Annotated in this window: 48 protein-coding genes and 1 pseudogene (2 of these 49 only partly in view); 31 read left to right on the forward strand and 18 right to left on the reverse strand. The window is 73.1% G+C overall.

All coding sequences use genetic code 11. From position 1 onward, the window contains the following. Positions 1 to 1247, reverse strand: partial view of a KAP family P-loop NTPase fold protein gene (locus tag ABD832_RS18295; protein WP_344896484.1) — the 5' end (the start) only. The gene continues 1999 nt to the left of window position 1, outside the view; 1247 of the gene's 3246 nt are visible here — the first part of the coding sequence; it begins with the start codon at positions 1245 to 1247; the stop codon falls past the left edge of the window. Positions 1248 to 1442: 195 nt separating this feature from the next. On the opposite strand from ABD832_RS18295, the gene ABD832_RS18300 reads away from it, so the two are divergent. Continuing rightward, entirely contained in the window at positions 1443 to 2810 is a 1368-nt protein-coding gene (locus ABD832_RS18300; protein WP_344896487.1) for an alkaline phosphatase PhoX, read from the forward strand. 85 nt (positions 2811 to 2895) lie between these two features. On the opposite strand, the gene ABD832_RS18305 is transcribed toward ABD832_RS18300, so the two are convergent. Then, the gene (locus ABD832_RS18305; protein WP_344896490.1) at positions 2896 to 3978 is read right to left on the reverse strand and encodes an LLM class flavin-dependent oxidoreductase; all 1083 of its coding nucleotides are present in this window, start codon (positions 3976 to 3978) and stop codon (positions 2896 to 2898) included. 81 nt (positions 3979 to 4059) lie between these two features. Continuing rightward, a complete protein-coding gene (locus ABD832_RS18310; RefSeq protein ID WP_344896493.1) occupies positions 4060 to 4773 on the reverse strand; it encodes a TetR/AcrR family transcriptional regulator in 714 nt (237 codons plus the stop codon). A gap of 149 nt (positions 4774 to 4922) precedes the next feature. On the opposite strand from ABD832_RS18310, the gene ABD832_RS18315 reads away from it, so the two are divergent. Beyond that, positions 4923 to 7115, forward strand: a complete 2193-nt coding sequence (locus ABD832_RS18315) for an MMPL family transporter (protein ID WP_344896496.1) — start codon at positions 4923 to 4925, stop codon at positions 7113 to 7115. Positions 7116 to 7271: 156 nt separating this feature from the next. On the opposite strand, the gene ABD832_RS18320 is transcribed toward ABD832_RS18315, so the two are convergent. Then, positions 7272 to 8174, reverse strand: a complete 903-nt coding sequence (locus tag ABD832_RS18320; RefSeq protein WP_344896499.1) for a bifunctional helix-turn-helix transcriptional regulator/GNAT family N-acetyltransferase — start codon at positions 8172 to 8174, stop codon at positions 7272 to 7274. Positions 8175 to 8335: 161 nt separating this feature from the next. Here ABD832_RS18320 and ABD832_RS18325 point away from each other — a divergent pair, with 161 nt between their 5' ends. The 8 genes from ABD832_RS18325 (at position 8336) to ABD832_RS18360 (ending at position 17784) form a co-directional block, all read left to right on the forward strand. Then, positions 8336 to 9280 carry a lactonase family protein gene (locus tag ABD832_RS18325; RefSeq protein ID WP_344896502.1) on the forward strand — a complete coding sequence of 315 codons (945 nt, stop codon included), beginning with the start codon at positions 8336 to 8338 and terminating at the stop codon, positions 9278 to 9280. Between the two features lie 452 nt (positions 9281 to 9732). After that, positions 9733 to 10758, forward strand: coding sequence for a 6-phosphofructokinase (locus tag ABD832_RS18330; protein WP_344896505.1), 1026 nt, complete (start codon positions 9733 to 9735; stop codon positions 10756 to 10758). A 251-nt stretch (positions 10759 to 11009) separates the two neighbouring features. Then, a complete protein-coding gene (macS, locus tag ABD832_RS18335) occupies positions 11010 to 12116 on the forward strand; it encodes a MacS family sensor histidine kinase (protein ID WP_344896508.1) in 1107 nt (368 codons plus the stop codon). Between the two features lie 182 nt (positions 12117 to 12298). Continuing rightward, positions 12299 to 12937 carry a response regulator gene (locus tag ABD832_RS18340; RefSeq protein WP_344896511.1) on the forward strand — a complete coding sequence of 213 codons (639 nt, stop codon included), beginning with the start codon at positions 12299 to 12301 and terminating at the stop codon, positions 12935 to 12937. Positions 12938 to 13300: 363 nt separating this feature from the next. Continuing rightward, positions 13301 to 14503: a tRNA uracil 4-sulfurtransferase ThiI gene (gene thiI, locus ABD832_RS18345; protein ID WP_344896514.1), complete on the forward strand. Its 1203-nt coding sequence runs from the start codon at positions 13301 to 13303 to the stop codon at positions 14501 to 14503. Between the two features lie 278 nt (positions 14504 to 14781). Continuing rightward, positions 14782 to 15399: a molybdopterin-dependent oxidoreductase gene (locus ABD832_RS18350; RefSeq protein ID WP_344896517.1), complete on the forward strand. Its 618-nt coding sequence runs from the start codon at positions 14782 to 14784 to the stop codon at positions 15397 to 15399. 48 nt (positions 15400 to 15447) lie between these two features. Then, complete coding sequence (locus ABD832_RS18355) at positions 15448 to 16638, forward strand: sensor histidine kinase (protein ID WP_344896520.1); 1191 nt, start codon at positions 15448 to 15450, stop codon at positions 16636 to 16638. Between the two features lie 66 nt (positions 16639 to 16704). Further along, on the forward strand, positions 16705 to 17784 hold the full coding sequence (locus tag ABD832_RS18360) for a LytTR family transcriptional regulator DNA-binding domain-containing protein (RefSeq protein WP_413224523.1): 1080 nt from the start codon (positions 16705 to 16707) through the stop codon (positions 17782 to 17784). 1358 nt (positions 17785 to 19142) lie between these two features. Here the strand turns inward: ABD832_RS18360 and ABD832_RS18365 are convergent. Beyond that, a pseudogene (locus tag ABD832_RS18365) lies at positions 19143 to 19976 on the reverse strand (deoxyribonuclease IV); the annotation flags it as partial. 193 nt (positions 19977 to 20169) lie between these two features. After that, positions 20170 to 21762, reverse strand: a complete 1593-nt coding sequence (locus tag ABD832_RS18370; protein WP_344896523.1) for a PucR family transcriptional regulator — start codon at positions 21760 to 21762, stop codon at positions 20170 to 20172. Between the two features lie 132 nt (positions 21763 to 21894). On the opposite strand from ABD832_RS18370, the gene uraD reads away from it, so the two are divergent. The 10 genes from uraD to alc all read left to right on the forward strand — a co-directional run bounded on the left by uraD (position 21895) and on the right by alc (position 33334). Further along, positions 21895 to 22452: a 2-oxo-4-hydroxy-4-carboxy-5-ureidoimidazoline decarboxylase gene (gene uraD, locus ABD832_RS18375; RefSeq protein WP_344896526.1), complete on the forward strand. Its 558-nt coding sequence runs from the start codon at positions 21895 to 21897 to the stop codon at positions 22450 to 22452. A gap of 76 nt (positions 22453 to 22528) precedes the next feature. Then, complete coding sequence (gene uraH, locus ABD832_RS18380) at positions 22529 to 22840, forward strand: hydroxyisourate hydrolase (RefSeq protein WP_344896529.1); 312 nt, start codon at positions 22529 to 22531, stop codon at positions 22838 to 22840. Position 22841: 1 nt separating this feature from the next. Continuing rightward, on the forward strand, positions 22842 to 23753 hold the full coding sequence (gene pucL / locus ABD832_RS18385; protein ID WP_344896532.1) for a factor-independent urate hydroxylase: 912 nt from the start codon (positions 22842 to 22844) through the stop codon (positions 23751 to 23753). Positions 23754 to 23756: 3 nt separating this feature from the next. After that, positions 23757 to 24632 carry an FAD binding domain-containing protein gene (locus tag ABD832_RS18390; protein WP_344896535.1) on the forward strand — a complete coding sequence of 292 codons (876 nt, stop codon included), beginning with the start codon at positions 23757 to 23759 and terminating at the stop codon, positions 24630 to 24632. A 28-nt stretch (positions 24633 to 24660) separates the two neighbouring features. Then, positions 24661 to 25176: a (2Fe-2S)-binding protein gene (locus ABD832_RS18395; protein ID WP_344896538.1), complete on the forward strand. Its 516-nt coding sequence runs from the start codon at positions 24661 to 24663 to the stop codon at positions 25174 to 25176. After that, a complete protein-coding gene (locus ABD832_RS18400) occupies positions 25173 to 26558 on the forward strand; it encodes an 8-oxoguanine deaminase (protein ID WP_344896541.1) in 1386 nt (461 codons plus the stop codon). Before ABD832_RS18395 ends, ABD832_RS18400 begins: the two co-directional genes overlap by 4 nt. A gap of 128 nt (positions 26559 to 26686) precedes the next feature. Continuing rightward, a complete protein-coding gene (gene pucD, locus ABD832_RS18405) occupies positions 26687 to 28972 on the forward strand; it encodes a xanthine dehydrogenase subunit D (RefSeq protein WP_344896812.1) in 2286 nt (761 codons plus the stop codon). Between the two features lie 261 nt (positions 28973 to 29233). Then, positions 29234 to 30598, forward strand: a complete 1365-nt coding sequence (locus tag ABD832_RS18410; RefSeq protein ID WP_344896544.1) for a glycerate kinase — start codon at positions 29234 to 29236, stop codon at positions 30596 to 30598. A gap of 136 nt (positions 30599 to 30734) precedes the next feature. Continuing rightward, complete coding sequence (gene allB, locus ABD832_RS18415) at positions 30735 to 32084, forward strand: allantoinase AllB (protein ID WP_344896547.1); 1350 nt, start codon at positions 30735 to 30737, stop codon at positions 32082 to 32084. Between the two features lie 290 nt (positions 32085 to 32374). Continuing rightward, on the forward strand, positions 32375 to 33334 hold the full coding sequence (gene alc, locus ABD832_RS18420; protein WP_344896550.1) for an allantoicase: 960 nt from the start codon (positions 32375 to 32377) through the stop codon (positions 33332 to 33334). 146 nt (positions 33335 to 33480) lie between these two features. Here the strand turns inward: alc and pknB are convergent, their stop codons facing one another. The 4 genes from pknB to thiO all read right to left on the reverse strand — a co-directional run bounded on the left by pknB (position 33481) and on the right by thiO (position 37720). Next, complete coding sequence (gene pknB / locus ABD832_RS18425) at positions 33481 to 35442, reverse strand: Stk1 family PASTA domain-containing Ser/Thr kinase (protein ID WP_344896553.1); 1962 nt, start codon at positions 35440 to 35442, stop codon at positions 33481 to 33483. A 75-nt stretch (positions 35443 to 35517) separates the two neighbouring features. After that, entirely contained in the window at positions 35518 to 36276 is a 759-nt protein-coding gene (locus ABD832_RS18430) for a thiazole synthase (protein WP_344896815.1), read from the reverse strand. An 11-nt stretch (positions 36277 to 36287) separates the two neighbouring features. Beyond that, on the reverse strand, positions 36288 to 36488 hold the full coding sequence (thiS, locus tag ABD832_RS18435; RefSeq protein WP_344896556.1) for a sulfur carrier protein ThiS: 201 nt from the start codon (positions 36486 to 36488) through the stop codon (positions 36288 to 36290). After that, positions 36485 to 37720 carry a glycine oxidase ThiO gene (gene thiO / locus ABD832_RS18440; RefSeq protein WP_344896559.1) on the reverse strand — a complete coding sequence of 412 codons (1236 nt, stop codon included), beginning with the start codon at positions 37718 to 37720 and terminating at the stop codon, positions 36485 to 36487. The genes thiS and thiO overlap by 4 nt, the downstream gene beginning before the upstream one ends. 330 nt (positions 37721 to 38050) lie before the next feature. On the opposite strand from thiO, the gene ABD832_RS18445 reads away from it, so the two are divergent. From ABD832_RS18445 to thiE, 3 genes are read left to right on the forward strand one after another with little or no spacing between them, the layout of a single operon-like run. After that, positions 38051 to 39229 carry an NAD(P)/FAD-dependent oxidoreductase gene (locus ABD832_RS18445; RefSeq protein ID WP_413224522.1) on the forward strand — a complete coding sequence of 393 codons (1179 nt, stop codon included), beginning with the start codon at positions 38051 to 38053 and terminating at the stop codon, positions 39227 to 39229. Between the two features lie 50 nt (positions 39230 to 39279). Continuing rightward, the gene (locus tag ABD832_RS18450; RefSeq protein ID WP_344896565.1) at positions 39280 to 39654 is read left to right on the forward strand and encodes an Rv2175c family DNA-binding protein; all 375 of its coding nucleotides are present in this window, start codon (positions 39280 to 39282) and stop codon (positions 39652 to 39654) included. Then, positions 39632 to 40273 (forward strand): thiamine phosphate synthase, encoded by a 642-nt coding sequence (gene thiE, locus ABD832_RS18455; RefSeq protein WP_344896568.1) that lies wholly within the window; start codon positions 39632 to 39634, stop codon positions 40271 to 40273. Before ABD832_RS18450 ends, thiE begins: the two co-directional genes overlap by 23 nt. Positions 40274 to 40366: 93 nt before the next feature. Here thiE and ABD832_RS18460 read toward each other — a convergent pair whose 3' ends face one another. After that, positions 40367 to 41434, reverse strand: a complete 1068-nt coding sequence (locus tag ABD832_RS18460; protein ID WP_344896571.1) for a polyprenyl synthetase family protein — start codon at positions 41432 to 41434, stop codon at positions 40367 to 40369. Between the two features lie 397 nt (positions 41435 to 41831). Between ABD832_RS18460 and metF the strand changes: the two genes are divergently transcribed. After that, positions 41832 to 42764 carry a methylenetetrahydrofolate reductase [NAD(P)H] gene (metF, locus tag ABD832_RS18465; protein ID WP_344896574.1) on the forward strand — a complete coding sequence of 311 codons (933 nt, stop codon included), beginning with the start codon at positions 41832 to 41834 and terminating at the stop codon, positions 42762 to 42764. Between the two features lie 323 nt (positions 42765 to 43087). Here metF and ABD832_RS18470 read toward each other — a convergent pair whose 3' ends face one another. Both ABD832_RS18470 and ABD832_RS18475 read right to left on the reverse strand, forming a co-directional pair. Then, complete coding sequence (locus tag ABD832_RS18470) at positions 43088 to 43639, reverse strand: GNAT family N-acetyltransferase (protein ID WP_344896577.1); 552 nt, start codon at positions 43637 to 43639, stop codon at positions 43088 to 43090. Positions 43640 to 43724: 85 nt separating this feature from the next. Next, the gene (locus tag ABD832_RS18475) at positions 43725 to 44201 is read right to left on the reverse strand and encodes a YbaK/EbsC family protein (protein WP_344896580.1); all 477 of its coding nucleotides are present in this window, start codon (positions 44199 to 44201) and stop codon (positions 43725 to 43727) included. A gap of 119 nt (positions 44202 to 44320) precedes the next feature. Here ABD832_RS18475 and ABD832_RS18480 point away from each other — a divergent pair, with 119 nt between their 5' ends. Together ABD832_RS18480 and ABD832_RS18485 are read left to right on the forward strand one after the other, a co-directional pair. Further along, entirely contained in the window at positions 44321 to 45196 is an 876-nt protein-coding gene (locus ABD832_RS18480) for a L,D-transpeptidase family protein (RefSeq protein ID WP_344896583.1), read from the forward strand. A gap of 550 nt (positions 45197 to 45746) precedes the next feature. Further along, positions 45747 to 46193, forward strand: a complete 447-nt coding sequence (locus tag ABD832_RS18485) for an SAV_6107 family HEPN domain-containing protein (protein ID WP_344896586.1) — start codon at positions 45747 to 45749, stop codon at positions 46191 to 46193. A gap of 260 nt (positions 46194 to 46453) precedes the next feature. Here the strand turns inward: ABD832_RS18485 and ABD832_RS18490 are convergent, their stop codons facing one another. The 5 genes from ABD832_RS18490 to ABD832_RS18510 all read right to left on the reverse strand — a co-directional run bounded on the left by ABD832_RS18490 (position 46454) and on the right by ABD832_RS18510 (position 52284). After that, positions 46454 to 47593 carry a PP2C family protein-serine/threonine phosphatase gene (locus ABD832_RS18490; protein ID WP_344896590.1) on the reverse strand — a complete coding sequence of 380 codons (1140 nt, stop codon included), beginning with the start codon at positions 47591 to 47593 and terminating at the stop codon, positions 46454 to 46456. A gap of 216 nt (positions 47594 to 47809) precedes the next feature. After that, the gene (gene bldD / locus ABD832_RS18495; RefSeq protein ID WP_030910010.1) at positions 47810 to 48304 is read right to left on the reverse strand and encodes a transcriptional regulator BldD; all 495 of its coding nucleotides are present in this window, start codon (positions 48302 to 48304) and stop codon (positions 47810 to 47812) included. 271 nt (positions 48305 to 48575) lie between these two features. After that, positions 48576 to 49499, reverse strand: coding sequence for a universal stress protein (locus ABD832_RS18500; RefSeq protein WP_344896594.1), 924 nt, complete (start codon positions 49497 to 49499; stop codon positions 48576 to 48578). Then, the gene (locus tag ABD832_RS18505) at positions 49496 to 50920 is read right to left on the reverse strand and encodes an amino acid permease (protein WP_344896596.1); all 1425 of its coding nucleotides are present in this window, start codon (positions 50918 to 50920) and stop codon (positions 49496 to 49498) included. The genes ABD832_RS18500 and ABD832_RS18505 overlap by 4 nt, the downstream gene beginning before the upstream one ends. Before the next feature lie 119 nt (positions 50921 to 51039). Beyond that, a complete protein-coding gene (locus ABD832_RS18510; RefSeq protein WP_344896599.1) occupies positions 51040 to 52284 on the reverse strand; it encodes an arginine deiminase in 1245 nt (414 codons plus the stop codon). 323 nt (positions 52285 to 52607) lie between these two features. On the opposite strand from ABD832_RS18510, the gene pyrR reads away from it, so the two are divergent. The 5 genes from pyrR to carB form a co-directional block, all read left to right on the forward strand. Beyond that, positions 52608 to 53177, forward strand: a complete 570-nt coding sequence (pyrR, locus tag ABD832_RS18515; RefSeq protein WP_344896602.1) for a bifunctional pyr operon transcriptional regulator/uracil phosphoribosyltransferase PyrR — start codon at positions 52608 to 52610, stop codon at positions 53175 to 53177. Then, positions 53174 to 54103, forward strand: a complete 930-nt coding sequence (locus tag ABD832_RS18520) for an aspartate carbamoyltransferase catalytic subunit (protein WP_344896605.1) — start codon at positions 53174 to 53176, stop codon at positions 54101 to 54103. The genes pyrR and ABD832_RS18520 overlap by 4 nt, the downstream gene beginning before the upstream one ends. After that, the gene (locus ABD832_RS18525; protein WP_344896608.1) at positions 54104 to 55453 is read left to right on the forward strand and encodes a dihydroorotase; all 1350 of its coding nucleotides are present in this window, start codon (positions 54104 to 54106) and stop codon (positions 55451 to 55453) included. Between the two features lie 175 nt (positions 55454 to 55628). Next, a complete protein-coding gene (carA, locus tag ABD832_RS18530; protein WP_344896611.1) occupies positions 55629 to 56792 on the forward strand; it encodes a glutamine-hydrolyzing carbamoyl-phosphate synthase small subunit in 1164 nt (387 codons plus the stop codon). Further along, positions 56785 to 57490, forward strand: the start of a protein-coding gene (gene carB, locus ABD832_RS18535; protein ID WP_344896614.1) for a carbamoyl-phosphate synthase large subunit. Its footprint extends 2591 nt past the window's final position; the window shows 706 of its 3297 coding nt (coding positions 1-706); it begins with the start codon at positions 56785 to 56787; its stop codon lies beyond the right edge, outside the window. The genes carA and carB overlap by 8 nt, the downstream gene beginning before the upstream one ends.

Consider the following 57490-nt stretch of genomic DNA (forward strand, 5'->3'; position numbering starts at 1 on the left):
ATCATCCGCATCAGCGAGGTCTTGCCGGTGCCCCACGGCCCCTTGAGGCCGATGGTGAGCGGCGGCCGGGTCTCGGGATGGCGGACGAACGCGGCGATGGCCTCGGCGTAGACCCGGTGCCCGAGCTGGTCCTCGGTGGTCCACCGGTCCGCGGTGAGCCTGGCCCGGGGCCGTACGGTCCGCATCCCGGCGCGGCGACGGCGCAGCAGCGCCGAGGTCTGCGCCCGCTCGGCCGCCGAAAGCCGCGAGTGGCCGAAGGCCCGCACGTCCGGATGGGCGAACGTGGTCGTCTCGCCCAGCAGGCCCCACTGCCGCAGCTCGCCGGCGTCCCCGAGGATCTCGTCGATCGGCTCGTCCTCGTCGAGCAGGGCCGCCCTGCGCAGCATCTCCCTGGCGGGCTCGCTCAGGTGCAGCTCGTAGACCCTTCGCACGATCTCCGTCCCGGCGGTGGGCGGGGCGGGCTCGCCGAGCCGGGCCAGGGCGACGGCGAAGGCGGCGTGCGGCTCGGCCGAGGCGTCCCGCACCGGGGTCAGCGGGACGCCGGCGACGTCCCCGTAGGCGATCAGGATCGGGGTACGGGCGGCCGAGACCGCCGCGTAGCGGGCGAGCGCGTAGGCGTGCAGGTCCCCGACGCTGACCGTGCCGTCCCCGTCGAGGTCGGCGGCCCGGGTGGCCAGCCCCTCGGCGATGACGTCGGTCAGCGTCCGGGCCGGACCCGGCACCGCCTCGTCCAGCCGCAGCGTCAGGGTCAGCGCCGCCGCGGCCACCTTCGGCTCCCCGGCCACGGCGAGCTGCCGGACCGGCCCGGCGGACCCGCCCAGGGCGCTCCACCCGAAGTCCACGATCAGCACCACGGCGGCGGCGAGCGACCCGCCGACCTGACGGCCGAACGAGCCGATCATCGCCCCGAGCTGTCCCGAGGTCCAGCCGCCGTCGGCGGGCAGCCGGACGACGAGCAGGTCGCCCTCGCGCGCCGAGCGCAGCAGCTCCCACACGCGCTCGCCGTCCGCGTCCGGCCCCTCGCTGGTCCCGGCGTCGACGGTGAAACCCTCGGCGCGCAGGGCGCTCGCCAGCCGCAGGTCGGGCCGCGGCGCAGGCGGGGCGGGCGGGGCGGGCGTCCGGGCCGCGGCCGTGGCGGGGACGGCGAAGGAGACCGGGGGAGCGTCGAGGAAGACAAGGGCACGGCGGGTCCGCACCCGCGGCGCGGTCTCGGAAACCAGGTTCGCGAACGTGAGTCCCTCGGTCAACGGTCCTCCCCGGTCTGATGACGGTGATCCCACTGTGAGGGCGCGGACCGGGGTCCATGGCGATCTTGGCGATAGGTCGACCTGTTTTGGCGGATGTTTGCCCGATGGGTGACGCAAAGTTTGCGCCTGTGGTGTCGGCGTTCATGTCGGTTCGATCGGCTTGTGGCATACCGCGAGGAACCACGAGGAGGAGCCATGCTTCGCCGTACGCTCGTGCGCACCGGGGCTCCGGCGCCCGGCGCGGCTTTGGCCGGCTCCCTCCGGCAGGACGCCGCGGACACCGTGACGGTGACGGACACCACCGTGCGACGCCCGGCCGGGACCTACGGGCCGTACGGGCCGCTGCGCCCGCCGGACGTTCACGGGCTGGCGCTGCCGGAGGGGTTCACCGCCAGGGTCGTCGCCCGCAGCGGGCACCGGATCGGCGGGACGCGCTGGCATCCGGCTCCGGACGGCGGCGCGTGCTTCCCCGACGGCGACGGCTGGATCTACGTGTCCAACTCGCGGGTCCCGCTGCTCGGCGGGGCGTCGGCCGTCAGGTTCGCGCCCGGCGGGGCCGTGACCGGCGCCTACCGCATCCTGTCGGGCACCGACCTCAACCACGCGGGCGGCCGCACACCGTGGGACTCCTGGCTGTCGTGCGAGGAGACCGGCCGGGGCAGGGTCTTCGAGTGCGATCCGCACGGTTCGCGGGCCGCGATGCCGCGCCTGGCCATGGGCCGCTTCAGGCACGGGGCCACGGCCTGCGACCCGGTCCGGGGCGTGGTCTACCTGACCGAGGACGAACCGGACGGCTGCTTCTACCGGTTCCGCCCGGCCCACCGGGGAGACCTGACCTCGGGCAGGCTGGAGGTGCTCTGCGCGGACCGGTCCACTGACCGTGACCGCGATCGGTCCTCTGGCCGTGACCCCGGCCGATCGTTTGGCCGCGACCCCGATCGGGACCCCGGCCGCGACCCCGGCCGGGATGCCGATCGGAGGGCCGGCCGGAGCGGTGAGCGGGTCATCTGGCGACGGGTGCCCGATCCGGGGGCGCTGCCGGTGGCCACCCGTCACCAGGTCGAGGACGCCCGGCGCTTCTCCGGGGCGCGGGGATGCCACTACGCCGACGGTGTGTGCCTGTTCACCACCGGGGGCGACGACCGCGTGTGGGCCTACGACGTGGAGAACGAGACCCTGCGCGTCGTCCACGACACCGGCGCTCCACCGGCCGGGGCCGGCATCGTCACCGGCACCGCCTCGGGCGGCCTGCTGGTCGCCCGGGTCGCCCGGGTCGCCCGAGGCGGCGACGACGGCGACGACACGGAGATCAAGGCGATCGTCTCCGGCCGGGGCGTGGTCCCGCTCGTACGGGTCGTGGGACACCCCGGGGCGGAGATCAACGGCCTCGCCTTCTCCCCGGCCGGTGACCGCCTCTACTTCTCCTCCCGGTCCGAGGCCCGGTCCGAGGCCCGGTCCGAAGCCCGGGGTGGAAACCGGCGCGGGGCCTGGCGCGGCCACCGGGGTGACGCCGCCGGGATCGGCGGCGTCACCTACGAGGTCACCGGTCCCTTCCGCCGCTAGACGGGTGAACCCGGAGTCCGGCCGGCCCTTCCGCCCGCGTCAGAGGTGAACGTCCCGCCGGGCCGGGAGAGGGGCCCGGGGATCGTCACGCGGCGAGCGAGGGGACCGCCAGCCGGGGACGGACGAAGTCGCCCACCCGCCAGGCCTCCTCCAGGTGCGGCCAGCCGGACAGCACGAACTCCGACAGGCCCAGTTCGGCGTACTCGCGCATCCGCCCGGCGACCTCGTCGTAGCTGCCGACCAGCGCGGTGCCCGCCCCCTCGCGGACCAGGCCGACCCCGGCCCACAGGTTGGGCGAGATCTCCAGCGCGTCCGCCGACCCCCCGTGCAGATCGGCCATGCGGCGCTGCCCCACGGAGTCCATCCGGGCGAACCGGGCCTGCGCGGCGGCGATCCTGCCGGGGTCCATGCCGTCGAGCAGGCGGCGGGCGTGCGCCCATGCCTCCTCGGAGGTGTCGCGGGCGATGATGTGCAGCCGGATGCCGAAGCGCAGCTCACGCCCGGCCTCGGCGGCCAGACCGCGCATCCGGGCGACCCGTTCGGCGATCATCGCCGGGGGTTCGCCCCACATCAGGTAGACGTCCGCCCCGGCGGCGGCCACCCGTTCCGCGGCGGGGGAGGCCCCGCCGAAGTAGATGTCGGGGGTGTCGAGGAGGGGCGTGGCCAGCCCGCCCCCGGAGACCCGGTAGTGGGCGCCCAGGTGCTCGAACGGCTCGCCCGCCCAGGTGCGCCTGAGCACCTCGATGAACTCGCCGGTGCGCTCGTAGCGGGAGTCGTGGTCGAGGAAGTCGCCGTACGCGCGCTGCTCCTGCGGGTCGCCACCGGTGACCACGTTGAGCAGCAGCCGTCCCCCGCTGATCTCCTGGAAGGTCTGCGCCTGCTGGGCGAGGAGCGTGGGCAGCGTGAAGCCCGGCCTGAAGGCCACCAGCAGCCTGAGCCGTTCGGTCCGCGCCGCGACGGCGCTGCACGCCACCAGCGGGTCGGGGCACCCCGCCCCGACGGGGGTCAGCGCGGCCTCGAACCCGGCCGCCTCCGCCGCGCGGGCCACCTGGGAGAGGTAGTCGAGCGTCGCCGGCCTGTCCGCGTCGCCTCCCGCCGCGACGGTGGTCGTGGCGGGCCTGACGTGGTGGCCGTCGCCGGTGGTCGGCAGGAACCAGTGCAAGCGCATCTTCGCCTCATCCGGGGGGTCGTACGGAACGGGGACGGCACCCCGACGATAAACGCATAATACCTATCTGCAAATAGGGTATTAGGGCGGGGTGCCGGTGCCCGCCGGGGGCCGGTCCGTGCCGGGCCGGTCCGGGGCCGTGGAGGTCGTCAGGTAACCGGTGAGCAGGGACTTGAGCTCGGCGGTCAGCTCCGCGGCGCGTTCCCCCGGTTCCGCCGCGACCAGCGGCAGGACCGCCCTGACGGTGGCCAGCATCATCGTGGCGACCATCAGGCGCCGCTCCTGGCCCAGGTGGGGTGCGCGGACGGCGAGAAGGCCGGCGATGTGCCGGGCGACGTCCCGGTGGAGCCGCTCGGACGCCTCGGCCAGCCGGTCACCGGTGGCCGAACCGTGCAGCAGGGCCCAGTAGGCAGGGCGGGCGGCCTTGTAGGCGACGATCTCGTCCACCACCCGGTCGATCAGCTCGGCCGCGGGCATCCGCACGACGTCCCCGGTGAGGCGGGCCTGCCAGTGCGCGCTCCGCCCGTCGGTGAACCGGTCGAGCAGGCCGTCCAGGATCTCCTCCTTGTTGCGGAAGAACTGGTACAGCGAACCGGGGGACATCCCCGCCCGCTCGGCCACCGCGTTGGTCGTCAGGTCGGGGTAGCCGACCTCGGCGATCACCTCCTCGGCGGCGTCGAGGATCTCCTCCATCCGCCTGAGGCCGCGCGCCTGCCGCCTGACCGCCCGCCGCGGAGCCCCGGGCCGGTCACCGGCCGTCGTGCCGCTCGCGGGGCTGTTCGCCGGGGCGGTCACAGGCGCACTTGCCGGACCGGTGGAGCCGGTCGCCGGACGTTCCTCGGGCATGCGTCATCCCGTCCCCTCGTTGACAAATACGAGCATTCACTTGTATTTCTCTCTCGAACCGCAAAACACGAGCAGTTTACCGAGTTTCGGGGATGATCATGAAAGTAGTTCCGCGCCCGGCCGCGGCTCCTCCCGTCCCGCCGCTGAGACGGCTCGGCCACCTGCTGGCACGGCGCCGACGCCTGGTGATGGTCCTCACCCTGCTCGGCGTCGTCGCGCTGGGCGTGCCGGCCGCGGGCACGGTCTCCGGGCTCTCCCTGGCCAGGTACGAGGCGCCCGGCTCGGAGTCCGACCGCGCGCGGGTGGAGCTGGCCGAGCGCTTCGGCACCGGGAGCGCCGGCCTGGTCCTCCTGGTCACCGCCGTGGACGGCGACGTGGACGGCCCGGCCGCCGCCGCCTCGGGACGGGCGCTCACCGCGCGGCTGGCCGGTCTGGAGGGCGTGGCCGAGGCGGCGTCCTACTGGACCCGGGGCGCACCCGCCACGATGCGCAGCCGGGACGGCAGGCACGCGCTCGTGGTCGCCCGCATCCCCGGCGACGCCGGGCGGGTCCGCTCCGAGATCCTGCCGAAGATCGTTCCCGAGGTCCTGCGGGGCGACGCCGCGATCACCGTCAGGGCGGGCGGCGGGGAGGAGGTCTTCCGCCAGCTCGTGCCGCTGGCCCGGCAGGACTTCGTCCGGGCCGAGCTGGTCGTCGTCCCGCTCGTGCTCGTGCTGCTGTGGCTGTACCTCAGGCGCCTGCTCGCCGCCGTGCTGGCGGTCGTGCTCGGCGCGCTGGCCATGGTGATCGGGCTGGCGCTGCTGCGGATACCGCTGCTGTACGCCGACGTGTCGACGTTCGCGCTGAACCTCACCCTGGCCATGGGGCTCGGGCTGGGCGTCGACTACGCGCTGTTCATGATCGCCCGCTTCCGGGAGGAGGTGGCGCTCGGCCGGGACCGGCACGAGGCGGTCGCCCGCGCCGTCGAGCGGGCCGGTCGGACGGTGATCTTCAGTGGCGTGACGGTCGCCGCCTCGCTGAGCGTGCTGCTGCTCATGCCCTTCGACTTCTTCCGCTCCTTCGCCTACGCCGGGATCGCGGTCGTCGCCGGTGGAGTGACCGGCGCCGTGCTCGTCCTGCCCGCCGTCCTCGCCGCCGTCGGCGACCGGGTGCTGCCCCGCCGTCCCGGCCGGGCGCGGGGGACGTTCTGGCCCGGACTGGCGACGCGCGTCATGGGCAGGCCGCTCCTGTACGGCGGGGCGGCCGCGGCGGTGCTGCTGCTGCTCGGCTCGCCCTTCCTCGGCCTGCGCCTCGGCGTGGCCGACGACCGCGTGCTGCCCGCCTCCGCTCCCGCCAGGCAGACCTCGGAGGTGATCCGCGCCGAGTTCCCGGCCGAGGAGACCGACGCCCTGCAGATCGTCTCGGCGGACACGTCAGGAGATCTCTCCCGCGCCGTTCCCGGCTACGCCGCCGCCCTCTCCCGCCTGCCCGGCGTCGCGCAGGTCGACTCCGCCGCCGGGTCGTACGCGGCCGGGGCCCGGGTCTCCGCCGGGGACCCGTCACGGTTCGCGGGCGCCGGGGGCACCTGGCTGTCGGTGATCCCGTCCGCGGAGCTGATGGAGGACGACCCGGTCCGGCTGGTCGGCGACGTCAGGGCACTCCGGGCGCCGTTCGAGGTGCTGGTCGGCGGCTACCCGGCCGAGCTGGCCGACTACCGGCGGGCGGTGGTCGAGCGGCTGCCGCCGCTGCTCGCACTGATCCTGGCCATCACCTTCGCGGTGCTGTTCCTGATGACGGGCAGCGTCCTGATCCCGCTCAAGGCGACGGTGCTCAACCTGCTCAGCCTGTCGGTGATGTTCGGGGCCCTGGTCTGGATCTACCAGGACGGCAACCTCTCGGGCCCGCTCGGCTTCACCCCCACCGGGGCCCTCGACGCGAGCATCCCGATCCTGATGTTCTGCGTCGCGTACGGGCTCTCGATGGACTACGAGGTCCTCCTGCTCTCGCGGATCAAGGAGGAGTACGACCTGACCGGCGACACCCCGGGCGCCGTGGTGGCCGGGCTCCGGCACGGGGGTCCCCTCATCACGGCGGCGGGCGGGATCCTGGCGGTGTCGTTCGCGGTCTACGGCACCGCGCAGGTGGTGTTCGTGCAGATGCTGGGCGTGGGGACGGCGGTGGCGATCATCGTGGACGCGACGGTGATCCGCGCGGTCCTGGTCCCCGCCGCGATGCGCCTGGCCGGAGAGGCCAACTGGTGGGCCCCGGGACCGCTGCGCCGCCTGCACGCCCGCATCGGCCTGTCCGGCTGACCGGTCCGTCCGGGCCTGGTCGTCCGGGCCGGTCCGTTTGCGCCAGTTCGTTCGCGCCGGTCCGTCCGCGCTTGGTCGTTCGCGCCGGCCTGTCCGGTCGAACGGCCCGCCCGGACGGCCCGATCGGACCGAACGGCCGGTCGTGTCGCCGTCCGGTCAGAGGTCGCGGGCCCAGACCTCCTCGACGACGTCCCCGGCGGGCCGCTTCTCGATCAGCTCGAAGCCCGCGGCCTGGTAGATGCGCCTGGCCCCCACCAGCACGTCCCTGGTCCACAGCACCATCCGCCGGTAGCCCGCCTCCCGGGCGAAGCGCACGCACTCGTCCACCAGCCGGGTGCCGATCCCCATGCCGCGCGCGGACGGCTCCACGAGCAGCATCCGCAGCTGCGCGGTCTCGTCGTCCTTGCGCGCGCAGAACACGCACCCGGCACGCTCGCCGTCCACCTCGACGATCCAGCCCGCGTCGTACCGGGGGTCGTATCCGTCCATGTAGTCGGCCGTGATCCTGGCCACCAGCGCCTCGAAGTCCATGCCCCAGCCCTGCTCCTGGCTGTAGAGGACGCCGTGCCGGTACACCACCCAGCTCATGTCGCCGGTGCGCGGCGGGCGGATGACGTACGACCGGGAGGTCCCCGGCTCGCGGGCGAGGATCCTCTCGATGGTCGCCATGCTCGCGACCAGCCGCTCGCGGTCCTCGTCGCTCACGTCGGCCAGCAGGCCGCGCACCTCCTCGGCCGCGCGCTCGTCGAAGTCGGCGAAGCTCGCCTTGCCCTTCCCGGTCAGCTCGACCACCTGCCGCCGCGCGTCCGTGGCCGACCTGCTCCGCACGACCAGGCCCTCGGTCTCGAACCCGCCGAGCATCCTGCTGAGGTACCCGGCGTCGATCCCGAGCAGCCGGCGCAGCTCGCTCGCCTCGGTCCGGCCCCGGTGGTCGAGCTCGAACAGCACCCTCATCTCGGTGAGCGAGTACGGGGTGCCCAGGACCCGCTGCTCCAGCACGCCGATGAGCCGGGTGTAGAAGCGGTTGAAGGAGCGGATCTCCGCCACGTGTCTCTCCATGCTTGACATCGTCAACCAATTCTTTGACGAAGTCAACTAATAGGGAAGGGCTTTCCGTGGTGGGTCCCTGTCAGGTCGTCGGTCCGCTGCGCTACCTTCGCACCTGGCCGGGAACGGAAGACGATCTGAGGCGCGGACGCCGCGCCCGGGGCGGGAGCATGATGGCTGAGGTCGCGTACATCGGCGGGTACACCCCCGACACCGGGGGATCCGGGCCGGGGATCACCCTGGTCGAGCTGGGAAGCCTGGCCAGGCTGGGGGAGACGGTGGCCTCCGGCCCCTCCTTCCTCGCCGTCCACCCCGAGCTCCCGGTGCTCTACGCGGTCGGGGAGGCCGAGCGCGGTACGGTCGCCACCTTCGGCCGGGGCGAGAACGGCGTGCTCAGCCCGCTCGCGCAGCGCTCCAGCGAGGGCTCGGCCCCCTGCCACCTGGCGGTGGACCCCACCGGCACCCGGCTGGCGGTGGCCAACTACGGGGACGGCACGGTGAGCGTGCACGGCCTGGACGCCTCCGGCCTGCCGGAACAGGTGTGGATCTTCCCCTATCGCGAGGGGTCCCACGCCCACCAGGCCGTCTTCGGCCCCGACGGCGTGCTGTACGTGAGCGACCTGGGCGCCTGCGAGGTCCGCCGCTACCTGGTCGGGGACGCCGTGGTGCCGCATCCGGACGGCCCCGTGCGGCTCGCCCCGGGCATGGGCCCCCGGCACATGGCCCGGTCGGGCGACCACTGGTACGTGGCCGGGGAGCTGGACGGCACCGTCCGCGTCTACGACGACGGCTGGAACGAGCTGCGGGCCGTCCCGGCCACCGGCACGGGACGGCACAACGAGCCCTCGCACCTGGAGGTCTCCGGCGGGTTCGTCTACGTCGCCAACCGCGGGCCCGACACGATCTCCGTCTTCTCCGGGCCGGAGCTGGAGACGGTCGCGGAGGTGGCCTGCGGCGGCGTCTGGCCCCGGCACTTCGCCCTCGCCGACGGCCGCATGTACGTGGCCAACCAGCGCTCGGACGGCGTCGCCGTGCTCCCGCTCGACGGCGGGGTGCCGGGTGTCGCGGCGGAGGTCTTCGCGGTGGGCAGCCCCTCCTGCGTGCTGCCGCTGTCCTGAGGGACGTCGCGGGATCCGTTCGCTCGAGGAGCGGGCACGGGGCGCCCGTCGTGCCCGGACGCGGGCGTCCGATGGGCCCGGAGGTGGGCGTCCGGTGGGCCCGGAGGTGGGCGTCCGCCGCGCCTGAGGGCGGACGTCCAGCGCGCCCGGGCACGGGTGCCCGCAGCCCCGGGCGTACGCTCGGAGACGACGGCGGAGGCGAGGGCCGGTCCGGCCGGTCCCTGCGGCGGAGCACCCCCGCAGGGAACGGGGACGAGGGCCTTCGACCGGGTCCTCGCCTGTCTGGCGCGCGAGGCGGCACCCGAGGACTAGTACCATTTGGTCTAGACCACTGAGGCTTCTGAGGGCAGAATGCGTTGCGGCGGTGACGCACGACCCGTCGCCGCCCGCACCATGCCGCCTGATCAGGCCACCGTCTCGGACCTGTCCCGCACCCCACACCGGAGGATGTCATGCGTATCGGAGTGCTCACCGGAGGCGGCGACTGCCCCGGCCTGAACGCCGTTATCCGCGCCGTCGTGCGCAAGGGCGTGACCGTCCACGGACACGAGTTCGTCGGCTTCCGCGACGGCTGGCGCGGACCGCTCGAGGGCGACACCATGCCCCTGGACGTCCAGGCCGTACGCGGGATCCTGCCGCGCGGCGGAACGATCCTGGGCTCGTCGCGGACCAACCCCATCAAGATCGAGGGTGGCGTCGAGAAGATCAAGGAGAACCTCGCGTCGGGCGGGGTCGACGCGCTGATCGCGATCGGCGGCGAGGACACCCTCGGGGTGGCCAAGCAGCTCTTCGACAAGGGCGTGAAGGTCGTCGGCGTGCCCAAGACGATCGACAACGACCTCAACGCGACCGACTACACCTTCGGCTTCGACACCGCCGTCAACATCGCCGTCGAGGCGATCGACCGCCTGCACACCACGGCCGAGTCCCACCACCGCGCGCTGATCTGCGAGGTCATGGGCCGTCACGCCGGCTGGATCGCCCTGCACGCGGGCATGGCCGGTGGGGCCAACGTCATCCTGATCCCGGAGAAGCCCTTCGACATCGACCGGGTCTGCTCCTACGTCGAGTCCCGCTTCAAGACGCGCTACGCGCCGATCATCGTGGTGGCCGAGGGTGCGCACCCGGTGGAGGGCCAGATGGCGCTGCAGGCGGGCGAGCTCGACGCCTTCGGCCACGTCCGGCTGGGCGGCATCGGCGAGACCCTCGCCAAGGAGATCGAGAAGCGCACCGGCAAGGAGGCCCGCACCACCGTGCTCGGCCACATCCAGCGCGGTGGCACGCCCACGGCCTTCGACCGGGTGCTGGCCACCCGGTTCGGCCTTCAGGCCATCGACGCGGTGCAGGACGGGGACTTCGGCACGATGGTCGCCCTGCAGGGCACCGACATCGTGCGGGTCGGTCTCGACGAGGCCACCAAGGAGCTCAAGACCGTCCCGGTCAGCCGCTACGAGGAGGCCGAGGTCTTCTTCGGCTGAGCCGCCCGCGACGGGTCACCGAAGACCCGCGTCGCCCGCGATGCCGTGGGACGGGCCCGGACGCCGTACGCGTCCGGGCCCGTCCCATGCGCCTGCCCGGCGAGACCCGGTGAGATTTGCTGAGATCCGGCGTACCCCGGTGTCGTCCCGGGCGTTCTCCGTGCCCGTCCAGCGCCGTCCCCCGGAGGCCCGCCTGGTCAGGGACGAACAGTGCAGTTCACCGCCTTTCCGGCGAAGGGTATGGTCGGCGGGTGGCGGGAATCGAGGGGCCGTTCTGGCGTGCGGTCGCGGTGTTCCGGGTCGCCTCCCTGGCGTACGCGGTGGTCCTGTTCGCCCGCGCCGGGGGATACGCCCACCCGGCCGTCGGCGGGCTGGTGATCGGCGTCATGGCGCTGTGGACCGCGGCGACGATCTTCGCCTACTCCGTCGAGGAGTTCCGCGGCCGGCCGCTGCTCGCCGCCGACATGCTCGTGACCGTGGGCTGCCTGCTCGCCTCCCCGGCCGTACAGGGCGCCTACCGGCCCGGTGACCTGCCGGTCACCGGCACCTGGATCGGCGGCGCGGTGCTCGCCTGGGCCGTGTACGGCGGCCGGCGCGCAGGGGCCGTGGCCGCGCTGGTGGTCGCGTCGGCCGACCTGTGGCTGCGCGCCGTCCCCGGCGGGATCGAGACGCTGCCCATCAACGGCACCGTCCTGCTCTTCCTCGCCGGCGTGGTCGTCGGGCACGTCGCCCGGCTGGCCAGGACGGCCGAGGAGCGCATGCAGCGGGCGATCGAGATGGAGGCCGCGGGCCGCGAGCGCGAACGGCTCGCCCGCGGCATCCACGACTCGGTGCTCCAGGTGCTCGCGCTGGTCCAGCGGCGGGGACAGGAGATCGGCGGCGAGGCGGCCGAACTGGGCAGGCTGGCGGGCGAGCAGGAGGCCGCCCTGCGCGAGCTGGTCAGGCTCCGGCCCGAGCCGCCCGCCGCGGGCACCGCCGACCTGGGCGCCCTGCTGCACCGGTACGGCTCGGCCACGGTCACGGTCTCGGCCCCGGCGACCCCGCTGACCCTGCCCGCGGCCACCGCGGCGGAGGTCTCCGCCGCCGTCGGGGCCGCCCTGGACAACGTCGCCCGGCACTGCGGGGCACGCGCGCCCGCGTGGGTCTTCGCCGAGGCCGACGACGGGCTGGTCACCGTGACCGTCAGGGACGACGGGCCGGGCATCGCGCCAGGACGCCTGGAGGAGGCCGCCGCCGACGGCCGGCTGGGTGTCGCGCAGTCCATCCGGGGCCGCATCACCGACCTCGGCGGCACGGTCACGGTGATCTCCGCCCCGGGCGGGGGCACCGAGATCGAGATGTCGGTCCCGGCCGGATAGCCGGTGGTCCATGCCTCCTCCGGTCAGGGGGTGCGGACGCGTGCCCGCCGTCGACCGTCCGGACGGCCGACGCGCCGTGCCCCTCGCCCGGGAGCGGCCGCGTGCCGTCCTCGCCCGGCCGAACGGCTCGTACGGCCGGGAGCGGAGGGACCCCGTACCGTCGCGCGCTCTATGGTGGGCGGATGCGCGTGATGGTGGTGGACGACCACCCGATGTGGAGGGACGGGGTGGCCAGGGACCTGGCCGAGGCCGGGTACGAGGTCGTGGCCACGGTCGGGGAGGGGCGCCAGGCCCTCCGGGTGGCCGCCGCGGTCAGGCCCGAGCTGGTCGTGCTGGACCTGCGCCTGCCCGACCTGGCCGGGGTCGAGGTGGCCAGGGGGCTGGCCGCCACGCAGCCGCCGCCCCGGGTGCTGGTGCTCTCGGCCAGCGGCGAGCAGGAGGACGTCCTGGAGGCCGTCAAGGCAGGTGCCTCCGGATACCTGCTGAAGTCCGCGAGCAAGGAGGAGTTCCTCGACGCGGTCCGGCGCACCGCCGAGGGCGACGCCGTGTTCACCCCCGGCCTGGCCGGGCTCGTGCTGGGGGAGTACCGCAGACTGGCCGCCCGGCCCGCGCCCGAGGCGACCCCGCGCCTGACCGACCGCGAGACCGAGGTGCTCCGCCTGGTCGCCAAGGGCCTGTCGTACCGGCAGATCGCCGAGCGGCTGGTGCTCTCCCACCGGACCGTGCAGAACCACGTCCAGAACACCCTGAACAAGCTTCAGCTCCACAACCGGGTGGAGCTCGTCCGGTACGCCATCGAGCAAGGACTCGACGAGTCATAGGCGCGGCTAAGGTGACTAGGCCGAGAGGTTGCCTTTACGCGGACGCGCGGGAGACTTGACGAAGTCCCATCGTTCGTTCGCCGTTAAACTTCCCCCATCTTCTGAAACCTCACGAAAAAAGCGGCGTCTCGCGGCCGGGCCCGCCGAGCCTCCCCGGAAGCTCACGGCGGGGTCCGTCTGAGTCCCGGCAGGGTCTCGTCGGGGCCCGACGGGGCCTCCGAGGGCTCTGTGGGACTCGTGGGGCTGCGTGGGTCCCGCCGGGCCCCGCGCCGGCCCGTGAACCCCCGCACGTCCCGAAGCCCGTGCACTTCCCCGCACCCCCGTAACCCCCGTTCCCCTCGAAGCTCCACCGGAGGTCGCACCATGACCATGTCCGCCTTGGGCGAGCCCTGCGTTCTGCTCAAACTGGGCGAGGTCGTCCTCAAGGGCAACAACCGCGAGCTCTTCGAGCGCAGGTTGCAGGCCAACATCAAGGCCGCCCTCAAGGACGTCGGCGTCAAGGTCGACGTGCGGCAGCGCCACGGCGTGATCGCGCTCTTCCTGCCCGAGGGCAGCGACGCCGCGGTCGCCGACGCGGTCGCCGAGCGCGTCTCCTACGTCCCCGGGCTGGTCTGGGTCCACCGCGCCTGGCGGGTGGCCAAGGACCCCTCGGCGATCACCAAGGCCGCGATCGAGCTGCTGGCCGACCGCGAGGACGTCAGGCGCGGCGTCTCCTTCGCGGTCCGCTCCCGCCGCCGCGACAAGCGCTTCCCGCTCACCTCGATGCAGCTGGACCGCTCGGTCGGCGGCGAGCTCAACGACATCTACGGCCTGCCCGTCGACCTCAAGAGGCCCGAGCTGGTGGTCTCCATCGAGGTCGACCGCGACGAGGCGTTCGTCTTCACCGGCGGGCAGCCGGGTCAGGGCGGGCTGCCGGTCGGCACCAGCGGCCGGGGCCTGGTCCTGATGTCCGGCGGCATCGACTCCCCGGTGGCCGCCTACCGGATGATGCGCCGCGGCCTGCGCGTGGACTTCCTGCACTTCTCCGGCATCCCCTTCACCACCTCCGAGTCCATCTACAAGGCGTACGCGCTGGTCCGGGCGCTCGACAGGTTCCAGGGCGGGTCCCGGCTGTGGGTCGTGCCCTTCGGCAAGGCCCAGCAGTCCATCAAGGCCTCCGGCCAGGACCGCCTGGCGGTCATCACCCAGCGCCGCCTGATGCTCAAGACCGGCGAGGAGGTCGCCCGGAGGCTGCGCGCCGGGGCCCTGGTCACCGGTGACTCCCTGGGCCAGGTCTCCTCCCAGACCCTGCAGAACATCACCGCCCAGGACGACGCGGTCGACATGCCGATCCTGCGTCCCCTGATCGGCCTGGACAAGACCGAGATCATGGCCGAGGCCCGCCGCATCGGCACCCTGACGATCTCCGAGCTGCCGGACGAGGACTGCTGCACACTGCTGGCCCCCCGCAAGGCCGAGACGGCCGCGAGGATCGCCGACCTGAAGAAGATCGAGCGGCGGCTCGACGTCGAGGAGCTCGCCACCCGGCTGGCCGGGTCCCTGCAGGAGTACCGGCTCGACGCCTGACGCCTGACGCCTGATGCCTGATGCCCGGGGCCGGGGCCGGGGCCGGATCGGCGGCCCCGTCCCCGCGCTCCCAGGACCTGCGGGACGGATCGGGGCCCCGTCCCCGCACCTCCGGGGCCGAGCGGACCCGCGGCTCCCGCCGTCCCCGCGTCCTTTGGCGCCCGGGACGGATCGGCGGCTCCCGCGTCCCGGGGGCGTTATCCGGTGGCCGCCGAGCCGGTGGAAAACCCTCGATGGCAGGATTACCCCGTGCCATCGGGGAAACGGCGAGGGGAGTGATGGTGGAGCAGCCCGAACCGCCCGAGGAGCCTCGCCTGCCACCGGGGCAGTACGTCCCCCGGGGCCGGCCGGTGATGCACTACGGCCGGGTGCCCACGTTCCGCCCGGAGACCTGGCGGTTGCACGTCATGGGGGCGACCGCCACGGGGGAGCAGCACGGCTTCAGCTGGCCGGAGTTCTCCGGACTGCCGCGCACCACGGTCCTGGCCGACTTCCACTGCGTCACCAAGTTCTCGATCATGGGCAACGAGTGGAGCGGGGTCTCCACGGCGACGCTCATGGAGCTCGTCCCGCCCGCGCCCGGCGTGCGGCACGTCATGATCTGGGGTGAGTACGGCTACAGCGCCAACGTGCGGCTGGGCGACTTCACCCATGCCCAGACCATGTTCGCGCTGGAACTGGACGAGAAGCCCATCTCCCCGGAGCGGGGCTTCCCGGTACGGATGGTCGTCCCGCACCTGTACGCCTGGAAGAGCGTCAAGTGGGTGCGCGCCGTGGAGTACCTGCTGGAGGACAAACGCGGCTTCTGGGAGGAGCGCGGCTACCACAACATCGCCGACCCCTGGCGTGAGCAGCGGTACTCGTACCAGGAGGAAGCGGGCGAAGGCCCGCCGTGATCGGCGTTCGCCCCTGATCACAGGGGCGGGTTGACTACGGTTTCCCGCATGTCGACCACCGGCTGGGTGCTTCTCTGCGCCTTGAGCGTCCTCATCGGATTCGTCCTCCCGCGCCGGCGGCGGTCCCCGGGCCGGGCGGGCGGGCCGACCGAGGAGGCCACCTTCGTCACCCTGCACATCGCGGCCATGGCGGCCCCCTCGCTGCGGTCCGGCCTCACCCGCGACTCGGCCCGCAAGGCCGTCGGCCACCTGCGCGCCCTGCTGGGCACCGGCGCGGTCGCGGTCACCGGCCCCGAGGGCCTGCTCGCCTGGGACGGCGCGCCGGCCTGCAGGTACGACCACGCCCGCGAGCACGCCCGGCCCGTCCTGGCCTCGGCGCGCCCGCACCTGGTCTCCCGGGACGCCTCCGGTTGCGACACACCCGGTTGCGCCGCGGCCGGGGACGGGATCGTGGTGCCGCTCACCGTCGACGGGCGGGCGGTGGGGGCGCTGGCCGCGTACGACACCGTGGTGGGTGCGGGGCTGGTGCGGACCGTCACCGAGGTCGCCCGCTGGGCCTCGGGCCAGCTGGAGCTGGCCGAGCTGGACTCCTCGCGGCGGCGCGCCATGGAGGTCGAGATGCGCTCGCTGCGCGCCCAGATGTCCCCGCACTTCGTGTACAACGCGCTCACCACCATCGCCTCGTTCGTCCGCACCGACCCCGACCGGGCCAGGGAGCTGCTGGTGGAGTTCGCCGACTTCAACCGGTACGCGCTGCGCCGCGCCCGCGACCTCGCCACCCTCGCCGAGGAGCTGCACTGCGTGGACCGCTACCTGCTCCTGGAACGTGCCAGGTTCGGCGACCGGCTCGGTTTCGCGCTGCGGGTCGCGCCCGAGGTGCTCTCGCTCTCGGTGCCGTTCCTGTGCCTCCAGCCGCTGGTGGAGAACGCCGTCAAGCACGGCGTGGCCGCCACCGGCCGCTCGTGCGAGGTGCGCGTGGTGGTCTCCGACGCCGGGTCCGAGGCGCACATCAGCGTGGAGGACGACGGCCCCGGCATGCCCGCCGAGCAGGTCCGTCTCCTGCTCGGCGGCTCCGCTGCGCCCGGGGAGGACGAGGGGGCAGGGCTGGCGGGCGTCGACGTGCGGCTGCGCCAGCTGTACGGGGAGGACTACGGGCTGGCCGTGCAGAGCGCTCCGGGAGCGGGCACCCGGGTGCGGCTGCGCGTCCCCAAGCCCCCCTCCGGTGATAGCTATTTGTAGTCAAACTATTACCCGAAGTTGCCATGCGGGTTGCGGTGAGTGTGCTGGAAGGGACAGCGTAGGGTCATGTTGCGAGTCCTGGCCGTTGACGACGAGGTCCCCGCCCTTGAGGAGATCGCATATCTTCTCCGCCAGGACCCCCGGATCGAGCACGTCTCCACGGCGGTCGGCGGCGTCACCGCGCTCCAGGACATGGTCCAGATGATCGGCACGGGTGAGCGGCTGGACGGGGTCTTCCTCGACATCCGGATGCCCGGCCTCGACGGCCTGGACCTGGCCAGGCTCATCGCGGGCTTCCCGAACCCGCCCCGGCTGGTCTTCGTCACCGCCCACGAGAACTGCGCGGTGCAGGCGTTCGAGCTGGAGGCGGTCGACTACCTCCTCAAACCGGTCAGGGCCGACCGGCTGGCCGAGGCCGTACGGCGCCTGGAGTACGCGTCCTCCGCCGCCACGGAGCCGGTGCCCGAGGACGTCATCCCGGTCGAGCTGGCCGGGCGGACGAGGTTCGTCCCCCAGCAGGCGGTCTGGTACGCCGAGGCCAAGGGCGACTACGTCCGCCTGCACACCGAGGAGGGCGGCTTCCTGGTGCGCATGTCGCTGGCCGCCCTGGAGCGGCGCTGGGCCGGCTCGGGGTTCATCCGGGTGCACCGCAGCACGCTGGTCTCGGTACGGCACGTGAGCGAGCTGCGCTTCGACGCCGGCCGGGTGACGCTCCGGGTGGGCACCGAGACGCTCCCGGTCAGCCGCCGCCACACCCGCCAGGTCCGCGAGCGGCTCGTCCGCCAGTTCCGCGACCGGCCGGACGTGCCGGGCATCACCGGTGTCGCCGCCGGGATGCCGGACGTGGGCGACACGGCGGGCGAGCCCGGGGTGCCGGGGATGCGGGGCGCTCCGGGGGCGTCGGGTGTGCCGGGCACGCCGGGTACGTCGGGTTTGCGGGGCCCGTCGGGTGGGCCGGGTGTGCTGGGTGCCCCGGTGGCTTCGAGTGCGCTGGACGTCCCGGATGCTCCGGGCTCCCCGAGGGTTTCCGGTGCTTCCGGTTCGTTGAATGCTTCGGGTGCTTCGGGTGCTTCGAGTGCGCCGGGGATGGCCGCCGCGTCGCGCACGGTCCAGAACAGGCCCGTGCCCTCCGCCGCCCTGCGGTGACCGTCTGACGGTCCAGAGCAGGCCTGTGTCCTCCGCCGCCCTGCGGTGACCGTCTGGCGGTCCAGAACAGACCTGTGCCCTGCGGTGACCGTCTGACGGTCCAGAGCAGGTCCGTACCCTCCGCCGCCTGCGGTACCGCCCGAAGGTTCCGCGGCCGTCCGCGGAGCCGTTCACGGCGTTCTCGGGCCGCTCCGGCCCCCGTGGGAGGTCGCGGCCGCGGTCCGGCGTCGTTCGCCGGACCCTGGCCGCCCGGGGGCTCGTCTTTCGCCCTTCCCCTTCGGGGTCTTCGTCCCGGACCGGCCCGGGACCGTCCGGCGTGCCCTTTCCACGATCGCGTACCGGCCGGGCCGTGCCGTGAGCCGGGTCGCACCGCGACGGTGATTCCACTCCCCGGCGGGTCCCCACAGGCCCCATGGGCCCCGGATCGACCGCTCGTCGTCCGCCGTCCGCCGCTCGTCGTGCCGGCGCCCTCCGCACATCGACAACTACACGCCGTTAATCGCGCTGGCCGTCAAGCGCATCTCGCCCGTCCGGACGCGCCTTTAGTGTTCCCTCATCGGAGAGCGAGACCCGCCGCATCAGGGGGGACAGAGCCGCAAGGCTCGCACAAGACCTGATGCGCGGGCACCGGGCGATCGCCGGTAACCGGCGAGGTCCGGTCATCGGCCGCCGGGTCCTTACCGGGGGGAAGGGGCCGCCGATCTCCGATACGACGGGACGCCCGCGCAGGGGACCTGTCCGTGATCCGGCCACACGGGGGCGGCCGGATCACGGGGACGGGCGTCCCGTCCGATTCCACGGCCTTCGCCTTCCACGGCCTTCACCGGGGACGGGCCCGCCGTCCGGCCCACGGCCTTCGTTCGGGGACGGGCGCCTCATCCGATTCCCCGGTCTTCACCGGGAGCCTTCACCGGGGACGGGCGTCCCGTTCGATCCCGTGGTCCTCGCCGGGGACGAACCTGTCGCCCGGCCCCGGGACCTTCACCCGGGCCACCGGCATCGCACGCGGTTCCGGGGAACCGCGTGCGACCTCAGCGGGCCGACGTCGACGGCTGGGGGATCGACGCCTCGGGGCGCGAGGCCGGGATCTCGACGGCGCCGATCTCGACGTCGTGCACCTCGACGCTGCTCACCTCGGCACCGCTGACCTCGACGGTCTCGGTCTCGCGGACCTCGGCACCGCCGGCCTCGGTCTCGCGGACCTCGACGCTGTGGATCTCGGTCGTGCGCACCTTGGTCTTGCGGACCCTGGTCTTCCGCGCCGGGGTCCGGCGGACCTCGGTCTCCTCCACCTCGACGCTGCTGATCTCGACGCTGTCGACCTCGACGGTGACGGTCGTGAGGTCGGGGACCTCGCCCTCACGCAGTTTCTTGAGCACCTCGATGTCCGCGCGGTGCTTCTCCACCCCTCCCGGGGTCTCGATGCAGAACGGCACCCCCGCGGCCACCGGATGGCGCAGCATGTCCATGAAGGGCAGGACGCCGATGTGACCGGCGCCGAAGTTCGTGTGCCGGTCCCGCGAGGAGCCGCACTCGTCCTTGGAGTCGTTGGCGTGGATCAGCTTGAGCCGCCCGGGGGCGATCGCCTGCAGGGCGTCCAGGGTCTCCTTGACGCCTTCGGACGTCGACAGGTCGTGACCGGCGGAGAAGGAGTGACAGGTGTCGAAGCAGACGCCCGCCTTGGGGTGCCATTCGAGGGCCGCCAGGTAGGGCTCCAGATCCTGGACGGTCCTGCAGAGCATCCCGGCCTGTCCCGCCATCGACTCCAGCAGCAGATCGGGCCCGTCGTCGGGGATCTCCTCCAGGAGCGGCAGGAGCCGCTCGTGCAGCTGGCGCATGGCGTCGTCGCGGGACTGGCTCACCGCGGACCCGGTGTGGACGACCAGCCCCTTCGCGCCGATCGCGTGGGCCCGCAGCAGGCCGTGCCGCACCGTGGCCAGGGACTTGTCCAGGGTGTCCGGGCTGGGGGACCCCAGGTTGACGAGGTACGGCGCGTGCACGAAGGAGAGCACGCCCGAGTCGCGCAGCTTGGCGTCCTGGGCGGGATCGCCCGCGGCGAGCGCCCAGCCCCGGGGGTTGGTGACGAACACCTGGATCATCTCGGCGCCGATGTCGGCCGCGTACTTCAGCCCGCCCTTGGCGAGGCCGCCGGTGACGGAGACGTGTCCGCCGATGGGGGAGAGAGGAGTCATGGTGAGGCCATTTTAGGCGCTCTCCCCACCGGGACACCGTTCCCGCGCCGTTCCCGCGCCGCGCCCGTCCACGGTCTCCCGTCCGGGACGGCCTCCGGCGGGTCGTCCGGACCGCGAAGACGCGGTCATCGGCAGATCGTCCGGGCCGTAAAGACACGGTCGTCGATGGATGATCCCCGGCCGGGGACGGGGATCATCCCAGCCGCAGGGCCAGGAAGAAGTCCACGCGGTCCTCCAGACCGGACAGGTCGCGGCCGGTCAGCTCCTCGATGCGCTGGATCCGGTAACGCAGCGTGTTGACGTGCACGTGCAGGATCTCGGCGCACCTGGTCCACGAGCCCGAGACCCGCAGGAACGTCTCCAGCGTGCCCACCAGGTCGGCGCGGTGCGCGCGGTCGTAGTCGTGCAGCGGGTCCAGCAGCCGGGCCCGGAACACCCGCCGCACGTCGTCGGGGACGGAGGCGAGCAGCAGCAGGTGGGTGGCCAGCTCGTCGTGGCCCACGACCGCGTCCGGTTGCGGGCGGTCCTCGGCCATCCGCCGGGCGTGCCGGGCCTCCTCGACGGCGCCGAGCAGCCCCTCCACCGGGACGACGCCGCTGACCCCGGCGGTGAGCCCGCCGCTGCCGAGGCCGGGAGCGAGGTCCCGTACGGCCTCGCGCACCCCGGCGGTGACGTCGGTCCCCCCGGCGCCCTCTCCCGCGCCGCCCGGTCCCGGGGCCGGAAGAAGCGCGATGATCTCGTCTCCGGCACCCCCGGCGTCCCCGGCGCCCCCGCCGCTCCCGGCCACGCCGACCGCGGGGACGGCGCACATCGGGTGCAGGATCTCCTTGACCACGACGCGCAGCTCGCCCGGCCGCAGGTCCCCGCGCGCGGTCGCCGACACCGCCACGTAGCCGCGTTCGGACAGCAGGCCGGTGGCCCGTAGCCGGGGCAGGAAGTCGTCCGGCCTGCCACCGGACAGGACGAGCCCGACCAGCTCCTGGGCCGTCCGCCCCTCCGGGGTCAGCCGGTCGTCCAGGCGGGCACGCTCCAGCGCGACCACCGCGGCCAGCTCCGAGGCCAGTGCCCGCCGTTCCGGCGACCAGTCCTGCCAGGCGCCCTCGAAGGCCAGGAACCAGTCGGCGACCCGGGGCGTCGTCTGCTCGTCCACCGCGATCACGGAGTAGCGCTCCGCGCCGGGAGGGACGTACGGCATCCGCTTGGCCGTCAGGAAACCCCGGGCCAGCGGCCGGGCCGCGCCATCGGCCAGCGGGTGCGAGCCCGCCACCACCCGCCCGGCCGGGGTCAGCACCCAGCAGGGCATGCCCAGGTCGTGGCCGACCAGGCGGAGCACCGGGCCCAGGCCGGCGCCCGCGGTGACCCCGGCGACGAGCCGCCGGTGCCGGTCGAGGACGGCGCTGATGTCGGAGACCCTGCCCGACGACAGGCGCCGTACGACGTGCTCGGTCAGCTCGGCGAAGGAGAGCGCGGCCGGTACGTGCAGCAGCGGGATGCGGTGCCGCAGGCAGGCCCGGACCAGGTCGGGCGGGAGCTCGTCGCGGTCGGGGTCGCCCGCGCCCAGCGCCGACACCCCGGCCTCGGCCAGGCACCGGACGAACGTCTCGCTGTCGGCCGCGTCCTGGCGCCAGACCAGCCCGGTGAGGACCAGTTCGCCCCCGGCGAGGTAGCGGCCGGGGTCGAGCAGGTCGGTGGTGACGACCCAGCGCAGCACCGGGTCGGGCTCGTCGCGGCCGGTCACCAGCGACAGGCCCAGCCCGGTCTTCTCCAGCAGTGCGCTCAGCCGCATGTCGTGAGGGTAACCGAGCCCCGGGCACCGCCAGGTTCGGAGCATGTTACGAAAACTCGTGGCGGACCCTTGCCACGGTTCGGACGTCCTGCCGGTGGACCGCGGGCGCTCACGGTGTGTCTACTGGCTGACATGCCCACGGTGAACCCGGCCCCGCCGCCCGACGGGCTCGCCGCGTTCAACGCGCTGGACGCCGGCGAGGCCGAGGCCGAGCTGCTGACCTGCTGCGCGAGCCGGGCCTTCGCCCGGCGGGTGGCCGCGGCACGCCCCTACCCCGACGCGGACCGGCTGGCCGCCGCGGCACGGGCCGCCGTACGGGAACTGGACTGGACGGACGTGCTGGAGGCGCTGGCTGCCCACCCCAGGATCGGGCAGGCGCCCGGCGCCCAGGACACCGGACGGGAGGCGGCCTGGTCCCGCAGGGAACAGTCGGGGGTCGGCGCGGCCGGACCCGAGCTGCTGGAGGGCCTGGCCGAGGGCAACCGCGCCTACGAGCGGCGGTTCGGCCACGTCTACCTGGTCTGCGCCACCGGCCTGTCGGCCGAGGAGCTGCTGGAACGCCTCACGCGGCGGCTCGGCAACGACGAGGAGACCGAGCGGGACGTGGTCAGGACCGAACTCGCCGCGATCACCCGCCTGAGGCTGGCCAGGCTCCTCGGGACCACCCCGGCTCCGGAGGGGACCCCGTGAACCCGTCCTTCCGGAAAGATCCTGCGAACCCGTCCTTCCAGGGAGATTCCATGAGCCTGTTCTCCGGGGAGAGCGCATGAGCCTGTCCACGCACGTGCTGGACGCCGCCCTCGGCAGGCCCGCGGCCGGGGTCGCGGTCCGCCTGGAACGGGACGGCGAGGTGCTCGCCGAGGGGGTCACCGACGCCGACGGCCGGATCACCGGGTGGACGTGCGGGGCGGGCGCCCACCGGCTGGTCTTCGACACCGGCGGCTACTTCGCCTCCCGCGCGGTGGACGCCTTCTACCCGCGGGTCTCGATCGACTTCACCGTGGCCGACCCCGGGGAGCACCACCACGTGCCCCTGCTGCTCAGCCCGTTCGCCTACTCGACGTACCGGGGGAGCTAGCGTGCGCGTCGTTCTCGGTCCCAACCGCTACGGCAAGGCGGAGGTCCGCCTGGTCCGCGTCGTCAGGGACGGCGGGGTCCACCACCTCAAGGACCTCACCGTCTCCACCGCCCTGTCCGGCGACATGGAGGCCGTCCACCTCACCGGCGACAACACCGCGGTGCTGCCCACCGACACCCAGAAGAACACCGTGTACGCCTTCGCCAGGAAGCACGGCGTGGCCGAGATCGAGGACTTCGCGATCCTGCTGGCCCGCCACTACGTGGAGTCCCAGCCGGCCGTCCACCACGCCCGGGTGTCGGTCGAGGAGCACTTCTGGGACCGCATCCCGGTGCCCTCCGCCGGCGGGGGCCCGGGAGCGGGCGACCGGCGCCACTCCTTCGTCCGCTCCGGCCGGGAGACCCGCACCTGCCTGGTCCACCACGACGCCGACGGCACGACCACGGTCGTCTCCGGGCTCAAGGACCTGGTGGTGCTCAACTCGACCGACTCGGAGTTCTCCGGGTTCGCCGAGGACGAGTACACCACCCTGCGGCCCACCGCGGACCGCGTCCTGGCCACCGAGGTCTCGGCCCGCTGGCGGCACCTGCCCGCCGGGCCGGGAAAGGCGGCGTCGTACGGTGAGTCCTACGACGAGGTGCGCCGCCACCTGGTCGAGGCGTTCGCCGGGACCTACAGCCTGTCGCTGCAGCAGACGCTCTACGCGATGGGCGAGCGGGTGCTGAACGCCCGCGACGAGATCTGCGAGGTGCGCCTGGTCCTGCCGAACAAGCACCACTTCACGGTGGACCTCACCCCGTTCGGGATGGACAACCCCAACGAGGTGTTCCACGCCGCCGACCGTCCCTACGGGCTGATCGAGGGGGCCGTACTGCGTGACGACGCCCCCGAGGCCCGCTTCAGCTGGGAGTGACGCATGGACTTCCTGCGACCCGCCACGTGGGCGGAGGCCCTGGCCGCCAAGGCGGACCGGCCCGGGCTGGCGCCCATCCAGGGCGGCACCGACATGATGGTCGAGCTCAACTTCGACACGCGGCGCCCGGAGGGGTTGCTCGACCTGAACGGGGTCGCCGGTCTGGCCGACTGGAGCGAGGAGCCCGACGGCCGGCTCAGGGTCGGGGCCGGCGTGACGTACGCGCGGCTCATCGCCGAGCTGGGCGACCGGCTGCCCGGCCTGGCGCAGGCGTCCCGCACGGTCGGCTCGCCGCAGATCCGCAACCGGGCCACCGTGGGGGGCAACCTCGGCGCGGCCTCGCCCGCCGGGGACTCCCACCCGCCGCTGCTGGCAGCCGGAGCGGCGGTCGAGGTCGGGTCCGCGGCCCGGGGCACCCGGATGATCCCGGCCGACGGCTTCTACCTGGGGGTCAAGCGCAGCGCGCTGGAGGCCGACGAGCTGATCCGGGCGTTCTGGATCGTTCCGGCGACCGGCCCGCAGTACTTCTCCAAGGTCGGCACCCGCAACGCGATGGTGATCGCGGTCTGCTCGTTCGCGATCGCGCTGCACCCCGGCGAGCGCCGGGTCGGCACGGGCATCGGCTCGGCCGCCCCGACGCCGCGCCGCGCCGTCGCCGCCGAGGAGTTCCTGGCCGCCGAGCTCGACTGGGAGGCCCGGCTCGACCCCGGGGTGCTCGCGCGCTTCGGCGAGCTGGCCGCCGAGGCCGCCTCGCCGATCGACGACGTGCGCGGCACCGCCGGCTACCGGCGCCACGCCGTCGCGGTGATGGCGCGGCGCACCCTCACCTGGGCGTGGAACGAGCTGCGCTCCGGTCACTTCGACAGGAGGGCCGGCTGATGCGGCACATCGAGAGGAGGGCCGGCTGATGCGCGTCACCTTCACCGTCAACGGCCGCAGTGAGACCGCCGACGACGTCTGGGAGGGCGAGAGCCTGCTGTACGTGCTGCGCGAGCGGGTCGGCCTGCCCGGCTCCAAGAACGCCTGCGAGCAGGGCGAGTGCGGCTCGTGCACGGTCTACCTGGACGGCCTGCCGGTCTGCGCGTGCCTGGTCGCGGCCGGGCAGGCCGAGGGCCGGACGGTCCGCACGGTCGAGGGGCTGGCCGACGGCGACCGGCTCGACCCGGTCCAGGAGGCGTTCGCCGAGTGCGGCGCCGTCCAGTGCGGCTTCTGCACCCCCGGTCTCGTCGTGCAGGCGCACGACCTGATCGAACGGGTGCCGCGGCCGTCCGACGCGGAGATCCGCGAGGCCCTGGCGGGCAACCTGTGCCGCTGCACCGGGTACGAGAAGATCCTCGACGCCGTACGCGTCGCCGCGGCGCGCAGGGCCGGCGCCGATCCCGTGCCGTACGGCGGCACCCCCACGCCCGAGGAGCGCCGATGAGCACCGTCCTGATCGAGAACGTCCACATCGCCCCGGTCGTCGGCCCGGAGATCGCCTCGGGGTACCTCCACGTCGAGGGCGACCGGATCGCGGCCCTGGGCGCGGGACCCGCCCCGGAGGCGGACGGGGCCGTCCGGATCGACGGGACCGGCTGCCTGGCCACACCCGGCCTGGTCAACACCCACCACCACCTCTACCAGTGGGCCTCCCAGGGGCTCGCCCAGGACGCCACCCTGTTCGAGTGGCTGACCGCGCTCTACCAGGTGTGGGCCGCGATGGACGCCGAGGTGGTCGCGGGCGCGGCCGGCGCGGGGCTGGGACACCTGGCGCTGTCGGGCTGCACGACCTCCAGCGACCACCACTACATCTTCCCCTCCGGACGCGGGGACCTGTTCGCCGCCGAGATCGAGGCGGCCCGGCGGGTCGGCATCCGCTTCCACCCGGCCCGCGGCTCGATGGACCGGGGACGGTCGCAGGGCGGCCTGCCGCCGGACGTGGTGGTCGAGCGGCTGGACGACATCCTGGAGGCGACCGCCGAGGCCGTCGACACCTACCACGACCCGTCCTTCTCCTCCATGCTCCGCGTCGCGGTCGCCCCCTGCTCGCCGTTCTCGGTCAGCGCCGACCTGATGGTCGAGACCGCCGCGCTGGCCAGGTCCAAGGGGGTGCGCCTGCACACCCACCTCGCCGAGACCCTGGACGAGGAGAAGCACTGCCTGGAGCAGGTCGGGCAGCGTCCGGTCGCGTACATGGAGAAGCTCGGCTGGCTCGGCCCGGACGTGTGGTTCGCGCACGCCGTCCATCTCAGTGACGACGACATCGACGTCTTCGCCCAGACCGGTACCGGTTCGGCGCACTGCCCCAGCTCCAACGGCCGCCTCGGCGCCGGGATCGCCCGCGTCTCCGAGATGCTGCGGCGGGGGGCGAACGTCGGCCTGGGGGTGGACGGCAGCGCCTCGGCCGAGCTGACCTCGCTGTCGGGGGAGATGCGCCAGGCTCTGCTGTTCCAGCGGGCCCGGTACGGGCCGGCCGCGCTCACCGCCCGCCAGGCTCTCCAGATCGCCACCCTCGGCGGGGCGAGGAACCTGGGACGGCAGGAGGAGCTCGGCTCCCTGGAGGCGGGGAAGCTGGCCGACATCGCGCTGTGGCGGACCGGGGCCTTCGCCTCCGCGGTCGACGACCCGGTCTGCGCCCTGGTCTTCGGCACCCGGCAGCCGGAACTGGCCCGGCTGCTGGTGGGCGGGAGGACCGTCGTCGAGGACGACGAGCTGCGTACCGTCGCCCAGGACGAGCTGGGCCGCGCCGGAGCCGAGGCGCACCGCCGCCTCGTCCGGCTGGCCGAGGAGCGGGGCTTCACCGCCGGCCGGGAGGTCGGGCGGTGAACGGGCCCGCACCGCTCCCGGGCACGGGGACGCCCGCCGGAACGGGAACGGGGACGGGAACGGGGACGGGGACGGGTACGGCAACGGCCGCGCGGGCCCGCACCGCCCCGGCGCGGGCGCCGCGCGAGATCACGGCCCCCGGCTCCGGGGGAGTGGGCGACAGCCCGCCGCGGCCCGACGGGACGCTCAAGGTCAGGGGGGAGTTCGCCTACTCCTCCGACCTGTGGATGGACGGCATGCTGTGGGGCGCCACCCTGCGCAGCCCGCACCCGCGCGCCCGGATCGTCGCCGTCGACGTCTCCGAGGCCCTCGCCCACCCCGGGGTGGCGGCCGTCCTGACCCACGAGGACGTGCCCGGCAGCAAGCACTTCGGCATCGACCATTTCCAGGACCAGCCGGTGCTGGCCTTCGGCGAGGTGCGCCACCAGGGCGAGCCGGTCGCGCTGGTCGCGGCCGACCACCCGGAGACCGCGCGCAGGGCGCTGGAGAGGATCAGGGTCGACTACGAGGTGCTGGAGCCGCTGACCGACGCCCGCAGGGCGGCCTTCGACCCGTCCTGCCCGCCGGTGCAGCCGCGCGGCAACCTCGTCCGCCACCAGCCCGTCAGGGTCGGCGACGTCGACGAGGCCAGGACGCGGGCCGAGGTGACGGTCTCCGGCGAGTACCGGGTCGGCATCCAGGACCAGGCGTTCCTCGGCCCGGAGTCCGGCCTGGCCGTGCCCGCCGAGGACGGCGGCGTCGACCTCTACGTCGCCACCCAGTGGGTGCACAACGACATCAAGCAGATCGCCCCCTGCCTCGGCCTGCCCGAGGAGCGGATCCGGATGACGCTCTCGGGCGTCGGCGGCGCCTTCGGCGGGCGTGAGGACCTGTCGATGCAGATCCACGCCTCCATGCTCGCGCTCCGCACCGGCCGACCCGTCAAGATGGTCTACAACCGCCAGGAGTCGTTCTTCGGGCACGTCCACCGGCACCCGGCCGAGATGCGCTACGAGTACGGCGCCACCCGCGACGGCAGGCTCCTGTACGCCGACGTGGAGATCCTCCTCGACGGCGGCGCCTACACCTCCTCGACGATGGCCGTGGTCGGCAACGCGGCCTCGCTCGGCGTCGGCCCCTACGTGATCCCGAACATCAGGATCGACGCGTACGGGGTCTACACCAACAACCCGCCGTGCGGCGCGATGCGCGGTTTCGGCGCGGTGCAGGCGTGCTTCGCCTACGAGTCGATGATGGACCGGCTGGCCGACGCCTGCGGCCTCGACCCGCTCACGGTACGGCAGGTCAACGCGTTGTCCGAGGGGGGCGTGCTGGCCACCGGGCAGGTGGTCGCCGCCCCGCTGCCCATGGCCGAGATGCTCGAACGGGTCCGCGAGCTGCCGATGCCCGCCCCGCTGGACGCGGCCGACCCGCTCGGCCTGCCCGGTGGCGTCTCGCAGACCACCCGCGGGGAGGGCGTGCGGCGCGGCGTCGGTTACGGCGTGGGCCTGAAGAACATCTGCTTCTCCGAGGGCTTCGACGACTTCTCCACCGCCCGCGTCCGGCTGGAGGTGATCGGCGGACGGGCCACCGTGCTGGTGCACACCGCCGCCGCCGAGGTCGGCCAGGGGCTGGTCACCGTCCAGGCGCAGATCGCCCGCACCGAGCTGGGCGTCGATCGGGTCGTGATCCAGCCTGCCGACAACCGGGTCGGCGACGCGGGCTCCAGCTCGGCCTCCCGCCAGTCGTACATGTCGGGAGGCGCGGTGATGACGGCCTGCCGGGCGGTGCGGGACCGGGTGCTGGCCCTGGCGGCGGCACGGCTCGGCACGGCTCCCGGCGGTCTCTGCCTGGCCGGTGGCGAGGTCGTCCCGGCCGGCGGCGGCGCGGGCGTCGCCGTCGAGGACGTGCTGGGCGACACCGTGATCGAGGAGACCCGCGAGTATCATCACGCGCCCACCGAGCGGATGAACCCGCTCACCGGGCAGGGCGCCTCGCACACCCAGCTCGCGATCTGCGTGCACCGCGCCGTGGTGGACGTGGACGTGGAGCTGGGCCTGGTCAAGGTGGTGGAGCTGGCGGCCGTGCAGGACGTGGGCAGGATCCTCAACCGCGTCTCGCTGGAGGGGCAGATCCACGGCGGCAGTGCGCAGGGGCTGGGGCTGGCGCTGATGGAGGAGATCCAGGTCCGCGACGGGCTGGTGCTCAACCCCTCGTTCACCGACTACCTGATCCCCACGATCCTGGACATGCCGCCGATGCGGCTGGACATCCTGGAGAACCCCGACCCGCGTGCCCCGTACGGGCTGCGCGGCGCCGGGGAGCCGCCCACGCTCTCCTCGACGCCCGCGATCGTCGCGGCCGTCCGCGACGCCACCGGCCTGGCGCTGAACCGGGTGCCGCTCCGCCCCGAGCACGTCGCCGGGCTCACGTGAGCGCTCCGGCGGGCGGGGACGGTGGGCCTCGTGTGAGCGTTGTGTGGCCGGGACGGTGGCTCGGATGAGCGTCCCGGTGACCGGGATAGCCGGTTCGGACGAGCGCTCCCGTGGCCGGGGCGGCGGGGAAGGACCGGGCGTCGGGGCGCGCGGGGACGGATGCCAAGATGGTCCTCCGTCTCATCGGGTCCGGTGTCCGCCTCCCGTCCGCTCGTACCGGCCGGGAACGCGTGCCGTCCCCCTCGCCAGCAGGGAGCAGGGTTGTCTGAGTCGTCGGGACAAGTCGTGATCGCCCCGGACAAGTTCAAGGGGTCGCTGACCGGGGCCGAGGTCGCCGCGCGGGTCGCTGCGGGCCTGGGGCCGGGCGTCACCACGGTCGCGCTGCCGGTGGCCGACGGCGGTGACGGCACCGTGGACGCGGTGGTGGCCTGCGGGTTCACCCGCGTCGAGGTGGAGGTCACCGGCCCGGTGGGCGTTCCGGTCCTCGCCTCCTACGCCTGGCGCGACGCCCGACCGGGCGGGACGCGGGACGGCTCCTCCCCGGACGACGCGGGCTCCCCGGACGCCTCCGGCTCTCCGGCCCTTTCCGGTGCTCCGGCTGCCTCCGGATCCTCGGCTGCTTCCGGCTCCCCGGTTCCTTCCGGATCCTCGGTCGCCCCGGACGTGCCGACGGCGGTCGTCGAGCTGGCCGAGGCGTCCGGCCTGCGGCGGCTGCCGGTCTCCTCCGGGCCGGTCGCCCGGGACCCCGGATCGGCCGCGCACGAGGGCGTCGAGACGGCCCCGCTCACCGCGACCAGCCAGGGCACCGGCGAGCTGATCGCCCACGCCGTACGGCGCGGCGCCCGGCGGATCGTCCTCGGCCTCGGGGGCAGCGCCTGCACCGACGGGGGCACGGGCATGATGCGGGCCCTCGGCGTCCGCTTCCTGGACGCCGGAGGAAGGGAGCTCCCGCCCGGAGGAGCCGCCCTGGCCGGCCTGGACAAGATCGACATGTCCGGTCTCGTCGCGATCGGCCAGGTGGAGTTCGTGGTGGCGGGGGACGTGGACAACCCGCTGCTCGGCCCGTACGGCGCCGCCGCCGTCTACGCCCCGCAGAAGGGTGCGAACCCGGATGAGGTGAAGCTGCTCGACGCCGCCCTCGCCCGTCTCGCCGCGGTCGCCGCGCACACCCACGGCCTGGTCGGAGCCGCCGAGCACGACGGGATCGTCCGCTCGATGGGGGTGGCCGGGCAGCCGGGCGCTGGTGCCGCGGGCGGGGTCGGGTTCGCCGCGCTCGCCTTCCTGGGGGCCGAGTTCCGGCCCGGCATCGACTACCTCCTGGACCTGCTCGGCTTCCGCGACCACCTCGCCGGTGCCCGTCTCGTCATCACCGGCGAGGGGTCGCTCGACGAGCAGACGCTGCGCGGCAAGGCGCCCGCCGGGGTCGCGGACGCCGCGGCCGAGGCGGGGGTGCCGGTCGTCGCGGTCTGCGGGCGCCGCACCCTGGGGGACGAGGAGCTGAGGGCGGCGGGCATCACGGCCGCGTACGCGCTCACCGACCTCGAACCGGACCCGGCCGTCTGCATGGCCCAGGCCGGGCCGCTGCTGGAGCGGCTGGCCCGCACGGTCGCGGAGCGGCACCTGTGACGGCCACCGCGACGGCCACCGCGACCTGCATCGTGATGGCCACTGCGACGGCCACCGCGACGGCCACCGCGACGGCCGTCGTGACCGCCGTGGCGTCGACCGCTCGCGCGCGGCGAGGACTCACGGGGGGATCGCGATGAGCGCGGGCGCGGACCAGCGGCCGGACCTGGTCATCCGGTCGCGCCGGGCCGTGCTGCCCTCCGGGGAGGGACCGGCGACGGTCGCCGTACGGGACGGGAGGATCGTCGCGGTCCACCCCCACGACACCGGCCACGACACCGGCCGCGACGCCGACCCCTACGCGGGCCTCGACGTCGCCGAACGGGTCGACCTCGGCGACGTCGCGCTGCTGCCCGGCCTCGTCGACACCCACGTGCACGTCAACGAGCCCGGCCGTACCCACTGGGAGGGGTTCGCCACGGCCACCAGGGCCGCCGCCGCGGGCGGGGTCACCACGATCGTGGACATGCCGCTCAACTCGCTGCCGCCGACCGTGAACGCCGACGCCTTGGCCGTCAAGCGGAGGGCCGCGGCCGGGCAGTGCGCGGTGGACGTCGCCTTCTGGGGCGGGGCGATCCCCGGCAACATCGGCGAGTTGCGGGCACTGCACGAGGCGGGCGTGCGCGGCTTCAAGTGCTTCCTGTCCCCGTCGGGCGTGGAGGAGTTCCCGCCGCTGGACACCGCTGGGCTGCGGGCCGCCATGGAGGAGATCGCCTCGTTCGACGGGCTGCTGATCGTGCACGCCGAGGATCCCGCGCTGCTCGCCGACCCGTCGGGACCGGGGTACGCCGAGTTCCTCGGCTCGCGGCCGGGGGAGGCCGAGCGCCGGGCCGTCGAACGGGTCGCCGAGCTGGCCGGGGAGACCGGGGTGCGCGCGCACATCCTGCACGTCTCGTCCGCGCTCTGCCTGGAACCGCTGGCCAGGGCCGTGCGGGAGGGGGTCAGGCTCAGTGCCGAGACCTGCCCGCACTACCTCACGCTGACGGCCGAGGAGGTGCCCGAGGGCGCCACCCGGTTCAAGTGCTGCCCGCCGATCCGGTCCGCGGCCAACCGCGACGAGCTCTGGCGCGGTCTCGCCGACGGCGTGCTCGGCTGCGTCGTCTCCGACCACTCGCCGTCCACCCCCGACCTCAAGGTGCCCGACTTCGCCGCGGCCTGGGGTGGGATCTCCTCCCTCCAGGTCGGCCTGACCGCGGTCTGGACCGAGGCGGCGCGGCGCGGGCACGGCCTGGACGACGTCGTCCGCTGGATGGCCGGGAACCCGGCCGCGCTGGCCGGGCTGCGCGGCAAGGGGGCCATCGCCGTGGGCGGTGACGCCGACCTGGTCGCCTTCGACGCCGACGCCGTGCACACCGTGGACGCCGCCGCGCTGCACCACCGCAACCCGGTCACCCCCTACCACGGCAGGACGCTGAGGGGCGAGGTGCGCACCACCTGGCTGCGCGGCCGGGAGGTGGGGAAGGAACCCCGGGGGACCCTGTTGTAGGGACCCGCCGGGTGGAAGAGGACCCGCCACGACCCGCCCGCCGACCCCGCCCACTCCACCGGCCCCATTCACTTCACCGGCTCCATCCACTCCGTCGATATCGGCTTCACCGACTTCACCGACCCGGCCCACTTCACCGACTTCACCGACCCGGCCCACTTCATCGACTTCATCGACTTCACCGGCTTCGTCCGCTCTGCTCGGCCCGTCCGTCCGGTCGCTCCGCCGATCGCCGCCCGCTCGTTCGCACCGTCCGATCATCCGTCCGTCCGACGTGAGAGGCCCGTTCCTTGACCGAGTTCACCGCACTGCCCGACCTGGCCCTGCGCAGCCTCGGCGGCTCGGTCGTCGCGGCCAACGACGAGTCCTTCGCCGAGCGGGAGAACCTGATCAGGCCGGGCCGTCCCGCCTTCAGGCCGCACACGTTCGGCGCCAAAGGGCAGGTCTACGACGGCTGGGAGACCCGCAGGCGGCGCGAGCCCGGCCACGACTGGGCTCTGGTGCGGCTCGGCATGCCCGGCGTGATCCGCGGCGTCGTGATCGACACCGCCTGGTTCAAGGGCAACTACCCGCCCCGCGCCCGCGTGGAGGCCGCCGAGGTCGAGGGCTACCCGACGCCCGCCGAGCTGGAGGCCGCCGACTGGGTGGAGGTGGTGCCCGTCAGCCCTCTGACGGGGGACGCCGAGCACTTCTTCGAGGTGTCCGACGAGCGCCGGTACACGCACGTACGGCTGAGCATCCTGCCCGACGGGGGCGTCGCCCGGCTCCGGGTGCACGGCGAGGTCAGGTGCGACCTGTCGGTCTACGACGGGATCGGCCTGGACCTGGCCGCGCTGGAGAACGGCGCCCTCGTCACGGCCTGCTCCGACGAGTTCTACTCCTCGCCGAACAACGCGATCTCACCGGGGCTCGCCCGCCACCAGGCCGAGGGGTGGGAGACCGCCCGCCGTCGCGACGGCGGCAACGACTGGATGATGATCCGCCTGGCCGGTCCCGGGGTCGTCAGGCTCGCCGAGATCGACACCGCCAACCTGGTCTTCAACGCCCCCGCCGAGGCCGAGATCACCGGCACCGCGGACGGCGAGACCTGGTTCCCACTGCTGCCCAGGACCCGCCTGCTGCCGGACACCCGGCACCGCTTCCGCATCGCGGACGCGCCCGTGGCCGCGTACGCCAGGGTGGACATCCATCCCGACGGCGGCCTCGCCAGGGTCCGCCTGCACGGCTTCCTCACCACCGACCGGCCCTGAGGCCGCCGCGATCCTGAACCGCGTGCGACCCCGAGGCCGCGTGAGAACCGCGTCCGCGAACCTGAGCCGCGTTCAAGGCACCTGAGCCGCCCTGCAGCCGCATCGACGGTCGAGACCGCGTCCGCGGCCGGTCCGCCACCGGCGGGTCAGTACCAGATGGTGACCTCGGTGCCCGGGGGGACCGGCTGCCCGCCCGGCGGGAGCTGGGCCACCACCCTGCCCCGTCCCAGGGTGCGCTTCATCTTCACCCGCACCCCGGCGGCGCGCAGCTCGTCCCGGGCGGCCCTGAAGTCCTTGAACACGATGTTCGGGATGATCACGACGTTGTCGCCCTCCTCGCCGCCGGGCTGCTCGCCCTCCCGCTGACGATCCCGCTCCCACGGCCACTGCCACTCGCCGTTGCACTGCGACAGGGTCAGCCGGACCACGGCGCCCTTGTCGATCTCGGCCTTGGGCAGCGGGTCCTGGGCGATGACGGTGCACGGCTGGGCACTGTCGGTCTGCTCGACGAACTCGGGGGTGAACCCGGCGCCGCGCAGCACCCCGTCGGCCTGGTCGCGGGGCATGCCCCTGACGTCCGGCATGAGCAGCCCGGCGCTGACCACCAGGTCGATCCTGCTGTTCTCCTTGACCAGGTTGCCCACGGCCGGGACGGTCCGCATCACCTGACCGCGCGGCACGGTCTCGCTGGCCTGCTTCCTGACGTCGTCCACGGTGATCAGGACCTCGGCGAGCCTGCTCCTGGCCTCCGGCTCGCTCATGCCGACGACGTTGGGTACCGCGACCCTCTTGGGCCCGGCCGAGGCGATGAGGACCAGCCTGCTGCCCGGGTCGCGCTCGGTGCCCGCCACCGGGTCGGTACGGAGCACGGTGCCCTTGGGGGCCTTCTCGTCGTGCTCGGGCTTGCCCCGTTCGACGACGAAGCCCCGCTGCTCGGCCTCGTCGGTGGCGGCCGTGATGTTCTTGCCGACCAGGGTGGCGGGGACGACGATGGAGGTGTTCTGCGAGAACAGCCAGCCGGTCACCCCCACCGCGATCACCATGACCACGGCCAGCCCGACGAGGAACCAGCGGGCGCCCGCCGAACGGCGCGGCCGGGGAGCCGCGGGCGGGGGCGTCCCCGTCCCGGCCGCCGGGCCGGTGAGCAGGTCGGTGCGCGGCTGGATCAGCGTGTGGTTGACCGGGGCGGGCGGCTCGGGCGCCGCGGAGGCGTGGGCGTGCGGCGCGCCGATCGGCACGGACGGGTGCGGGACGCTGTCGCGGGGCAGCATCCGGTGCGCCTCGACCGCGGCGACCAGCAGGGCGGTCGCGTCCGCCGGCCGGTTGGCGGGGTCGCGGGCCGTCGCCGCGGCCACCAGGTTGTCGAGCAGCGGGGGAGAGCCGGGCAGCACCGCGGAGGGCACCGGCACGGTGTCGTGAACATGCCGGTAGGCCACCGACATCGGCGTCTCGCCCTCGTACGGCTGGCGGCCGGTCAGCAGCTCGAACAGCATGATCCCGGCCGCGTAGACGTCGCTGCGGGCGTCGGTCGCGCCTGCGGTCACCTGTTCGGGCGACATGTAGCCGATGGTGCCGATCATGACGCCGGTGCGCGTCTGGTTGGTCGCCTCGATCGCGCGGGCCAGGCCGAAGTCCACGACCTTGACCCTGCCGTCGTCGGCGAGCAGCACGTTCTCCGGCTTGACGTCCCGGTGGACCAGCCCCGACTGGTGCGCGGCGCCCAGCGCGGCGAGGACCGGGATCATGACCTCCAGCGCCTCGCGGGCGGGCAGCCTGCCGCGGGCGCGGAGCACGTCGCGCAGGGTCCGTCCCGGCACGTACTCCATGGAGAGGTAGACGTTGTCGCCGTCGGTGCCCTGGTCGAAGACGTGCACCACGTTGGGGTGCGACAGGCTCGCCACCGACTTGGCCTCGCCGATGAAGCGCCGCACGAAGGCGGGGTCCTCGGCCAGGGATCGGTGCATCACCTTCACCGCGACCGTACGGTCGAGCCGGATGTCCAGGGCCAGATAGACGGTCGCCATACCCCCCCGGGCGATCCGGGACTCGACGCGGTATCGACCGTCGAGGAGTTTCCCGACCAGGGGATCCGTAAGCGTCGTGTCCACGAGGCCGAGTTTACGGGCGATTTGGCGCCGACAGGGTCCTCGAATCCCAAACCGATGCCGAGACGTGGTCGTTTTCTAGCGATGAAGAGGGGAGGATGCCTCCGCGTAGCGACGCCGGGGTATCCGTCCGGCCAGGCGCGCGGCCCGGCCCGCCTCCACGGCCGAGCGCATCGCCCGCGCCATCAGGTCCGGCCGCTGCGCCCGGGTGACAGCGGTGGCCAGCAGCACCGCGTCGCAGCCCAGCTCCATGGCCAGCGCCGCGTCGCTGGCGGTGCCGATCCCGGCGTCCAGGATCACCGGCACGTTCGCGAACTCCACGATCAGCTCGATGTTGTGCGGGTTGCGGATGCCCAGCCCGGAGCCGATCGGCGCGCCCAGCGGCATCACCGCGGCGCAGCCCGCCTGCTCCAGCCTGCGGGCCAGCACCGGGTCGTCGCCGATGTAGGGCAGCACCGTGAACCCGTCGGCGACCAGCCGCTCGGCCGCGTCGAAGGTCTCGATGGGGTCGGGCAGCAGGGTGCGCTCGTCGGCGATGACCTCCAGCTTGACCCAGTCCGTCTCCAGCGCCTCCCTGGCCAGCCTGGCGGTCAGCACGGCCTCCCCGGCGGTGAAGCAGCCCGCGGTGTTCGGCAGCACCTTGATGTCGCGCCGGCGCAGCACGTCGAGCACCGACCCCCGGGAGGCGGGGTCGAGCCGCCGCATCGCGACCGTGGTCAGCTCGGTCCCCGAGGCGGCGAGCGCCCGGTCGAGGATCTCCAGGGACGGGGCGCCCCCGGTGCCCATGATGAGGCGGGAGGAGAACTTCTCGCCCCCGATGAGCAGGTCGTCCGTCATGTCGTCCACGTTCACCCTCCCTGAACCGCGGTCAGCACCTCGACGCGGTCGGCCTCGCCGAGCGCGGTGGACTCCCAGGCGCCGCGCGGGACGACCTCGTCGTTCACCGCGACCGCCACCCCGCTCGGGGCGTCGGTCAGCCGCCGTACGGCCTGCTCCACGGTGGCCCCGGCGGGCAGCTCGTGGGCGGCGCCGTTGATGGTCACGTTCATCGATGCTCCCGCGTCGTGTTCTCCGTGAAATCGCGTTCCCGTGCCGCGAGGCCGCTTTCGCTCAGCGGGGACGGCCCCGGAGTACCCCGCGCGAAGCGGAGCGGGGAGCACAGCCCCGCGAGCTCCGCGAGCTCCGCGGGCCGTACGGACCCGGTGTCCTCGCCGGCGCACAGGTCGGCGGTGAGCGGGGCGAGCAGGACCCCGCCCCGGTGGTGGCCGGTGGCGAGGTCGAGGCCCGGCACGATCGTGGGGCCGACCAGCGGCAGGTTGTCCGGGGTGCCGGGCCGCAGCCCGGCGATCGTCTCGGTGACCTCCAGCTCGGTCACGCCGGGGACGAGCTCGCGCGCGTCGCGCAGCAGCTCCCAGAGCCCTCCGGCGGTGACGCGGGTGTCGAAGCCCAGCTCCTCCTGGGTGGCGCCGACCACCAGCTCGCCGTCGCCGCGCGGCACCAGGTAGACGTGGGAGCCGTGCACGACGCCGCGCACGCAGCGGCTCAGCACCGGTTCGGGGGAGCGCAGCCGCATGATCTGGCCCTTGACCGGCCGCACCGGGGGCAGCGCCTCGGGCGGCACCCCCTCCAGGGAGCCCGACCAGGCGCCGGCGGCCAGGACCACCCGGCCCGCGTCCAGGTGCCCGCCGCTCTCCAGCCGTACGCCGCACGCCGCGCCCGAGGCCGTGAGCAGCCCGGTCACCCGGCCGGGCACCAGGGTGGCGCCCGTCCGTCCCAGGGCCGCCAGGAGTGCCGCGGTGACCCTTCTGGGGTCCACCCAGGCGTCCCCGCCGGCCAGCAGGCCACCGCGGACGGAGGGGGCCAGCATGGGTTCCAGGCGGCGGCACTCGCGTCCGGTGAGCCGTTCGGCCGGCAGCCCCAGCGCGGCCGTGAAGGCGGCGAGGTCGTCCAGCGCGGCCAGGTCGTCGGCCCCGAAGGCCACGTCGAGGGTGCCGTCGGTGCGGTAGTCGAGGTCGTGCCCGCTCGCCCGGGACAGTTCGGCGGCGAAGGCCGGCCAGCGCTCCAGGGAGGCCGTGCCCAGCCGGAGCAGCGGCTCCTCGGTGTAGGTGACCTCGCTGACCGGTGCCAGCATGCCCGCGGCCGCGTGCGAGGCGGCCGCGTGCGAGGCTGCGGGCGCGGGGTCGACCACGGCCACCCTCAGCCCCCGGCCGGTGGCCCGCCAGGCCACCGACAGGCCGATGACGCCGCCGCCGACGACGACGAGGTCGAAAAGGTCGGGCATACGTGCTCCGCTCCCTTCGCCGGCATGACCCGGATCAGGTTCCTGGCGGTCGAGGGCCCGCTCGCGGTCGCCGGTGGGTCCCTCCCGCCCCGGAAGTGCCCGGCCGTACCGCCGGAGCGGTACCTCCTCGCACGTCACGTGGCTCACGAAGGCCCTGCCTCGCCCCGCTGCCCTCCTCTCAGCCCGGTGCGTTCCGGGCTCCCGCGCGTCTTCTCTCCCACCCTAAGGGTTGCGGCAACATCCTTAGCGCGTCAGATGTGAGGTAAATCCCGCTTTCGTTACCAACGACCGTTGGTAGGAGGGCGGTGCTGACGCTTATGGTCAGGAAGTGTGAATCATGTCGTGGTGGTTGGTGCCGGCCTGGCCGGTGTACGCAGCGTCGAGGCGTTACGGGCCCGAGGGTTCGGCGGCAGGATCACGATGATCGGGGAGGAGCGGCACCGGCCCTACGACCGGCCACCCCTGTCCAAGGCGGTGCTGCTCGGCGGGACCGACTCCACGGTGGTCGACTCCGACCTCGACGCGCTGGAGGTCGACTTCCGCGCGGGCGTGGCCGCCAAGGGGCTGCACCCCGGGGTGGTCGAGACCACCGAGGGTGAGCTGGACTACGACGGCCTGGTCGTGGCGACCGGGGCCCGCCCGATCCGACTGCGCGGCGACGGCCCCCAGCACGTGCTGCGCACCATCGACGACGCGCTGGGCCTGCGCTCGCTGCTGGGACCGGGCAGGCGGGTCGCCGTGGTCGGCGCGGGCTGGATCGGGGCCGAGGTGGCCACCGCCGCCCGCCGGGCCGGCTGCGCGGTGACCGTGGTCGAGGCCGCCGCCACCCCGCTGGCCGCCGCGCTCGGCGAGATCGGCGCGCACACCGTCCCCTGGTACGCCGAGGCGGGCGTGGATCTCCGCCTGGGCACCATGGTCGCCTCGGTCGACCACGGCGGCCTCACCCTGGCCGACGGCTCGGCGATCGAGGCCGACGTCGTGGTCACCGGCGTGGGCGTACGGCCGGCCGTCGAGTGGCTGGCCGGTTCCGGCATCAGGCTCGACGACGGCGTGGTCACCGACGAGCACCTGAACACCTCGCTGCCCGGTGTGGTCGCCGTGGGCGACTGCGCGGCCTGGTGGTCGCGCCGCTACGGCCTGAGGCTGCGCGTCGAGCACTGGGACACCGCCCTGGGCGCCCCGGACGTGGCCGCGGCCACGCTGGTCGGGGACGCCGCCGTCTACGACCCGGTGCCCTACTTCTGGTCCGAGCAGTTCGGCCACATGGTCCAGTACGCCGGGCACCACGACGGGGCCCGGCCGATCCGGCGCGGCGACCCCTCCGCCCAGGGAAAACCCCGGTGGGGAACGTGCTGGGTGGACGCCGGGGACCGGCTCGTCGCGGTCCTGGCGGTGAACCGCCCCCGCGACCTCGTCCAGGGGCGCCGCCTCATCGAGGGCGGGCAGCGCCTGGACGTCGAGCGCCTGGCCGACCCTGCGATAGCGTTGCGCGACTGTACGGCGGCGTAACCTCGCCGCGGGGTGTTTGGCGAAGGGCTCGATGTGGTAGTGGTGGATTCGTGACGCTTTCTGTTGCGCAGATCGACCGGGAGACCGACCAGCTGGTGGGCGAGTGGCTCACCCTGACCGAGGTCGCCAGAAGGCTCAACCTGAGCGCCGGTCGTGCCAAGCAACTTCTCAAGGACCGCAAGCTCATCGGGGTGCGCAGGGGAGGCGGCGAGCCGCAGGTCCCGGCCGCCTTCCTCGCCGGCACGGAGGTCGTCAAGGGCCTCTCGGGCACCCTCACCGTGCTCCTCGACGCCGGGTACGACGACGTCGAATCGCTCCGCTGGCTCTTCACGCCCGACGACACCCTGCCGGGGTCGCCGGTCGACGCGATCGTCGCGGGCCGGCACACCGAAGTGAAGAGACGTGCCCAAGCGCTCGGTTTCTGACGCCCGGCTGTACCTGTGCACCGACGGGCGGCGTGACCGGGGGGACCTCGCGGACTTCCTCGACGCCGCCCTCGCGGGCGGGGTCGACATCGTGCAGCTGCGCGAGAAGGGCCTGGAGGCGCGCGAGGAGCTCGACCTCCTGGCCGTCTTCCGCGAGGCCTGCGACCGGCACGGGACGCTCCTGGCCGTGAACGACAGGGCCGACATCGCCTACGCGTGCCGCCCCGACGTGCTCCACCTCGGCCAGGGTGACCTGCCGGTGCCGGTGGCCCGCGAGCTGCTCGGCGACGACATCCTCATCGGGCGTTCCACTCACGCCCCCGAGGAGGCCGCCGCCGCGGCCGTCGAGCCCGGCGTCGACTACTTCTGCTGCGGCCCGATCTGGCCGACGCCCACCAAGCCCGGCAGGCACGCCCCGGGCCCCGGCCTGCTCACCCGTGCCGCGGCCCTGGGGGCCGACCGGCCCTGGTTCGGCATCGGCGGCATCGACCTGGGCAACCTGGACGAGGTCATGTCCTACGGTGTGCGCCGCGTCGTGGTCGTCCGCGCGATCACCGAGGCCGACGACCCCAAGGCGGCGGCCGCGGAGTTCAGGCGGAGGCTGACCGCCCACGCCTGAACGGTCCCCGGCCGTCCCGGCCCGAGCGTCCCGGAGGCGGTGTCGCCGACGGGCCACGGACGGGACCCGGCCGGATCCGGGGCCGGTGGTCGCTCAGGTGCGCCTGGCGGTGGCGGCCACCGCCAGGTCGGCCAGGGCCGTACGGGCCTCCGGGCGGATCGGGGTGCCCTCCAGCGAGCCGAGCGCGTTCTCCAGGTAGCCCTTGATCAGGTCCTCGCACGCCACCAGGGCGCCGGTCTCCTCGATGATCTCGCGGAGCAGGTCCACCCCGTCCGCGTCCAGGTCCGGGGCGCCCAGGTTGGCACGTACCACACGGGCCTGCGCCTCGGAGGCGGCGGCGAGCGTACGGGCCACCAGCATCGTCCGCTTGCCCTCACGGAGATCGTCGCCCGCCGGTTTGCCGGTCTCGTCAGGGTCGCCGAAGACGCCGAGGATGTCGTCGCGCAGCTGGAAGGCGATGCCCACCGACCGCCCGTACTCCTCGCAGAGCCGGTCTATCCACGGCTGCCTGCCCTGCGCCGCCAGCACCAGGCCGAGCCGGAGCGGCTGCTCCACGGAGTACTTCCCGCTCTTGAACAGGGCGACCCGCAGCGCGCTGTCGAAGGTGCCCTCGCCGTGCGCCTGCTCCAGCAGGTCGAAGTACTGGCCGCACATCAGCTCGGTGCGCATGTCGTCGTGGACCTGCTGGGCCGCCGCCAGCGAGGCGGCCGGCAGGCCGCTGTTCCGCCACATCTCACCGGACCAGATGAGCAGCAGGTTGCCCAGCAGGATGGCCGCGCCCTCGCCGAACTGCTCCGCCGAGCCGTGCCAGCCCGCCTCGCGGTGCAGCGTCTCGAACCTGCGGTGCGCCGAGGGCATGCCCCGCCGCCGGTCGCTGGCGTCCATCACGTCGTCGTGCACGAGGGCACTGGCCTGCAGCAGCTCCAGCGAGGCGGCGGCGGTGAAGACCGCCGGGTCGTCGCCCCCGCCCGCGCCGCGCCAGCCCCAGTAGCAGAAGGCGGGCCGCAGCCGCTTGCCACCGGCCAGGAAGTCCTCGGCCGCGGAGATCAGGGGGACCAGCTCCGGAGCGCCGACCTGAGGGCGCTGCCGATCCACGAACCACCGGAGAGCACGATCCACTTCGGAGCGGATCGTGTCCAGCGCGGCCACGGACGTGGTCATCGAATACCTCCAGTGTGGAGACCCTTGGCTACGGCTCCGGGGGGAAGGCGTGGTGCGGTGCCGGGCGCCGTGACGATCTGCCCGGCGACGGTGACACTCCGACCACCGTACGCATGATCGCCACGATTTCCCCCATCGGGACGGCGGAGAGTCGGGACACCTGTGGAAGCGCGGTATGGCATGACACCTCAGGACATCTGCAACCGGGTCCGGTGAGGACCTGATCTGGGGCGGTCGAAATCCCCCGGCTCGGATCGCAGGAGAAGCTCAAATAACGAGATTAACCGCCCAGGGGGGTATTTCGATCTAGAAATACGGCTGTTTCCCATCATCTTCTCAAGTGCCGAGTCGATCATCCGACCGGGCGTACCGCGGGCCGGGCACGTATCCTTGCCCCATGGCTCTGGGTCGCCCTTCCGTTCTTCCCGATCGCGCCGCCACCGTCCGCGAGCTCCTCGCCTCCGGTGCCCGCTCGTTCTCCTTCGAGTTCTCCCCTCCGAAGACGGACGAGGGGGAGCGCCAGCTCTGGCGCGCCGTCCGTGAGCTGGAGGCGCTGCACCCCACCTTCGTCTCCGTCACCTACGGCGCCGGCGGCAGCACCCGCGACCGCACCGTCGACATCGTCGAGCGGATCGCACACGAGACCACGCTCACCCCGGTCGCCCACTTCACCGCGGTCAACCACTCCATCCGTGAGCTTCGTCACCTGATCGGCCGGTTCGCCGGCGCGGGGGTGCGCAACATCCTCGCCGTCCGCGGCGACCCGCCCGGCGACGTCACGGGCGAGTGGGTGCGCCACCCCGAGGGCGTCCTGTACGCCGAGGAGCTGGTCCGCCTCATCCGCCAGTCGGGTGACTTCTGCGTCGGCGTGGCCGCCTTCCCGTACAAGCACCCCCGGTCGGCGTCGATCGAGACCGACACCGAGTACTTCGTCCGCAAGTGCCGGGCGGGGGCCGACTACGCGATCACGCAGATGTTCTTCCGCGCGGAGGACTACCTGCGGCTGCGCGACCGGGTGGCGGCGACCGGCTGCGACACGCCGATCATCCCCGGCATCATGCCCGTCACGCAGATCAGCACCATCGCCAGGTCCGAGCAGCTCTCCGGGGCGCCGTTCCCGCCCGAGGTGGCCGAGCGGTTCGCGGCCGTCGCCCACGACCCGGCCGCCGTGCGCGCCCTGGGCATCGAGCACGCCGCCGAGCTCTGCCAGACCCTGCTCGACGAGGGTGCGCCCGGCATCCACTTCATCACCTTCAACCGCTCCAGCGCGACCCGCGAGGTCTTCCAGGCCCTCGACCACACCTCGCAGGCCGTCCCCGCGAAGGTCTGAGCCCGCGGTCACGGATCCTCCGGGCCGGGTGGCCGGTCGCGCTCCGGAGCGGCCGGCGGTCCTTTGGGCAGTCCTTTTGGGCGGTCCTTTTCGAAGGTCCGTCCCCGGTGGCCCGCGTGCTCCCGCGCGGCGCCTCGGACCGGGGGACCGGTGCGGTGCCTCGGGCCGGCGGCGCTCCGTGCCGGTAGGGGCCGCGGGCCGGTGCGGAGTGCCCCGGCCCGATGAGGACTCCTGGCCGAGGGGATGTTTCGATCCGGGGTCAGTCACCCAGCGGGAGGGCCGCGCCGAGGACTCCGGGCCGAGGGGTGCTTCGACCCCCGGGGTCAGCCGTCCAGCGGGAGGGCCGCGCCGAGGATCGCGTACCGCTCGTGCCCGCCCGGGAAGACGAACCGGGTGAGCAGGTCCACGAAACCGACGCTCCGGTACAGGTGCAGGGCGGCCGTGGGCCCCCCGTCCCGGGTGGAGAGCACGGCGGTGCGCTCCAGGCGGCCCGCGCACATGCCGACCACCAGCGCCCGCCCGATGCCCTTGCCCTGGTGGTCGGGGTGGACGTGGATCTCGGCGAGCTCCAGCGCGTCCCCCAGCCAGTGCCCGGCATGGTCCTCGCCGTGCCGCTCGACGAGGGCACGGCGCACCACGTCGTGCCACCACTGGCCCGGGACCCCGTGGAAGCCGTACGCCACACCCACCGGGGTACCGGTCTCGTCCTCGGCGAACAGGCAGGTGAAGGCGGGGTGGGCGGCATGGTTGCGCATGATCGCCCTGCGCCCCGAGAGCTGGTCGGCCGGTGGGTTCATCGCCCTGGTGTAGACGTCGAGGACCGCGTCCAGCCGGAGCGTGAACTCGTCGGGGCCGATCCGTCGCAGTCCGGTCACGCGTCGCACCCTAGCAGGGCGGTTACGGCGCCGAGCCGCCGCACCGGACGAGCCCGGCCGCGACCGGCCGCACGCGCGCGATCCCTCACTCGACCTCGGTGGGGACGCCGCCGGTGATGCGGACGAGCTCGTCGAAGGAGGTCGGGAAAACGGTGTGCGGGTGGCCCGCGGCGGCCCAGACGACCTCGTGCCGGCCGAGCCAGGTGTCGACCAGGGTCCTGATCGGCGCGGGGTGACCGATCGGGGCGACCCCGCCGATGGCCTGACCGGTGGCCGTCCGGACGAAGGCGGCATCGGCGCGCCGTACCCTCGCCGCGCCGATCGTCCCGGCGACCAGGCCGGTGTCCACCCGGTGGGCGCCGCTGGTCAGCACCAGGAGGGGCTCTCCGTCGGCGTCGAACACGAGGCTGTTGGCGATGGCCCCGACCTCGCAGCCGAGCTGCGCGGCCGCGGTGGCGGCGGTCGGGGTGGCTTCGGCGAAGAAGACGATTTCGCCGGGGACGCCGTGCTCGCGCAGTGCGGCGGCGACCTTCTCGACGTTCGGATGCAACTTTTCTGACACGCGGACACTCTAAACAGATCGACGGCCCATCGCCGCCGCATGACGCTTCACGTGCACGGGAAAGGCGTGCGCTAAGGTCCCTTGACCCGATCGATAGTGATATGAGGAGTTGGTGGAAAATGGGGGTTGGACGGCGGCTGAGAACGGCCGCGCTGACGACGGCGGGAGCCGTGCTCTTCTCCTCGGTGTCGGTGTCCTCGGCGTCCTCCGCGTCCTGGGCGGTCGCCGCCACGGCTCCGGCCGCGGCCTCGGCGGCGGCCGTGACGACGGCGACGTCCGGGAGTCCGGCCGTGCCGGGGTTCGCCGGAACGGCCGTGACACCGGGGACGGCGTCCGCCGGGTCCGGCTTCGCCGCGCCCGGTAAGACGCTCAAGCTCGGCGCCAAGGGCGCCGCGGTGAAGACGCTGCAGAGCAGGCTGGCCGCGCTCGGCTACATGCCGGGCAGGATCGACGGCCGCTACGGCGGGGCGACCCTGGCGGCGGTCTGGGCCTTCCAGAAGGTGAACGGCATCCGGCCGACCAGCACGGTGGCACGCAGGACCTGGACCGCGCTGGAGGCGCCCCGGGCGCCCAGGGTGCTGGTCACCAGGGGGAAGCCGACCCGGGTGGAGGTCGACCTCACCAAGCAGGTGATGGTCCTCTACGTCGGCGGAGCGGTGAAGCTGATCAGCCACATCTCCTCGGGCAGCGGGATCGCCTACTGCGAGACGGCCACCTGGCAGGGCAGGACCCAGCGGTTCTGCGGGAACGCCCGCACGCCCACCGGCGACTACAAGACCACCTGGCGCCGCGACGGCTGGCACGTCTCCTACCTGGGACAGCTCTACAACCCGATCTTCTTCAACGGCGGCATCGCCTTCCACGGCGCGCTGTCGGTGCCGCTGGCGCCCGCCTCCCACGGCTGCGTCCGGCTGCCGATGCACGTGGCGGAGGTCCTGCCCGGCCTGCTCGGCACGGGGGTGCCGGTTCACGTACGCGGCAGGTTCGTCCGCTAGCGGACGGCGCGGCCGGCCCTGACCCGTCGGCCGCGGCGACGCGCTCGTCGCGGCGCGCCTGTGGTGACACTCATGTCGTGACGGGTCCGCGGTGATGTGCCGACTGTGACGTATCCCTCATCGCGAGCCGTTCACGACCCGCCGTTCATGATCTGCCGCTCGTGGTGCGCGGCTCATGACGCGCTCCGGGCCCGCCGGTTCGATCCGGTGTCCCTCTTCGAAGGCCCCGGGAGGTCCGTTCTCTCCTCCCGGGGCCTTGGCGTGCGTGTGAACGGATACCGAAGATCGAACTTTTGTTCGCCGTTCTACTTGACAGTGCGAGTGGTCGAATTTATGTTCGATGGTAATGACGCGGGGCCTCGCGGCCCGCGTCCAGGGCGGTCGGGCGGGCCCACGTCGTCGGCGGAGACGATCGGGCCCGGTCGGGACGGGCGGGGAGAGGGGAAGCTCCTCGTCCGGCCGTCCGGCGAATTTGTCGGTGGGGTCTGAAAGTGTGGTATCCACCGGCGAAAACGTCGGGAGCCGCTTGCGACCAAGGAGGCTGAAGCGCATGACCCCTCGGCTCAGCGATTCCGGCGGGCCCCGGTTGTCCCCTACGGTGCGGGCGCACCTCACAGACGCGCGTGACTGCCTCGAAGAGGCAGCCGCCGCCCGGACGTCCGCCACACGTTATGTCGCGGCGCACCTCGCGGCGCTGAGGGCGGCTGCCGCCGTCCTGGCCGCGCGTCCCCGTCCCATGCAGGGCCGCAGGCGCCGGCTCCGCAGTGCCTGGGAGCTGCTGCCCGAGGCGGAGCCTCGGCTGGCCGACTGGGCGCCCTATTTCGAGATGAGCGCCGCCAAGCGCGCCTCGGCCGAGGCGGGGATGACCCGCGTCGTGTCGTCGAGGGACGCCGAGGAGCTCATCTCGGAGGCGGAGCGCTTCGTCAACGCGGTGGAGGACCTGCTCGGCGTGCCGACGCAGCCCATGCTCCCCGGCCGTGTGCCCTTGGCCGGGTAGTCCACCCCGGCATGGCCTTTCCCGGCCGGTAGCCCACGCTCCCCGGCCGCACCCCCTCAGCAGGCCATGTACCTCCTCGACCGGTCGTGCCTTCCGGGCAGCCGGTCCACACCTTCCCGGCGGGCCGCGTCTTGCGGCAGGCCACCTCTCCGCCAGGCGAGCCGTTCCCCGGTCCCGTTCCCCTGACCGGCCGGCTCGCGATTCCCGGCCTCGTTCCCGATCGATCGGCTCACGTTCCCCGGTGGGGGCCCGCCCCGGTCTCAGGCGGCCGAGGAGGTGGAGGAGGTGCGGTGGGCGGCGCGGTGGCGCAGGAGCAGCATGGCCGCGTCGTCGCCCAGCGGCCGGCCCACGTGGCGCAGCAGGTCGGCGCGGAGGGCGTCCAGCGACCCCTGGGGGTCGGCGCCGTCCAGCAGGTGCGCCCGTTCGGCCAGCGGGTAGAACTCCCCGGCCCCGTCGCGGGCCTCGATGACCCCGTCGGTGTAGAAGAGGACCTGGTCACCCGGCTCGAACGGGATGCGGTAGGGCTGCGGCCTGCTGGTCTCGAGCGAGCTCATGCCCAGGGGGAGCGCCTCGTCAGGCGGATCGGCGAACCAGATCCCGCCGTCGCCGCCGAGCACCATGGGCGGCGGGTGGCCGCAGTTGACGACGGTGATGGCGGACCCGGCGCCGATCTCGGCCAGCACGGCGGTCACGAACTGCTCGCCCGACAACTCCCTGGTCAGGGCGTTCTCCAGGCGGGCCACGACGCCTTGGAGCGTTCCTTCGTCGTGGGCCGCCTCGCGGAAGGCGCCGAGCACCACGGCCGCGGTCTCCACCGCCTCCAGCCCCTTGCCCTGGACGTCCCCCACGATGATCCGGACCCCGTGCGGGGTGCTGACGACCTCGTACAGGTCGCCGCCGATCCTGGCCTCGGCGGTGGCGGAGGTGTACGAGACGGCCACGCCGATGCCGGGGCCGGCCCGGCGCGGAACCGGGCGCAGCAGCACCCGCTGGGCGGCCTCGGCCACCGAGCGCACGTCGGCGAGCTGGTTCTCGTGGCGTAGCCGCCCGGCGCTGGCCAGCACGCTGGCCACGGTGACGCCGAGGATGGCGACCATGGTGATGTTCGTGCGGGGCATCCAGAGGATGTCGTTGTAGAGGCCCAGCACGATGCACAGGGCGAAGGCGACCACCCCGACCACGGTGGTGCGGGTCAGCCCGCACGCCACGCTGGCGAAGGCCGGGCCGAGGGCGAGCAGCGGCAGGAGGCCCGAGGTCGGGCCCGAGCCGAAGTCGATCAGGGCCACGACGGCCATCACGACGAACGGCAGCAGTTTGAGGGTGTCCTGCGTCCTGCTGGTGCCGATCGAGGTCAGCAACCGCAGGAAGGCCCGCGTCCTGGTCGAGCCCAGCGAGGTCATGAGGGCGCGAAGGCGGCTTTCAGGGCGCGATCGAGAACGATCGGGCCGATCGTCTCCCGGAGCCATCTCCACCACATCTCGCCGAGGGCATGTCTGCCTTTTCCTACCACAGTGGCCGACGCCGGGGCGCGAGGAAAGACGTCTTCAGCTGAGAGCGGGATTATCGGCGGCGGGGTGGGCACGCCGGATCCGGCGCACCCACGACCGGTCAGGCCGTCAGAAGGACTCGACGGCTCGGCGAGCCTCGGGGTCCAGGACGCCCCAGCCGATCAGTTCCTCGGTGAGCTCGCTGGGGGATTTGTCGTATATCACGGCGAGGGAGCGCAGGTCCTCCTGGCGGATGGACAGCACCTTGCCGTTGTAGTCACCGCGCTGGCTCTGGATGGTGGCCGCGTAGCGGGCGAGCGCGCCGGCCTTCTCCTTGGGGAGCTGGGCAAGGCGCTCAAGGTCGATGACAAGCTTCGGTGTCGGGCCGAGAGGGCTGGGAGCGGCCCCTCCGGGCAGCAGCTCCGAGACCGGCACCCCGTAGAAATCGGCAAGCTCGGCAAGCTTCTGCACCGTGACGGCACGGTCGCCACGCTCGTAGGAACCGACGACCACCGCCTTCCAGCGCCCACGGGACTTCTCCTCGACCCCGTGCAGGGAAAGACCCTGCTGGGTGCGGATGGCACGAAGTCTTGCACCCAGTGACTTGGCGTACTCAGACGGCATGGTGTGGCCCCCCGGCTCTCTATGTACTGCTCTCAACTTGATTGTGCTACCTCGCAACTTATGCCCCAGTCACCGGGTTGGCGCCCGGGGCAGGCACCTGTGGTGACCGGTGCGTCAGGGTTCATCCGATAACGCTCCGAGGTGTGGTTACGGACAGTGACGGTAAAGCGGTGGGCGCCTAAGGTCAAGCTGATTGGAAAAAAGATGTCGAATCCGGTCCGGTGGGGTCCGCCTCAAACGCCGCAATCGTCCCCTGCGGTCGCGCGAAACATCAGGTTTTTCGGGGGTTCCGGGCCGCCTGCCGCGCGGTCCGCGGGAGCCGGGTCAACATGATCACAGGGCTCGGCGAGGCGCGTATGATCTTCAGGGACATGTCGCCGAGGAATACCCGGCGCAACGGTCCCGTCCGGCTGGAGGCACAGATCAGCACCGCGTCCTCGTGCCAGCCGGAGCTCCTCAGCGCCGCCGCCACGTCCCCGCCCTCCAGCACCTCCACCTCCACGCCGGTGGCGTCCCCGGGCCCTCCCTGCGCCAGGGCCGCGGCCTCCAGGTCGGCCGCGACCTGCTCGCGCAGCCGGTCGAGCATCTCCCGGCCGATCCCGGTCCGCCGCCCGCCGCCCGTCACCAGGGTGATCAGGCGCAGCGGCAGGCCCATCCCGGCCGCGGCCGTGGCGGCCTGCCGGACGGTCTCGGCGCAGGCGGGGCCGCGCCGGTAGGCCACCGCCAGCCGGGCCAGCCGGTCCGGGGCCGCGGTGGCGTACCCGTGGGGGGCCAGCGCCACCGGCACCGGTGAGCCGTGCAGCAGCTGGTCGGCGGTGCTGCCCAGGCTGATGCGCCCGCGCGGGCCGCGCGGTGCCGGGCCGACGGTCACCACGTCGGCCCCGATCCGGCCGGCGAGCTCGGCCAGGCCGCGCCCGCTGCCGCGGTGGCCGTGCGAGACGAGGTCGATCTCCACGTCCCGTACGTCCGAGAGCAGCTCCCGCGCCTGGGAGAGCGTGTGGGCGGCCTGCCGGGCGACGTAGGCCCGCCACTCGGCGTCGACCTTGCCGGGGCCGGGCGTGGTCCAGGCGGGCACGTGCACGTGGGCGACGGTCAGCCCGGCACCGGCCTGCCGGGCCAGCAGCAGGGCCAGGGCCAGCCCGTCCCGGCCCCGCGACCCGGGGACGAACCCGGCGAGCACGCGTTCGATCTTCATCGGTCGCTCCCGTTGAGACGCGAGTGGCGGTAGCCGTAGAGGAAGTAGGCGAGCAGGCCGACCACCATCCAGATCCCGAAGGCCAGCCAGGTGACACCGGCCAGGCCGGCCATCACCACGATGCAGAAGATCACTCCGAGGATCGGGGTGACCGGGAAGAACGGGGTCCTGAAGCCGCGCGGCAGGTCCGGGCGGGTGCGGCGCAGGACGAGCACGCCCAGGTTGACGATCGCGAAGGCGAACAGGGTGCCGATGCTGGTGGCCTCGGCGAGCTGGCCCAGCGGGACGAACCCGGCCAGCACCGAGACGAAGAGGGCCACGATGAGCGTGTTGGCGACCGGTACCCGGCGGCGCGGGCTCACCCTCTGGAAGATCTTCGGGATCAGCCCGTCGCGGGACATGGCGAACAGGATGCGGGTCTGGCCGTACAGCACGGTGAGGACCACGCTGGCGATGGCGATGGCCGCGCCGAAGGAGATGATCAGCCCCGGCCAGGTGGCGCCGGCCGCCTGTTTGGCGATCAGGGACAGGCCGGCCTCGGTGCTCTCCGGGTCGAACTCCTGCCAGGGCATGGCGCCGACGGCGGCCAGCGCGACCAGCACGTAGACGAGCGTGACGACGCCCAGCGAGAGCATGATCGCCAGGGGGAGGTCCCGCTTGGGGTTCCTGGCCTCCTCGCCGGCCGTGGAGGCCGCGTCGAAGCCGATGTAGGAGAAGAACACCTGCGAGGCCGCGGCGGTGATGCCCGCGATCCCCATCGGCGCGAACGGCGCCAGGTTGCCCGCGTCGAACGCGGTGAACGCCACGACGCAGAAGAACACCAGCACCACGATCTTGATGAGCACGAAGACCGCGTTGGCCCCGGCGCTCTCCGAGGCACCGCGCAGCAGCAGCCAGGTGGCCAGCAGGACGATCAGGATCGCGGTGAGGTTGATCACACCGCCCTGGTCGCCGGGGGAGTGGGTCAGGGCCGCGGGCAGCGTCCAGCCGAACAGGTCGTTCAGGAAGGAGTTGAGGTACTCCCCCCAGCCGACCGCCACCGCGGCCACCGAGACGGCGTACTCCAGCATCAGGCACCAGCCGCACACCCACGCCACCAGCTCGCCCAGGGTCGCGTACGCGTAGGAGTACGACGACCCGGCCACCGGGATCGTGCCCGCCAGCTCGGCGTAGGAGAGCGCGGAGAACAGGGCGGTCACCGCGGCCAGCAGGAAGGCGACCACCACCGCCGGGCCCGCCTTGGGCACGGCCTGGCCGAGGATCACGAAGATGCCGGTGCCGAGCGTGGCGCCGACGCTGAACAGGGTGAGCTGCCACAGCGTCATGGTCCTGCGCAGCTCACCGCCCTCGCCGTGGCCGCCCTCGGCAACGATCTCCTCGGTGGGCTTGGTGCGCAACAGCCGGTGGACTGCCGAAGCCATGTGTCCTCTCTTCCCTTCGCTGTGCCGTCGCGGCGTGATCCGCCGTGTCCCGGGAGCGGCCGGGCCCTCGCGTGCCGCGGGGAGGGCCCTCGCTCGGACGCCCGGCTCGGACGCCCGGCTCAGACGCCCTCGCGCTCCAGCGGGCAGCTCATGCAGCGCGGGCCGCCGCGGCCCCGGCCCAGCTCGCTGCCCCGGATCGTGATCACCTCGATCCCGTTGGCGCGCAGGTGGTTGTTGGTGGTGGTGTTGCGCTCGTAGGCCACGACCACGCCAGGCCGCAGGGCCAGCACGTTGCAGCCGTCGTCCCACTGCTCGCGCTCGGAGGCGTACACGTCCTGGACGGCGGTCAGGACCTTGATGTCGTCCAGGTCCAGCGCCCGCGCGATGGCCCGGTGCATGTCCTCGGCGGGGTGATCGGTGATCTTGAGTTCCTTCTCGTTGTCCCCGGGCTCGACCGTGTAGGAGGGCAGCATGCCCAGCCCGGCGAACTTGGTGAACACGCCGGCGTCCACGTTGGTCATGACCGTGTCCAGGTGCATGAACGCCCGGGCCTTCGGCATGTTCAGAGCGACGATCTTCGTGGCCGCCCTCCGCGCGAACAGGCTCCGCGCCAGCATCTCCACCGCCTGCGGCTGGGTGCGCTCACTGATCCCCACCAGCACCACGCCCCCGCCCAGGACGAGGACGTCGCCGCCCTCGACGGTGGCGGGCGCCGAGGGGGTGCCGGCCATCCAGACGTTGTAGCCGCCCTCGTCGGGCCGGTCGTAGCCGGGGGCGAACGTCGGGTGGTAGCGGTAGATCGCCTCCATGTTGACGGTCTCGCGGCGGCGCGCCTTCTTCCGCATCGGGTTGATCGAGACGCCGTCGTAGATCCAGCAGGAGGTGTCGCGGGTGAACAGGTGGTTGGGCAGCGGGGGCAGCACGAAGTCGTCCGGGCCCAGGGTGTGGAAGGCCAGGCTCTTGGGGTCGGTGCCCATCTCGACCATCTCGCGCTTGGTGATGCCGCCGGTGAGGTAGCGCTGCAGCGTCGGCGAGTCCATCGAGTCCAGCGCGTTGCGGACGGCGTCGACGGCCATCGGGCCGAAGAAGCGCTCGTCGGTGACGCCGTCCAGGATGTGCTTGCGCGCCTCGGGGATCTCCACCGTCTCGCGCAGCAGGTCGGAGAGCATGTGGACGGTCACCCCCTGGTCGACCAGGAGCTTCTGCCACTCCTCGTGCTCCTCCACGGCACGCTGCACCCAGAGCACGTCGTCGAAGAGGAAGTCGTCCTTGTTCGACGGGGTGAGCCGTTTCAGGGCGAGCTCGGGCCTGTGCAGCAGGACCTGGTGGAGCCGGCCGACCTCGGAGTCGACGTGAAAGGTCATGTGTGTTCCTTCTCGGCTGGTGACGAGAGCGTCGGAAGGGCGTCGCCGGGGATCGCCCGGGCGCCCGGACGTGCTTCGCCGTGGGGCGGGTGTAAGGCGCATACCCATCCGGGCAACTCAGAGTCAGGGAATATTGGGATATTTGTTCACTTTTGAGGGAGGTCTGGGGAGGGGGGCGTCGTGGCCGGGCTCGTCCCGCGTCCTCGTCGGGCCCGTCACGGCCCTCGCCCCCGCCCGGGGTGAACCGGGACCCGGCTGGTAGCGTGAGGGCATCAACTTCCTTTAAGACCCGTCCCGTGAGGCGGGAAAGGTGGTGTCACCCCTTGGCCGAGGCCGTTTCGCGTGCGCCCAGTGGCGCCCGCGCAGTTCTGGAGGAGCCCGACATCAACCGGGCCCTCGTCCGCATCTCCCACGAGATCCTCGAACGCACCAAGGGCGGCGAGAACGTCGTCCTGCTGGGCATCCCCACCCGCGGCGTCCACCTGGCCCGCCGGCTGGCCGCCCACATCAGGCAGTTCGAGGGCCGTGACGTCCCCGTCGGCTCCCTCGACGTCACCATGTACCGCGACGACCTGCGGCTGCGACCGGCCCGCGCGCTGGGCCGCACCGAGCTGCCCGCGGACGGCATCGACGGCCGCCTGATCGTCCTCGTCGACGACGTCCTGTACTCGGGCCGCACCGTCCGCGCCGCCCTGGACGCCCTCAACGACCTGGGCCGCCCCCAGGCCGTGCAGCTGGCCGCCCTGGTCGACCGGGGTCACCGCGAGCTGCCCATCCGCCCCGACTACGTGGGCAAGAACCTGCCGACCTCCAAGTCCGAGAACGTCAAGGTCTACCTGGAGGAGAACGACGGCCGCGACGCGGTCCTGCTGCTGAAGGGGGACGAGCGGTGAAACGGCACCTGATCTCCGCGGCCGACCTGACCCGCGACGACGCGCTCCTCATCCTGGACACCGCCGACGAGATGGCGAAGATCTCGGAACGCTCCATCAAGAAGCTCCCCACCCTGCGCGGGCGCACCGTGGTGAACCTCTTCTTCGAGGACTCCACCCGGACCAGGATCTCCTTCGAGGCGGCGGCCAAGCGCCTGTCGGCCGACGTCATCAACTTCTCGGCCAAGGGCTCCAGCGTCTCCAAGGGCGAGTCCCTCAAGGACACCGCCCTGACCCTGGAGGCGATGGGCGCCGACGCCGTCGTCATCCGCCACGGCGCCTCGGGCGCGCCGCACCGGCTGGCCGGCTGGGTGCGCGGCAGCGTCGTCAACGCCGGGGACGGCACCCACGAGCACCCCACCCAGGCCGTCCTGGACGCCTTCACCATGCGCCGCCGCCTCGGCCCGCTGGAGGGGCGCAGGGTCACCATCGTCGGCGACGTGCTGCACAGCCGGGTGGCCCGCTCCAACGTGCTGCTGCTGGCCACCCTCGGCGCCCAGGTGACCCTGGTCGCCCCGCCGACCCTGTTCCCGGTCAACGTCGACACCTGGCCGTGCGAGGTCTCCTACGACCTGGACGGCGTGCTGCCCAAGTCCGACGTGGTGATGATGCTGCGCGTGCAGCGCGAGCGGATGAACGCGGCGTTCTTCCCCACCGAGCGGGAGTACAGCCGCCGCTACGGGCTCGACCGCGACCGCGTCGCCAAGATGCCCGACCACGCCATCGTGATGCACCCCGGGCCGATGAACCGGGGGATGGAGATCGCCGCGGAGGTGGCCGACTCGGCGCGCTCGACGATCGTCGAGCAGGTCGCCAACGGTGTGACCGCGCGCATGGCCGTCCTGTACCTGCTGCTCAGCGGCGCCGACCTCGGGGGAGAGAAGTAGATGGACGAGCGTAACGGCACCGGCGGCGCGAGCATCCTGATCAGGGGCGCCAGGATCCTCGGCGGCGAGCCCGCCGACATCCTCGTCCGCGACGGGCTGGTGGCCGAGGTCGGCCACGACCTGGAGGGCCGCCCGGCAGAGCGCCCGGGCCCGGAACTCGTCGAGATCGTCGAGGCCGCGGGGCTGATCGCGCTGCCCGGCCTGGTGGACCTGCACACCCACCTGCGCGAGCCCGGCCGCGAGGACGCCGAGACCGTGGAGACCGGCACCAGGGCCGCGGCCCTGGGCGGCTACACCGCCGTGCACGCCATGGCCAACACCGACCCGGTCGCCGACACCGCGGGCGTCGTCGAGCAGGTCTGGCGCCTGGGCCAGGAGTCGGGCCGCTGCGACGTGCGGCCCGTGGGCGCCGTCACCGTCGGCCTGCAGGGCGAGCGCCTGGCCGAGCTCGGCGCCATGGCCGACTCCGCCGCGCGGGTGCGGGTCTTCTCCGACGACGGCAAGTGCGTCTCGGACGCGGTGCTCATGCGCCGCGCGCTGGAGTACGTCAAGGCGTTCGACGGCGTCGTGGCCCAGCACGCCCAGGAGCCGAGGCTGACCGCGGGCGCCCAGATGAACGAGGGCGCGGTCTCCGGCAGGCTCGGCCTGACCGGGTGGCCCGCGGTCGCCGAGGAGGCGATCATCTCCCGCGACTGCCTGCTGGCCGCCCACGTCGGCTCGCGCCTGCACATCTGCCACGTCTCCACCGCCGGTTCGGTGGAGATCATCCGCTGGGCCAAGTCCAAGGGCTGGGACGTCACCGCCGAGGTGACCCCGCACCACCTGCTGCTGACCGACGACCTGGTCGAGGACTCCCCGGTCGGCTCCTACAACCCGATCTACAAGGTGAACCCGCCGCTGCGCACCCGCGCCGACGTCATGGCGCTGCGCGAGGCCCTGGCCGACGGCACGATCGACTGCGTGGCCACCGACCACGCCCCCCACCCGGTCGAGGACAAGGAGACCGAGTGGGCCGCCGCGGCGATGGGCATGATCGGTCTGGAGACGGCGCTCGCGGTGGTGCAGGAGGCGATGGTGGAGACCGGGCTGCTGGACTGGGCCGGCGTCGCCGAGCGCATGTCCCGCACGCCCGCCAGGATCGGCCGCCTCGCCGGGCACGGCAGGCCGATCGAGGCCGGCGAACCGGCCAACATCACCCTCTACGACCCGTCGGTACGCGCCGCGGTCGACCCGGCGGGCTACGCCTCCAAGAGCCGCAACACGCCGTACGAGGGGCTGACGCTGCCCGGCCGCGTGGTGGCGACCTTCCTGCGCGGCAGGCCCACCGTCCTGGACGGGAAGCTCACGTGAGGACCGTCGTACCCGCCGCCCGTCACGCGTCCGTCACCGGCCGCGCGGCGCGCCGGAGGCCCCCGCACGCCCGGACGGGACGCGGGAGCGTCCCGCATGGCGGACGGACCACCCCCCAGCGTGCCGGATATTTCATACTTTGTGGTGTTGTTACCGAGATGATCGGGGTGGGTGAATGACCGCGGTATTGGTGCTGGAGGACGGACGTGTCTTCCACGGGATCCCCTACGGAGCCGAGGGGGAGACCTTCGGTGAGATGGTGTTCAACACGGGGATGACCGGCTATCAGGAGACGCTGACCGATCCGTCGTATCACCGTCAGATCGTCGCGATGACCGCGCCGCACATCGGTAACACCGGTGTCAACGACGAGGATCCCGAGTCGGGCCGGGTGTGGGTGGCGGGGTATGTGGTGCGGGAGCCGGCGCGGGTGGCCTCGAGCTGGCGTTCGACGCGGTCGCTGGATGAGTACCTGCGGCAGCAGGGGGTGGTGGGGATCGCGATGGCGGGGACGCGGGCGTTGACGCGGCATCTGCGGGAGCGGGGTGCGATGCGTGCGGGGGTGTTCTCGGGGGCTGCGTTGGCGCCGGTGGCGGAGTTGCTGGAGCGGGTGCTGGGCAGTCCGGCGATGGAGGGTGCCGATCTGGCCGGGGCGGTCACCACGAGCGAGGCGTATGTGGTGCCGGCGATCGGTGAGCGGCGTTTCACGGTGGCGGCGGTGGATCTGGGGATCAAGGCGATGACGCCGCATCGGCTGGCCGAGCGGGGGTGTGAGGTGCATGTGCTGCCGGCCTCGGTCACCGCGTCCGAGATCCTCGCGCTGGGTCCGGACGGGGTGTTCTTCTCCAACGGTCCGGGGGATCCGGCGACGGCCGACGGCCCGGTGGCGGCGTTGCGGGGGGTGCTGGAGGCGGGGGTGCCGTTTTTTGGGATCTGTTTCGGTAACCAGTTGTTCGGGCGGGCGCTGGGGTTGGGCACCTACAAGCTGCGCTACGGCCATCGAGGGGTCAACCAGCCGGTGCGTCACCGTCACAGCGGCAAGGTGGAGATCTCCGCGCACAACCACGGCTTTGCGGTGCAGGCGCCCCTGGAGGGGACCTTCGAGACCGCGTTCGGCCCGGCCGAGGTCACCCACGTCAATCTCAACGACGACTGCGTGGAGGGTCTGCGGCTGCTGGGGCGTCCGGCGTTCAGCGTGCAGTACCACCCCGAGGCCGCGGCCGGCCCGCACGATTCGGCGGGGCTGTTCGACGACTTCTGCGCGCTGATGGAAGGCGGCCGGACGGCCACCGGTACAGCGGGTGCGGCCACGAGCACGGAGGGAAGCAAGGGTGCCTAAGCGCACGGACATTCAGTCGATCATGGTGATCGGTTCCGGGCCGATCGTGATCGGTCAGGCATGTGAGTTCGACTACTCCGGCACCCAGGCCTGCCGCGTACTGCGCGCCGAGGGCTTTCGGGTGATCCTGGTCAACAGCAACCCCGCCACCATCATGACCGACCCCGAATTCGCCGACGCCACCTACGTCGAGCCGATCACCCCCGACATCGTCGAAAAAATCATCGCCAAGGAACGCCCCGACGCCCTGCTGCCCACGTTGGGCGGGCAGACCGCGCTCAACACCGCCATCTCGCTGTACGAGGCCGGGGTGCTGGAGCGCTACGACGTCGAACTCATCGGCGCCGACGTGGCCGCCATCCAGGCCGGTGAGAACCGGCAGATGTTCAAGGACATCGTCGCCACCGTCGCCGCCGAACACGGCCTCAACGCAGAATCGGCCCGCTCGCTGATCTGTCACACCATGGACGAATGCCTGACCGCCGCCGGCGAGCTGGGCTATCCGCTGGTGGTGCGGCCCTCGTTCACCATGGGCGGCGTCGGCTCCGGCTTCGCCCACGACGAGCACGACCTGCGGCGCATCGCCGGCGCGGGCCTGGATGCCTCCCCCACCACCGAGGTGCTGCTGGAAGAGTCGATCCTGGGCTGGAAGGAGTACGAGCTGGAGGTGATGCGTGATCGGGCCGACAACGTCGTGA

Source organism: Streptosporangium longisporum (assembly GCF_039534895.1).
Classification (GTDB): Bacteria; Actinomycetota; Actinomycetes; order Streptosporangiales; family Streptosporangiaceae; genus Streptosporangium; species Streptosporangium longisporum.

Bases quoted from the DNA above. Each gene is read 5' to 3' on its own strand.
- ABD832_RS18400 (WP_344896541.1), top strand. From the start codon at position 25,173: ATGAGCACCGTCCTGATCGAGAACGTCCACATCGCCCCGGTCGTCGGC.
- uraD (WP_344896526.1), top strand. From the start codon at position 21,895: ATGCCCACGGTGAACCCGGCCCCGCCGCCCGACGGGCTCGCCGCGTTC.
- ABD832_RS18340 (WP_344896511.1), top strand. From the start codon at position 12,299: ATGCGCGTGATGGTGGTGGACGACCACCCGATGTGGAGGGACGGGGTG.
- ABD832_RS18395 (WP_344896538.1), top strand. From the start codon at position 24,661: ATGCGCGTCACCTTCACCGTCAACGGCCGCAGTGAGACCGCCGACGAC.
- ABD832_RS18350 (WP_344896517.1), top strand. From the start codon at position 14,782: ATGGTGGAGCAGCCCGAACCGCCCGAGGAGCCTCGCCTGCCACCGGGG.
- uraH (WP_344896529.1), top strand. From the start codon at position 22,529: ATGAGCCTGTCCACGCACGTGCTGGACGCCGCCCTCGGCAGGCCCGCG.
- ABD832_RS18360 (WP_413224523.1), top strand. From the start codon at position 16,705: ATGTTGCGAGTCCTGGCCGTTGACGACGAGGTCCCCGCCCTTGAGGAG.
- ABD832_RS18500 (WP_344896594.1), bottom strand. From the start codon at position 49,499: ATGAAGATCGAACGCGTGCTCGCCGGGTTCGTCCCCGGGTCGCGGGGC.
- ABD832_RS18490 (WP_344896590.1), bottom strand. From the start codon at position 47,593: ATGACCTCGCTGGGCTCGACCAGGACGCGGGCCTTCCTGCGGTTGCTG.
- ABD832_RS18430 (WP_344896815.1), bottom strand. From the start codon at position 36,276: ATGACGGACGACCTGCTCATCGGGGGCGAGAAGTTCTCCTCCCGCCTC.
- ABD832_RS18300 (WP_344896487.1), top strand. From the start codon at position 1,443: ATGCTTCGCCGTACGCTCGTGCGCACCGGGGCTCCGGCGCCCGGCGCG.
- ABD832_RS18525 (WP_344896608.1), top strand. From the start codon at position 54,104: ATGGACGAGCGTAACGGCACCGGCGGCGCGAGCATCCTGATCAGGGGC.
- ABD832_RS18370 (WP_344896523.1), bottom strand. From the start codon at position 21,762: ATGCGGCTGAGCGCACTGCTGGAGAAGACCGGGCTGGGCCTGTCGCTG.
- ABD832_RS18390 (WP_344896535.1), top strand. From the start codon at position 23,757: ATGGACTTCCTGCGACCCGCCACGTGGGCGGAGGCCCTGGCCGCCAAG.
- ABD832_RS18315 (WP_344896496.1), top strand. From the start codon at position 4,923: ATGAAAGTAGTTCCGCGCCCGGCCGCGGCTCCTCCCGTCCCGCCGCTG.
- ABD832_RS18480 (WP_344896583.1), top strand. From the start codon at position 44,321: ATGGGGGTTGGACGGCGGCTGAGAACGGCCGCGCTGACGACGGCGGGA.
- ABD832_RS18305 (WP_344896490.1), bottom strand. From the start codon at position 3,978: ATGCGCTTGCACTGGTTCCTGCCGACCACCGGCGACGGCCACCACGTC.
- ABD832_RS18505 (WP_344896596.1), bottom strand. From the start codon at position 50,920: ATGGCTTCGGCAGTCCACCGGCTGTTGCGCACCAAGCCCACCGAGGAG.
- ABD832_RS18320 (WP_344896499.1), bottom strand. From the start codon at position 8,174: ATGGAGAGACACGTGGCGGAGATCCGCTCCTTCAACCGCTTCTACACC.
- ABD832_RS18355 (WP_344896520.1), top strand. From the start codon at position 15,448: ATGTCGACCACCGGCTGGGTGCTTCTCTGCGCCTTGAGCGTCCTCATC.
- thiS (WP_344896556.1), bottom strand. From the start codon at position 36,488: ATGAACGTGACCATCAACGGCGCCGCCCACGAGCTGCCCGCCGGGGCC.
- ABD832_RS18325 (WP_344896502.1), top strand. From the start codon at position 8,336: ATGGCTGAGGTCGCGTACATCGGCGGGTACACCCCCGACACCGGGGGA.
- carA (WP_344896611.1), top strand. From the start codon at position 55,629: ATGACCGCGGTATTGGTGCTGGAGGACGGACGTGTCTTCCACGGGATC.
- bldD (WP_030910010.1), bottom strand. From the start codon at position 48,304: ATGCCGTCTGAGTACGCCAAGTCACTGGGTGCAAGACTTCGTGCCATC.
- ABD832_RS18330 (WP_344896505.1), top strand. From the start codon at position 9,733: ATGCGTATCGGAGTGCTCACCGGAGGCGGCGACTGCCCCGGCCTGAAC.
- allB (WP_344896547.1), top strand. From the start codon at position 30,735: ATGAGCGCGGGCGCGGACCAGCGGCCGGACCTGGTCATCCGGTCGCGC.
- thiI (WP_344896514.1), top strand. From the start codon at position 13,301: ATGACCATGTCCGCCTTGGGCGAGCCCTGCGTTCTGCTCAAACTGGGC.
- thiO (WP_344896559.1), bottom strand. From the start codon at position 37,720: ATGCCCGACCTTTTCGACCTCGTCGTCGTCGGCGGCGGCGTCATCGGC.
- metF (WP_344896574.1), top strand. From the start codon at position 41,832: ATGGCTCTGGGTCGCCCTTCCGTTCTTCCCGATCGCGCCGCCACCGTC.
- ABD832_RS18460 (WP_344896571.1), bottom strand. From the start codon at position 41,434: ATGACCACGTCCGTGGCCGCGCTGGACACGATCCGCTCCGAAGTGGAT.
- ABD832_RS18485 (WP_344896586.1), top strand. From the start codon at position 45,747: ATGACCCCTCGGCTCAGCGATTCCGGCGGGCCCCGGTTGTCCCCTACG.
- ABD832_RS18510 (WP_344896599.1), bottom strand. From the start codon at position 52,284: ATGACCTTTCACGTCGACTCCGAGGTCGGCCGGCTCCACCAGGTCCTG.